This window comes from Frankia torreyi, from assembly GCF_000948395.1.
In the GTDB taxonomy this organism is placed as follows: domain Bacteria; phylum Actinomycetota; class Actinomycetes; order Frankiales; family Frankiaceae; genus Frankia; species Frankia torreyi.
The window spans coordinates 1-56,606 of record NZ_JYFN01000015.1 but is presented as its reverse complement, the minus strand read 5'-3'; the positions used below and the strand labels follow the sequence as shown (position 1 = coordinate 56,606).

Sequence of the window (56,606 nt, the reverse complement as noted above, 5' to 3'; positions counted from 1 at the left end):
AGCTGAATTTCATCGAACACCGGTTGACCGAACAGACCGCGGGTCTGGCACAGGGACATGCTGCGGTCTGCGTGTTCGTCGAGGACGAGGTGTCGGCCGGCGTGCTGACCAGGCTCGCCGCGGACGGCATCCGGCTGGTGGTGCTGCGCTCGGCTGGGCATGACAATGTCGACCTCGCCTGCGCTCGTTCGCTCGGCATCGTGGTGGCCCACGTGCCGGCCTACAGCCCGTACGCCGTCGCCGAGCATGCAGTCGCCCTGATCCTCGCGCTGAACCGCCACGTGTGCCGGGCCTACAACCGGGTGCGTGAGTACAACTTCGCTCTCACCGGCCTGCTCGGTTTCGACCTCCACGGACGCACCGTCGGCGTGATCGGCACCGGGGCGATCGGCACCGTCTTTGCGCGGATCATGACGGGATTCGGATGCCGGGTGATCGCGCACGACGTCAGGCCCAACTCGGAATGTGAACGGCTCGGGGTCAGGTATGTCGAACTGGACCAGATTTTCGCCGAATCCGACATCATATCGCTGCACTGCCCGTTGACTCCCGCCACGCACCACCTCGTCGATGCCGATGCGCTGGCCCGGATGAAGCGCGGTGTGATGCTGGTAAACACCAGCCGCGGCGGCCTGCTGAACACCGCCGCCGTCATCTCTGCTCTCAAGAACGGGCTGATCGGCTATCTCGGGATCGATGTCTATGAGGAGGAGAACGCCCTCTTCTTCGAGGACCGGTCGGAACGGGGAGCGTTCGACGACGACCTGTTCGCGCGGCTACTGACGTTCCCGAACGTTCTGGTGACCGGGCACCAGGGTTTCTTCACCGCCGATGCACTGACGCGGATCGGCGAGGTCACGATCGCCAATCTCCTGGGTTTCGAACGAGGCGACGGCCCGCAGTTCCCAGTCACGACCAGCGACTGAAGCCGGGCCGGGCCGGGCGACCGGACTGATGGCCCCCCGCGGCCAGGCCGACGGAGGCTGCGACGCCGGCCCCACCGGCGAGGGACTGACCGACGCCGAGGTCAGCGCTTACGCCGGCGTCGCCGGCAAGCCGTAGGCGGGCGGTGCCGCTCCCGGCGGCCGTCACGGGGGCGGGCGGGTAGGATCTCCCTGTGTCGACGGCACGTGTCACCGCCGAGGCGGCGAGCCCCCGGATGATGCTGATGTCCATGCCATCCGGCCTTTTCCGCGCGTCCTGACAGACCACCGATGAGGCCCCGACGGAGCCTCATCTGCGAGGTTGCGCACCGGGGCGGGAGGATCCGAAACCGATGGGTCGCTACTTCGTGACGACGGCCATCCCGTACGTCAACGGCAAGCCGCACGTGGGGCACGCGCTGGAGCTGGTCGAGACCGACGCGTTCGCCCGGCACCTGCGGGCACGCGGTGACGAGGTCCGGTGCCAGACCGGCACCGACGACAACGCGCTGAAGAACGTCCAGGGCGCCGAGGCCGAGGGCATCACGCCCGCGGAATACGTCGAGCGGGTGGCCACCCGGTTCAGCTCCCTGCGCGAGCCGCTGAGCCTCTCCTTCGACGACTTCATCAAAACCAGCTCCGACCCGCGACACCGGCCCGGCGTGGAGAAGCTCTGGGCGGCCTGCGCCGAGCGCGGCGACTTCTACCGCAAGAGCTACGCGGGCCTGTACTGCGTCGGCTGCGAGCTGTTCTACGCCCCCGACGAGCTGGTCGACGGCCGCTGCCCGGAGCACGGGACCGTGCCGGACCTGGTCGAGGAGAGCAACTGGTTCTTCCGGCTCAGCCGCTACCAGGATCAGTTGCACGAGCTCATCTCCAGCGACCGGCTGCGCATCGAGCCGGCCACCCGCAAGCGCGAGGTGCTGTCGTTCATCGAGGCCGGGCTGGAGGACTTCAGCGCATCCCGGAGCATGACCCGGGCGCGTGGCTGGGGCATTCCGGTGCCCGGCGATCCCGACCAGGTCATCTACGTCTGGTTCGACGCCCTCGGCAACTACATCACCGCGCCCGGGTACGGCACCGACGACGCCACCTTCCAGCACTGGTGGAACGACAGCGACGCCCGCGTCCACGTCATCGGCAAGGGCATCATCCGGTTCCACGCCGTCTACTGGCCGGCGATGCTGCTCTCCGCCGGCGTGCGCCTGCCCGACACCATCTTCGTGCACGAGTACCTCACCGCGGACGGCATGAAGATTTCCAAGTCGGCCGGGAACGCGGAGGACCCGGCGGACATCGTCGCCGCCTACAACACCGATGCGCTGCGCTGGTGGATGCTGCGCGACGTCGCCCGCAGCGGCGACACCGACTACACCACCGAGCGGCTGCTCACCCGGGCCAACGAGGACCTCGCGAACAACATCGGCAACCTGGTCAACCGGACCGTGTCGATGGTGAAGCGTTACCGGGACGGGGTGATCCCGCCCGTCGCGGCGGACAACCCGGGGGCCGCGGCGCTGCGGGCGGCCCGGGAGCAGGCGCCGGCGACGATCGACGCGGCGTTCACCGCGTTCGACTTCCGCCGCGCCGCCGAGGCCATCACGACGATCGGCAACGAGGGCAACCGCTACGTCGAGGCCGCCCGCCCCTGGGACCTCGCCAAGGCCGAGCGCAAACAGGACGCGCCTCCGGCCGCCCTCGACGCCGTGCTCGCCGAACTGGTCGCCACCTGCCGCGAGCTCGCCGCGCACCTCACCCCGTTCCTGCCCGACGCGGCGCCGCGCATCGCCGCCCAGTGCGGCGACGGCGGCCCCCGCGTCGCCGATCCCGCCCCGGTGTTCCCTCGGCTGGAGGCCGCCCCGGCCTAGGATCGTGCCGCGACCGCGGGGGCCGGCCGCGTGGATGGCGTCGCCACGGGGCCGGCCGCCGGCAGCGGGGCGAACCGGCGCAGCCGCAGGCTGTTCGTCACGACGAACACCGAGCTGAACGCCATCGCCGCGCCGGCGATCATCGGGTTGAGCAGGCCGGCCGCGGCCAGCGGGAGCGCCGCCACGTTGTAGGCGAACGCCCAGAACAGGTTCCCCCGGATCGTGCGCAGGGTGGCCCGGGACAGCCGGATCGCGTCGGCCACCAGCCGCGGGTCGGCGTTGACCAGGGTCAGGTCGGACGCCTCGATCGCCGCGTCGGTTCCGCCGCCCATCGCCAGCCCGAGATCGGCCTGGGCGAGTGCGGCGGCGTCGTTCACCCCGTCGCCGACCATGGCCACGACCCGGCCCTCGTCCTGCAACCGGCGGACCGTCGCCACCTTCTCCTCCGGCAGGACCTCGGCGATGACGTCCTCGGGCGCGATCCCGACCTCGGCGGCGACCGCGCGGGCCACGGCCTGCGCGTCCCCGGTCAGCAGAACCGGATGCAGACCGAGCCGACGCAGGGCGGCGACGGCCTCGGCGGCGGTGGGCTTGACCGTGTCGGCGACGCTGATCAGCCCGCGCGCGGCGCCGTCCCAGCCGACGACGATCGCCGTGCGCCCGGCGTCGAGCTCCCGGGCCAAGGCGCCCGCGAGCTCGGTCGGCAGCTCGGCGAACAGGCGGGCCCGGCCGACGACGACCGACCGGCCCTCGACGGTGCCGCGCACGCCGAGCCCGGCGTCGTTGGCGAAGTCCGTCACCGGCGGCAGCGACCCGCCGCCCGCCGCCCGGGCGGCGTCGGCGACGGCCCGGGCGATGGGGTGCTCGCTGGCGTCCTCGGCCGCCCCGGCGAGGCGCAGCACGTCGGCGGCGCTCTCCCCCGGCGCCGGGTGGACGGCGGCGGTCCGCATCCGGCCGGTGGTCACCGTGCCGGTCTTGTCGAGCAGCACGGTCTGCACCCGCCGCGTCGATTCGAGCACCTCCGGGCCACGGATGAGGATGCCGAGCTGCGCACCCCGCCCCGTGCCGACGAGCAGGGCCGTCGGGGTGGCCAGACCCAGCGCGCACGGGCAGGCGACGATCAGGACGGCGACCGCGGCGGTGAACGCGTCCGTCGCCGGCTGCCCGGTGGCGAGCCAGACGCCCAGGGTGATCAACGCGGCCGTGATCACAGTCGGGACGAAGACCGCCGAGATCCGGTCGGCCAGCCGCTGGACGCGCGCCTTGCCGCTCTGGGCCTGCTCGACGAGCCGCGCGATGCGGGCGAGCTGCGTGTCGGCCCCGACCCGGGTCGCCTGCACGACCAGGCGACCGCCCGCGTTCACGGTCGCACCGACCACCGGATCCCCCGGCCCGACCTCCGCCGGCACCGACTCGCCGGTGACCATGCTCGCGTCGACCGCGGAGACCCCCTCGAGCACGACCCCGTCGGTCGCGATCTTCTCGCCGGGGCGGACGACGAACTCGTCGCCGAGGCGCAGCTCGTCGACCGGGATCCGCGTTTCGACCGTCAGGCCCCCGGGCCCCGACACCGGACGGCGCACCGTCACGTCCTTCGCCCCGAGGTGCAGCAGGGCCCGCAGCGCCGCACCGGAGCGGCGCCGGGCACGCAGCTCGAGGAACCGCCCGGTGAGCAGGAACACCGTGACCCCGGCGGCCACCTCCAGGTAGATCGCGGTGGCGCCGCCGCCGGCGTGGGACATCCCGCTACCGCCGTACGACATCCCAGCCCCGGCGGTGCCGGTGCCGACGTCGGACAGGCCGCCGGTGAGCGAGAACGAGTGCCGCATTCCCGGGTCACCGGCCCCGCCGAAGATCAACGCGTAGAGCGACCACCCGAAAGCCGCGAGCGTGCCGAGGGAGACCAGGGTGTCCATGGTGGCCGCACCGTGCCGGGCGCCTCGGGCCGCCGCGGCGTGGAAGGGTCGGCCGCCCCAGAGGACGACCGGTGTCGCCAGCGCCAGGCTGACCCACTGCCAGTAGTCGAACTGCCAGGCGGGCACCATCGCGAGCACGAGCACCGGCAGCGCCAGCACCGCCGAGACGGTCAGGCGCCGACGCATCGCCCGCAGGCCCGCGTCCCGCGACTCCGCCTCATCGCCGACGGCGCCGGCGGCGTTCACCTCAGCGCCGTGGGCGCCGGCGGCGCCCACCCCACCGCCAGCGGCGCCCGCCGCACCGCCCGACCCGCGGATGGTCGAGCCGCTCGTCGCGGCGGCGGGCAGACTCGCCGTGTAGCCGGCGGCCTGCACGGCCCCGATCAGCTCGTCGACCGTCACCGGGCCGGCCGCACCGACCGGTGCCGGCCGGGCGAGGGTGATGGTCGCCTTCTCCGTGGCGTAGTTCACCGAGGCGCTCACGCCGTCGATCCGGTTGAGCTTGCGCTCCACCCGTGCCGCGCAGGACGAGCAGGTCATGCCGCCGATCGCGAGCTCGACCCGGACCGGCTCGCCGGCCTCGACCCCGACGTTGGTCACGCGCTTCCCCTCCCCCGGTCCGCCCGGCGACGCACTGCCCGTGGACTCGTCAGGCCCGGCCGACCAGTTCGAAACCGGCCTCGGCCACGGCCTCGCGGACCGCGCCGTCCGCCAGCGCCCCGTCGCTCACGACCGTGACCTGACCACCCGCGAGATCCACCGCGACGCTGGACACCTCGGGTAGCCGCTCCAGCTCCTCGGTGACCGAGCGGGCGCAGTGCTCGCAGGTCATCCCGGTCACGGTGTAGGCGGTCGCGGTCATCGCGGTCCTCGTCTCCTCAGCCACTGTCCACAGGCCGGGCGGGTCCGCCCGGCAGCCCGAAGATACCCCTCCCCCGTATGGCACACAACTACCCCCAGGGGGTATCTGCGAGACGGCGACGGAAGTCACGGGAGCAGACCTGGACGCGAACCCGCAACCCCTGGCCGAGAGGCTCCGCCCCGCCCCTGCCTCCCGAGCGCCCCCGCCCGCCGACCGCGGCAAGAACCGCCCCGGCCCACGCCGCCCGGTGACGCCCCTGACCAGCCATCGAGCGCCGGCCGCGCCTAGCGGGGTGATCCCCCGGACGGGGATGACCGCCCGGTGGCCTGGGCGAACGCCGGCGGTGCGCGGCCCGGCGACCCGCGGCTCGCGCCGGCCACCCGCCGCGGGCCGGTCGAGTCGCTTGCCCGGCGCCACCATCGACGCACGCCGGACAAGCCTCACATCGACGCGCCGCCGCTCGGCGCCCGGCACCATCCGGCCGCCCGCGCCCTCACCAGCCCGATCGTCGAGCACCCCGCAATCCCGGAGCCCTCGACGGGCGATTGATCTTTCCGGGCAGCAGGCGGAAGGCCGCCGCTGGGGGCTGGGCTGTGGACGGGTGCGGGGGGAGGGGGTCAGCGGGGAGCGGCCAGGCCGCGGGCGACCTCGACGGCCCAGTAGGTGAGGATGATGTCGGCGCCGGCGCGGGAGATCGCGGTCAGCGTCTCGGCGATCGCCCGGTCCCGGTCGATCCATCCCGCGGCGGCGGCGGCCTCGACCATCGCGTACTCGCCGGACACCTGGTAGGCGGCGACGGGCACATCCACGGTGTCCGCGACCGCGCGCAGCACGTCCAGGTAGGCCAGCGCCGGCTTGACCATCACGGCGTCGGCGCCCTCGGCGAGGTCCAGCGCCACCTCGCGCAGCGCCTCGGCCACCGAGCGCGCCGGATCCTGCTGGTAGCCGGTGCGGTCACCGAACTGGGGAGCGCACTCGGCCGCCTCGCGGAACGGACCGTAGAACGCCGAGGCGTACTTCGCCGAGTAGGCGAGGATCGGCAGGTCGGTGAAGCCCTCGGCGTCCAGCGCCGCCCGGATCGCGCCGACCTGGCCGTCCATCATCCCGCTCGGCGCGACGACCTCGGCGCCGGCGCGGGCCTGCGCCACGGCGATCGAGGCGTAACGCGCCAGGGTGGCGTCGTTGTCCACCTCGCCGGCATCGGTCAACAGTCCGCAGTGGCCATGGTCGGTGCACTCGTCCAGGCACAGGTCGGTCATCAGCACGATGTCCCCGCCGACCTCGGCGACCAGGTCGGCCAGCGCGAGCTGGACGATCCCGGCGGGGTCGTCGGCGGCCGAGCCGCGGGCGTCCTTCGCCGCCGGCACGCCGAACAGGATCAGCCCGCCGACCCCGGCCTCGACCGCCTCGACGGCGGCCTTGAGCAACGACGAGCGGGTGTGCTGAACGACGCCGGGCATCGAGGTCAGGGGAACCGGCTGGTCCACGCCCTCCTTGACGAACATCGGCAGGACCAGGTCCGCCGGGTGCAGCCGTACGTTCGACACCAGCCGGCGCAGGGCGGGCGAGCGGCGCAGCCGACGGGGGCGCACCGCCGGAAACCCGGCCGGCCCCGAACCGCCCGACCCCGGGTTCCCCGGACCGGGGATTCCCGCTCCCGCGCTGCCGGCGCCCCGCGCTCCCGCTATCCCGCTCATCAGCCCCGCACCTCTCGACGACGGCCGGCCCACGCCGACGCTACCCGCCCTGCCGCTGCGGCCCTCCCACCTGTCCACAGGGGCACCTGGGACGCATAACCCTGTGGACAAAGGCCAGGAAGATGCCGGCCTACCGCCGCGAGCCGCGGCGCGGCTTGGGCAGGCGGGCCGCCAGCGGACCGATCTTGCCCAGCTCCTCACGATGCTCGGCGGCGAACTCGGCGAGCGCCCCGACCAGGGCCGGGATGGACGCCTCCGGCGCCTGCACGTCGACGCGCAGCCCGAGTTCCTGGGCGGTCGCCGCGGTGGCGGGGCCGATGACGGCGATCACCGTGGTCTCGTGCGGCTTGCCGGCGATGCCGACGAGGTTGCGCACGGTGGACGAGGAGGTGAACACGACGGCGTCGACCCTGCCCCCCTTGAGCGCCTCGCGGATCGGGGCGGGCGGCGGGGCGGCCCGGACCGTGCGGTAGGCGGTCACGTCGTCGACCTGCCAGCCGCGGTCCTTCAGGCCGGCGACCAGCGTCTCGGTGGCGATGTCGGCCCGCGGCAGCAGCACCCGGTCGAGCAGGTCGAGCGACTCGTCGTACTCCGGCCAGTCCTCCAGCAGGCCCTCGCTGGACTGCTGCCCGGAGGGGACGAGGTCGGGACGGATCCCGAAGGCGCGCAGGGCCTCGGCGGTTGCCTCGCCGATCGCCGCCACCTTGACCCCGGCGAAGGCGCGGGCGTCCAGGCTGCGCTCCTCGACCTTCTCCTGCACCGCACGCACGGCGTTGACGGAGGTGAAGGCGACCCACTGGTAGCGCCCGGAGACCAGGCCGGTGATCGCGCGTTCCATCGGGGCGGCGGTCCGCGGCGGCTCGACGGCGATCGTCGGCACCTCAAGCGGGCTCGCGCCGTGCGAGCGCAGCAGGTCGGACAGCGTCGCCGCCTGCTCCTTGGTCCGCGGCACCAGCACCGTCCAGCCGAACAGTGCCCGGGTCTCCCACCAGGACAGCTTCGTCCGGGTGGCGACGACGGCACCGACGGAGAGGACGACCTGGGTGATGGGTGCGGGGGCGGCGGTCAGCAACGGCGCGACGTCCGCCTCGACCCGGTCGAGGGTCGAGGTGACGGTGCGCTGGTCGGTGGTGGTGCCGTCGACGGTCACCGCGATCGGGGTGTCACCGGGCCGGCCGTGCTCCACCAGGGCCGCCGCGACCTTGCCGACCTCGGTCGGCGCCGCGGTGACCACGAGCGTGCCGGGCGTCTGGGCGAGCGCGGCCCAGTCGACGTCGCCGGGCGAGGGAACCGGCGCGCCGAACCCACCGAACCCGCCGGGGCTGCCCAGCCCCAGCGGCGACCCGAAGCCGGCGCCCAGCCCGCCACCGAGGCCGCCGCCGAGCCCGGTCATCGGACGAGCGCCGAGCCGGCCGGCGCCGAAGGGCGGGCCGGTCAGCGGGCCGACGGGTTCGCCCGCACCGAACGGCGAGGGCGCCGGGAGCGTCCCCGACGAGGAGAAGACACCCGACGTGCTGGCGAAGGTGATCGGCGAGCCGGGCGCGACGCCGGCGTAGGTGGCCACCGCGGCGCCCGTGAGGACTCCGGGCACGACCCGATAGGGGATCTTGGCCTTCGCGAGCGCCTGGGCGTCGGCGGCACCGATGCGGGTCAGCCACGGGTCCGACGCGTAGAGCCGGACGACCCTGTCCCCGGCGCGGGCCCGGCTGACCACCGCGGCGGTCGCCGCCTCGGCGTCGCGGACCGGCTTGGACGCCTCCAGGTCCCCGATGCGCAGCACCTCGGCGGAGAGGTTCTCCACGACGGCGGGTGCGACGTCGGGGTCGGCGACGACGAGGTCGGCCGACGAGAGGGTCTCGACCGCGAGGACGGTCAGCAGGCCCGGGTCACGGGGGCCGGCACCCACGAGTGCGACCGGGGAGACAGGCTTCTTCGTGCGTCGGGTGGCCATGCTCAGCGAATTCCCATCAGCGAGTGTGCTCCGGCGGACAGCAGGTCGTCCGCGAGGCGCTGCCCGAGCGCCTCCGGGTCGACGGCGGACCCGGTCACGTCACGCCGGAGGACGGTGCTGCCATCCGGCGCGGCGACGACCGCCCGCAGGCGCAGTCGACCCGCGGGGGACGCATCGCCGGCCGGTGCCACAGTGCCGACGGCCGCCGCCGGCGCAGGCTCTGCCACTGCCAAAGCGCCGACCGGGGCGGTACATCCAGCCTCGATCCCAGCGAGAAACGCGCGTTCCGCTCTGACCGCGACGGACGACGATGCGTCATCGAGCACAAACCGTAGCAGCTCGGCAAGGCCACCATCGACGGGCTGACCATGATCTGACCGCGTTTGGCCACCGTTCCGTCCCAGATCCGGACCCCGGCCCCGTCCGTCGCGCTCGTCATCCCCGCCCGCAGCGTCTCCGACACCCCCAGCATCCCCGCCCGCGGCCACCAGCGCGCGGGCCGGTCCGGCCAGCCTGAGCCCGGCCGCTGCGGCGCACTCGACCGCCAGCGCACCCTGGCCGGGCGCCGGCAGCATGACCTCGGGGTCGAGAATCTCCGTGACGGCGTCCAGGCGGTCCAGTCGCGCCAGTCCCGCGTACGCGAGGACGACGGCGTCGACCTCGCCGTCGATGGCCTTCTTCAGCCGGGTGTCGACGTTGCCGCGGATCGCGACCACGTCGAACCCGAGTCCGAGGGCCCGCAACTGGGCGGCGCGGCGCGGCGCGCCGGTCGCGACCCGGGTGCCCGGTCCGAGCTCGGCGAGCCCCCGCCCGCTGGGCGAGACGAGCACGTCCCGGGTGTCCTCCCGGGTCGGAACGGCGGCGAGCACGAGGCCGGGCGGGGTGGCCGTCGGCAGGTCCTTCAGGGAGTGCACGGCGAGGTCGATCTCGCCGGCCAGCAGGGCGTCGCGCAACGCGCTGACGAACACGCCGGTCCCGCCGATCTGGCTTATCTCCGCGGACGACCGGTCACCTACGGTTACGATCGGGACGAGGTCGACCGCGCAGCCCACCCTCTCCCGCAACTGCGCGGCGATCATGCCGGACTGGGCCAGGGCCAGCGCGGAGCGGCGCGTCCCCAGCCGTAGCCGGCGACCCGCAAACCGGGCGCGCAGCGTCGCGCCCCGGGCCGTCGCATCGGTCTCGGTACTGGTCGGCTCCATCGCCGTCACGAACGCTCCACAAGATCAAGGTCAGGCGCGGACACCACGGCGGGCACCTCGCGCGGAAGATCGAAAAGTTCCCGCAGGGCCTCGGCGTAGGAATCGCCCCCGGGCGCCCCGGCGAGCTGCTGCACCCGCACGGTCGGGGCGTGCAGCAGCTTGTCGACGACGCGGCGGACCGCGCCCTCCACCAGTTCCCACTCTCGATCGTCGAGGTCGGGCAGGCGGGAGTGCAACCGGGCAAGCTCGCCGTGCACGACGGAGTCGGCGTGTGCCCGCAGGGCGACCACGGTCGGCGCGACCCGGCCCGCGCGGCGGCGGTCGAGGAAGCCCGCGACCTCGGTGGAGACCAGGGCGCGGACCGCCTCCACGTCGTGCGCCACCTGGGCGCCGTCGAGCGCGACCCGCAGCGTCTCCAGGTCGATCAGGCTCACCCCGGGCAGGACGCGCACGCCCGGGTCGATGTCGTGCGGCAGGGCCAGGTCGAGGAACACCAGCGGTCGCCCGCCCCGCCCGGGCAGCGTGGCGGCGACGAGGTCGTGCTCGACGACGAGACCGGTGGCGCCGGTCGAGGAGATCACCAGGTCGGCCATGAGGATCTCGTGCGGGAGGTCGGCCAGGCCGACGGCCCGGCCGTCGTGCATCTCGGCGACCCGGGCCGCCCGGGCCGGGGTCCGGTTCGCGATCACGATCTCCGCGGCGCCGGCCCGGCGGGCGGTCTGCGCGGCCAGCGATCCGACCGCGCCGGCGCCGATGAGCAGCACCCGGGCGCCCGCCAGCGGCGGCGGCTCGGCCACGGGCGCCGCGAGCATCGCGGCGCCCCCGAGCTCGCCTGCGGACCCGCCCGGTGGCGCGACCGGCACGGCCGGCACCTCGCTGAGGATCCCCAGGCTGGAGGCGGCCAGCCGGATGCCCACCGCGACGATCGAGGCGCCGGCGGCGTCGATCGACGTCTCGGAGTGGGCCCGCTTGCCGACCCGCAGCGCCGCCTGGAACAGCCCGGACAGCGCGCTGCCCGCGACCCCGGCCGACTGCCCGGCCCGGAACGCGCCGCGCACCTGCCCGAGGATCTGCGACTCGCCGACGAGCATCGAGTCCAACCCACAGACCACTGAGAACAGGTGGCCGACCGCGCGGGCGTCGTGGTGGACATACAGATGTCCGGCCAGATCACCGAGATCGATCCCGCAGATCCGGCTGAGCTGGTCGGAGATGTCGGCCACACCGCCGTGGAAGGTCTCGACGTCGGCGTAGATCTCGGTCCGGTTGCAGGTCGAGAGCACGACCGCCTCGGTGACGTGCGCCGCGGCGGCGAGATCGTGCAGGACCTTCGGGGTGTCATCGCCGGACACCGACGCCTGCTCGAGCAGGGAGGTCGGGGCAGTCCGATGGTTGAGGCCCACCACCAGCAGGCTCACGACACCCCACCCCCCGCCAGACCCTGTGCGAACCCCCCGGCCAAGCCCCGCCGGCGGTCGCCGGCGAGCAGTGCGTCCGCGCCCGGCGGGGTGCCGCGGGTCGGCGGGGACGGCTCACCGACGTGGGCCCGGTGCGGTGCCGGCTGCCCGGCCCGGCTCTCCCGGACCGGCCCGACCTGACGAACCGCCTGCGCCGGCCGCGTCTGTCCGGCTTGACGAGTCACCCGCACGACCTCATCCGTCTCGGTCCTCACCCTGTCTGTTCGAGGCGTCAACTCGTCCGTGCTCGCCCCGTCCGCGCCCACCGCGAGGGACGTCTCACCGCCGCGCCCCGGGACCTCACCGGCAGGCACCTCACCGGCCGGCACCTCACCGGCCGAGCGCCCATCCGCCGCGGGCCCGACGCTGGGAAGCCCCGGCGGTGCCTGGCGGGCCCGGTCGGGCCACGCGCTGTGCGGCGACGCCCCGTCGGGGCCCACCGCGACGCCGGGGCCGGCGAGCGTCGGCCCACCGGGCGACCCCTCGCGGGGCGCGGATGGACGCTTCCGTGCCTCATGGAACGAAAGGATCTGAAGTTCCACGGCGAGGTCGACCTTACGCACGTCTACCCCTTCCGGCACCGACAGCACCGTGGGGGCGAAGTTGAGAATGCTCGTGACCCCCGCGGCGACCAGTCGGTCACACACCTGTTGCGCCGCGGCGGCCGGAGTGCAGATCACGCCGATCGTGACCGTACACTCGGCGATGACCCGCTCCAGCTCGTCAACGGGACGGACGATCACCGCGCCGACCCGTTCGCCGACCCGGTCCGGATCCGCGTCGACCAAAGCCACGATACGGAAGCCGCGGGCGTGGAACCCGCCGTAGCCGGCGAGCGCATGACCGAGGTTGCCGACACCGACGAGCACCACCGAGCGGTCCTCGGTGAGGCCGAGCTTCGCGGCGATGCAGTCAAGCAGGACGTCGACCTCGTAACCGACGCCCCGCGTCCCGTAGGAACCGAGGTGAGACAGGTCCTTACGGACCTTCGCCGGGGTGACACCGGCAGCGGCGGCCAGGGTGTCCGAAGACACAGTGTGAACCCCGCCCTCCGCGAGCGTGGTCAGTACCCGGAGGTAGAGGGGCAGCCGGGCGACCGTGGCCTCCGGCACCACGGAGCGGCCGGAATGCGGTTCACTGCGGGCTCGTCGCCGGATCACCGCTGGGCGACGCCGGGGCTGGCTCATCCGCGGCTCCGATCTGTGGGCGCGCGTCGCCGCCCGGAGCTGTGCGCCCGAATCCGTGGCCCCGCCGACCCTCCGCATGCGGTTGCCGGCGCCACAAGTCGGCTGTCGACGGGCAGTGTACGACTTCGTGAAGGGATTCACGAAGTGCCGGGGAGAGCCCAACCAGCGGATCAGCGACCCCCGCCGGAACGCAACGACCACCGGCGTCCGGCCAGCGCCCGCCGCAGCCGGTCCTCCTCTACCCGCCAGTAACCGTGCTCTCGGCCATCGACCAGGATGACCGGCACCCGGTCGCCGTACTCGTCGGCCAACCGCGGATCGGCATCGACATCCGCCTCGCGCCACCCGACCCCCTCCTGCTCCGCCACCCGCGCGATCGCGGCCCGCGCGGTGTCGCACAGATGACAGCCCACCCGGGTGAGCAGGGTGATCCGAGCGCTCTCGCCGCCGGGCTCTGCCGGTCCCGACCCGTCGTCGTCCATAACCCGATGGTAAGTCCGCCACGCGGCGCCTTCCGGTGGTCGCGACGATGGTCGGGACGGGCACGGCCCCGATCTACGACTGCCGCACGTTCGTCTTGCGGCTACACTCAGCTACCTGCGCCCTCACGTGCACCGGGCCTGCCGGCCCGTCCTGTCGCGACTGCATCCTCCGGAGCCGGGCTGTGACCGACTGCACGCTCGCCGACCTCGCCGCCGGCCTCGCCGCGGTGCGGCGCGGTCCGGGCGCGTGGACGCGGCCGCCGGCCCCCCTGCTGCCCACCCGCGCGCAGATCCGCACCACCCTGAGCCGGTTCGGGCTGGGGATCGCGGCCGTGACCGCGCCCCTGCCGGCGGCCGGGCCGATCACCAAGACGCCGCCCCCAGCAGGTGGGGCGGCCCCGGCGACGACGACGGCGCCCGCGCACCCAAACGCTGGTGCCGATGCCGTCCGGGTGGGCCCCGCGGCACGACGCGGCCGGACTGCCGCCGGGGAGCTCGGGGCAGGCTCCCCCGCCCAGGGCCGCGGCACGGCCGCTCCTGACGGACCGACGGAGTCGGAGCGGGCCGCACTCGTCGCGCGGGCCCGCCAGGGCGACACCGAGGCCTTCGGCCTGCTCTACGACCACTACGCCGAGCTGGTATTCCGATACGCGCTATACCGGCTGGGCGGCGACCCGGCAGCGGCCGAGGACATCGTCAGCGAGACGTTCCTGCGGGCGTTGCGGACCATCGGCGCGTTCCGCTGGCAGGGCCGCGACATCGGGGCATGGTTCGTCACCATCGCCCGCAACCTGCTGATCGACCAGGCCCGCTCGGCGCGACGCCGGTTCGAGATCCCCACCGCGGACATCCTCGCGGCGGCGGACGAGCGGGCCACCGCGCTCGCCGTGCCCGGCCCGGAGGAGTCGATCGTCGCCGTGTTGACCCACCGCGAGCTGTTGGACGCGGTCCGCCGGCTGCGCCCGGACCAGCAGGAGTGCATCGCACTGCGCTTCCTGGAGGGCCTCTCGGTCCGGGAGACGGCACTCGCGATGGGCCGCACCGAGGGTGCCGTGCGGGCCCTGCAGCTACGCGCCATCCGCGCCCTCGCCCGCAGCCTGCCCGCGGCAGGGCCGGCCTGACCGGCCCGGGCCACCGGCGCAGGCGGCGACGGATCTTCGGATTACCTGTGGACCACGGCACCTTTCTTGTCCCACCGGCACTTTTGCGCTGCCGGATCTGAACCGCCTGCAGCCACCGAGCGGGGTCGGGCCGTAGTCTGGCGGCGTGCCGACGAACCGAGGTGTGGAATCTGACGCGCCGAGGTGCTGACGACGAGTGGGCGGTGGGCCTGTCACCGCCCGGGCCGAGCGTCACCGTCCGGGCCGAGCCCCTCGCTCCACCGCGAACTGCATGGAGATGACTGATGAGGGTGCGACGCAGGGGTGTGGCCGAGACCAGGCAGGCGGCCGAGGCGGCCGCCATCGCCGCGTTGAAGGTCGCGGCCGAAGAGGTTCCCCGGCCCCCGCTCGACGAGTCCGCCGCCGCGTTCTTCGACGTGGACAACACGATGATGGCCGGCGCCTCGATCTTCTACTTCGCCCGTGGCCTCGCCGCGCGGGACTTCTTCGACTCGCGTGACCTGCTCCGGTTCGGTTGGCAGCACGTCACGTACCGGCTGCGCGGCCACGAGAACCCGGACGGGATGCGCGACGCCCGGGAGACGGCGCTGGCGTTCGTGGCCGGGCGCTCGGTCGCCGAGATCGTCCGCTACGGCGAGGAGATCTACGACGAGCGGATGGCCGAACAGATCTACTCCGGCGCGCACGCCCTGGCCCAGCAGCACCTGGACGCCGGCCAACGGGTGTGGCTGGTCACCGCGACGCCCGTGGAGTTGGCCTCGGTCATCGCCCGGCGCCTCAGCCTGACCGGCGCGCTCGGCACGGTCAGCGAGGTCACCGACGGCACCTACACGGGCCACCTGGTCGGCGGGCTGCTCCACGGCCAGGCCAAGGCCGAGGCGGTGCAGGCGCTCGCCGAACGGGAGGGTCTGGACCTGTCCCGCTGCTGGGCCTACTCCGACTCGATCAACGATCTGCCGATGCTCTCGCTGGTCGGCCACCCGGTGGCGATCAACCCGGATCCCGACCTGAAGACGGTCGCTCGGGAGCGGGAATGGCCGATCAAGGACTTCCGCACCGCCCGGAAGGCGGTCAAGATCGGTATTCCGGCCGCGGCCGGCGCCGGCGCGCTGGCCGGCGGCGTCGCCGCCGGGATGGCGCTGCGCCGCCGGGTGGCCAGCGTCTGATCGCCGCGGCACGCCGCGGTCGGCCTGTCCGGCCGCGGCGTCGCCCGGCTCAGAAGAACACCGACCGACGCTGCATCAGCAGGCTGTACAGCGTGTGCTGGATGGTCTCGCGGATGCGGTCGGTGAGCTCGAAGACGAGCATCGGATCGTCGGCCGCCTCCGCCGGGTAGGAATCGGTCGGCACAGGCTCCCCGAACTCGATGATCCACTTCGACGGCAGCGGGATCAGGCCCAGCAGGCCCAGCCACGGGAAGGTGGGCGTGATCGGCAGGTAGGGCAGGCCGAGCAGGCGGGCGAGCGACTTCACGTTGCCGATCATCGGGTAGATCTCCTCGGCGCCGACGACCGTGCACGGGATGATCGGTACCCCGGTCCGCAGCGCGGCGGAGACGAAGCCACCCCGACCGAAGCGCTGCAGCGTGTAGCGCTCGCTGAACGGCTTGCCCACGCCTTTGAAGCCCTCCGGCCAGACCCCCACCAGGTGCCCCGCGGTCAGCAGCCGCTCCGCGTCCGCCTGGCAGGCCAGCGTGTTGCCGATCTTGCGGGCCAACGGGGCGAGGAACGGCACGGCGAACACCAGGTCCGCCGCGAGCATCCGCAGGTTGCGGTGGGCCGGATGGTGGTCGAGGATCGCCATCGCCATCATCAGCGCGTCCATCGGCAGGGTGCCGGAATGGTTGGCTACCACCAGCGCTCCGCCGACGTCGGGAACGTTCTCCAGCCCGCGCGTCTCGATTCGGAAGTAGTCGCGGTAGACGGGGCGCAGCAGCGGTGCGATCACGTGCTCGGTGAGGTCGGGATCGAACCCGTGCTCATCGATGACATAGTCGCCGGTGATGCGCCGGCGCAGGAAGGCCAGCACGCCGGCCAGGGCCGTCTCCAGGTCACCGGCCTCGGCGGACCCGGCGCCCTCGGACCCGGCGCCCTCGGACCCGGCGCCCTCGGACCCGGCGGTCTCGAACCCGGCGGTCTCGGACCCGGCGCCCTCGAACCCGGCGGTCTTGGTGTCGTGCCCCGCGCCCGCGATACCCATCCGCCCGGTGGCCGCCACCCGACCGGCTCGCCTGCCGCGGCCGGGCGCGGCCGGGACGCTCCCCGCGGCGCCGTGCTCGGTGCCGCTCCCGGCCCCACCGTCCAAGCCGCTGCGCTCGCCCGGCCTCGCGGTGGCGCCCGGTGCGGAGCTGGTCCGGTCGACGGCGGTGCGGCCCGCGGCGGGGCGGCCGGTGCCGTCACGGCCGGCGGCGGGGTCGGCGGCGGCGGAGTCGGCGTCGGCAGGGTCGGCGTCGGCGGCGGCGGGCCCTGGGCGGCTGGTCGGCCGCTTCGCCCGCGACGGGCGGGCACCGTTGAGCGGGCGCACACCCGGGTCGGCCGGACGCCGGGGAGCCGGCTCTCCGGCATCCGCGGCGGCCGGATCGAGGCTGCCCGCAGCGCCGCGGGTGCCGGCCTCGGACGCCGCTGGGACCGCGTCTGCCGGCGGGGCGGCCGCGGCGGATCCGCCGGGCCGCGTGGGACGGGCCGCCGGCGTGCGGACGGCAGGTCGCGGGCGGGCACGGCGGGCCGGCCGGACGCCGTCCGCCGCGCCCGCCCGCTCCTCGCTGTTCAGCGGGATGATCTGCGCGTCCTCCCGGGATTCGTCACGGTCCGCCATGCGCTCCGCCTTCCCCCGTCCGCCGCCGTGGACGGCCGCTCCCACCCGTCGGACGCGTCACCGCGAGCCCACCAGCCGGCGCCGGTCCAGCGAGCCGAGCACACCGTGCTCGATGCGGGACACCAGCTCGTGGTCGATGGTGAAGCGCAGATCGCGATACCGGACGAAGTTGTCGAAAGTCTCCACGGTCGAGTATCGGGGCCGGTAGCCGAAGACCGTCTTCAGCCTGGCCGTGTCGACCGCGCGCCCGTGGGCGAGCAGGTCGAGTTGCTCGGCGGAGAAGTCGACGAGTCGTAGCCGGCGCGCCACGCCGCCGAGCGCGCCGATCGCCGGGAAGGGCACCGGCAGGAAGGGGCGGCCCGCCCGGCGGATCGCCTGGGAGAGCAGCAGCACCCCGTCGCCGGCGACGTTGAACGTGCCCGCATGGTCGCCACGGGTCGCGCGCAGGAGGACGGCGAGGGCGTCGTCGGAGTGCAGTAGCTGGATGCGGGGGTCGAAGCCGAGCACCGTCGGCACCACCGGCAGGTCCAGATAACGGGCAAGCGGGCTGTCCACCTGCGGGCCGAGGATGTTGGTGAAGCGCAGCACGGTGACCGCGATGTCGGGACGGCGCCGGCTGAACCCGCGGACGTAGCCCTCGACCTCGACGGCGTCCTTCGCGTAGCCGCCGGTGGGCAGGGATCGCGGCTCGGTGTCCTCGGTGAACAGCGCCGGGTCGCGCGGGGAGGACCCGTAGATGGACGTCGTCGACTTCACGACCAGCCGGCTGACACTCCTCGCCTTCTGGCAGGCGGCGAGGAGCTGCATCGTGCCAATCACGTTGATCTCTTTCATCGCGGCCCGGCCGCCCGCTCCCAGCGGGGTCGCGATGACGTTGAGATGCAGCACCGTGTCAACCTCCGCGGTGGAGATGACCTTGGCGATCAACGGGTGCCGGATGTCGGCTCGGACAAACCGGGTGCGGCCGAGATCCACGTCGGGCGCCGCCGTGTCGACACCGACCACGGCCTCGATGGTGGGATCCGCGGCGAAGGCCATCGCCACCTGGGCGCCCAGCGGCCGCGCGACACCGGTAACCAGCACCCGGCGTGGTCTCATAGCAGTCTCCCCGCAGCACCCGCAGGTGTCCCTCCGGCGCCGGGGCCGCACGGGCCGGCCGGATTGACCCGTCGGCCACCGCCGATCGCCGGTGGCCGTACCCGGTCGGGGACGATGCACGCGACCCCGCCGCGGTCATCCTACGCCCACACTTCCCACCCTCACTGCACAGCGTGAGATTATTCGGCGCGCCAACTACAGTCAGTGAACATCGTCAGGCGGGCAGCGGCAGATCCTGGACGATGCGGAACGCGGAGGGGTCCCGGGGAAGCTGCGCGATCACGACCGCGTCCTGGCGGCGCAACCGCAGCGCGTCCGACGCTCGGCCGCAGTTCACCGCGATCATCACGCGGCGCAGGGCGTCCTCGCACACGGTGACCCCACCCCGCGGCACCTCGCCGTAGGTGTGCGTGAAGGTCAGCCGCATGAGCCGGTTGCCGGCCCGGACCTCGACCGGATCGCCGAGCAGGATGCCGGCGGCTTCCAGGTCGATGCGGGTCACGTTGAGCGAGAGGTTGCCGAAATGGTCGATGGACACGACCTCGCCGTGGACGTGATCGTCGTCGACGCTGCACGCGCGCGGTCGGAACCGGGTGAGCGAGGCGGCGTCGAGCCGCGGACCGACATCCGTCAGGTCCAGGCCCGTCGCGAGCCGTGCCGCGACCGGCGCGTAGACGTCCCGCCCGCGAAACACCGCGGTGGGCAGCGGCAGCCACAGCTCCCGGTTGGCGATCTCGTGGACGTCCACGATCCCGCCGAGGGCCTCCCAGGCCAGGGACGCCACTCCGTTGTCCGGGCACACGAACACAGAGCCGTCGGCGGTGCGGACCGCGACCCCGCGGGTGTAACCGTCGGCGTCGAGGCGTTCGACGACGACGAGATGGATCCCGGCTGGCAGGTAGCCGACCGCCCCGGCGAGCGTGATCGCCGCGTGCCCCACGTCCTGGGGCGCGATCGAGTGGCACACGTCGAGAACGCGCGCGGACGGGGCGTGCCGCGCGATCACGCCGTGGCACACCCCGACGCAGGCGTCGTCGACGCCGTAGTCGGACAGAAAGTTGATCCACGATCCCGTCATGCCGTCCCCCTGCCTGCGGACCGGCCGCACTGCCGCCCCAGCGGAGCAAGCCTGCCACAGAGTCATGGCTTAAGCACGCAGAGCGACACGGCTAGGCTCCTGTAAGCACGGGAGCCGTACGCCATGCACGGGATGGAACGTCGGAAAGACGCCGATGACGGGGAACGTGGGCCCAGCCGACCATCCGCCGGCCGCCGGCTTGTCCCCCCGCCGGCCCTGGGCCGGGAACCTACTTCTTGTTGCGACGCTGAACGCGCGTGCGCTTCAGCAGCTTGCGGTGCTTCTTCTTGGCCATCCGCTTGCGACGCTTCTTGATGACTGAGCCCACGTACCCGACCGATCTATGTTGAGGAAGTTACCGGGCGAGCCTACCCGCCGCGGGGACCAACCACGTCGCGCCCGGTGTCCCGACTACGAACGGCCCAGTTCCCGGGAGCGGTCACCAGCGGCCTCCAACGCGTCCATCAGCGCCGCGCGCACCCCCCGCCGGTCCATCTCCCGCAACGCCGCGACGGTCGTTCCCGCGGGGGAGGTGACCGCCTCCCGCAGCAGCGCCGGATGCTCGCCGCTCTCGCGCAGCATCCGGGCCGAGCCCAGCGCCGTCTGGGTGACGAGTTCCGTGGCCAGCGGGCGCGGCAGGCCGAGCAACACTCCCGCCTCGACCATCGCGTCGACCAGATAGAAGAAGTACGCAGGCCCGCTGCCAGACAGCGCCGTGACCGCGTCGAGCTGGGACTCCGCGACCTGGGTGACCCGCCCGACCGGCTCGAGCAGCGCCTGCGCGGCGGCGAGATGCTCCGGCGCGGCGTTGCGGCCGCCGCAGATCGCCGACATCGCCTCCCCGACGAGCAGCGGGGTGTTCGTCATGACCCGGATGACCGGCGGCGACGATGGCAGCCGCTGCTCGATCGCCGCCGTGGTGACCCCGGCCGCGAGCGACACGACCAGCGTGCCGGCCGAGACCTCCGGGGCGATCTCGGTCAGCAACGCGGCGACGTCCTGCGGCTTGACCACGATGAGCAGCACGTCGGCCTTGGCTGCGGCGACCGCCGGCGGGTGCACCTCGACGCCGTGGCGGGCCGCGATCTCGGCGGCCCGGCCCGAGTCCCGCTCGGCCACGACGACGTCCCCGGCCGCGTGCCCGGAGCCCAACAGACCGGACAGCACCGCCTCGCCCAGCCGTCCCGCCCCCATGACCGCAACGATCATGACCGTCCTTCCCTTCCGTCCGCTTCGACCTGGAGGGTACGGCCCGATCGGGCGATCCGGGGAACGCGGGTCGCCCCGGATCTGGGGTGCCCGGATCCGGGGTGCCCGGATCAGCGGCCGCCGCCGGGCGCACCGCCGTGGCCGGACCACCGGTCGTACCCGCCGTGGCGCCCGCCCTCGTCGCCCCGGTGACGACCATCGGTCGTACCGCGTCCGGTATCGGGGCCCACGGCCGGCGGCCAGCCGCCACCCGCCCCGCGGTCGTACCCGCCGCCGTCGGCATAGCCGCTCCGGTCCGGACCAGGCCCGCGGTAGGTGAGCGGGTCACGCGCCGGGTGGGAGTCGTACTCCTGCACCCAGGGCCGCTCGCCCGCGTCGACCCCCGGCTCCCGTCCCGGCCCGAAGTTCGGCTCCTCAAGGTAGGCATGGTCCACGTAGGCGGGCCCGACCGGCGGCGGGGTCGGGCCGGTCAGCGGGTCACCGCCCAGACCGCTGTAACCGCCGGCGCCCCGGTGACCCGCCGGAGCGCCGTAGCTCGCCGGAGCGCCGTAACCCCCCGAAGCGCCGTAACCCCCTGAAGCGCCATAACCCCCTGAAGCGCCGTAACCGTCGGGATCCTGGTGATTCCCGACGCTGCGGTAACCGCGCTGACTGCTGTAACCGCCAACGCCGCCGAGGCTGCCGTAGTCGGTCTGACCGCTGTAGCCAGCCGAATCGGGATAGCCAACCGGACCGGAGTGGGCGGCGGACGCGGAGTGGGCGGCCGGACCGGTGTGCGGTGGCCGGGTCCGGTCGGCCGGCGTGGTCGCGTAGCCGGCGCGGGGGCGCGCGTACCCCTCATCGATCCATACGTCAGCATCGTCGTCGGTGTCCGGCTCCACGATGCCCGGCGATCCCCCCACGCGCGGATCGGTGCTCGGGCGGCCGCCCGAGTCCCGGTCGTAGAAGCCGGGCAGTTGCTGCTCGCCCCAGCCTCGGCCGGCACGATCCTGGCCAGCACGATCCTGGCCCCCGTCGGGCCACCGCGGGTCGGTCCGCGGGTCGCTCGCGTAGGCACCGTCGCCATCCCGGCCGTCGCTGTAGGCATCCGAGCTGTAGGCGGCCGAGCTGTAGGCGGCCGGGCGGTGGGCGCGGTCGTCATCGCCAGCGGTGGGACGCCCGCCATCCCGATCCGGGTGCCGACGGCGGACACCGGGCTCGGTGCCCGCGGCACGCCCGACAGGCTGCGGGTATCGCCGGTCGTCCGCAGCCGGTTCGCCGCGGCCCAGGCGGTCGCTGCCGTACCCCGCCTCGACGTACCCGGAGTCCACGGGCGGGGCGTCGACGAGGCCGGGGTACGCGTACCGGGCATCGCCGCGCCTGTTTCCACCGGTGCGGTGGTCGGCGGCGGCTCGGCCAGCGTTGCCCGGGAGTTCCAGCCGGGCGGTGTCCTCGCCGCGGCCGGTGTCCTCGAACCGCCGGTCTTCCTCGAGCCGCCGGTCTTCCTCGAGCCGGCCAGCCCCCTCGAGTCGGCCGGCCGACTCGGGCGCTGGGCGGCTGGCGGAGCTCTTCGGCGACGCCGGTCCGCGAGGGGTGTCCGCCCACGTGGGGCGGGCCCGCTGCGCGGGCTTCTCGACGAACCGGTTCGAGAAGTAGGCGATGAACGTGCTGGCGGCGGCGGCGCACACCACCGAGGGCCACAGCCCGATCCGGGGCACGAGCTGACCGTTGGCCGCCGAGATGACCGGGTAGTGCCACAGGTAGATGCTGAAGGTGATCTTTCCGAGGAAGGCCATCCGTGGGCTGCCGAGCAGGCGAACCCAGGCGGTGTCCCGGCGCAGGTCGGCGCTGAGGATGACGATCGCGCCGAGCAGGGCGCTCGGGATGTAGGCCGCATGATCGAGCCAGTTGGCGTCGTGGGTGTCCTTGTTCGGCCCGAGGAAGGCGAAGAGGATCAGTCCGATCCCGGCGAGGAGGCCGAGGTCGGCGATGCGCCGCCCCACCGTCCAGCGCTCGATGGCGGCCGAGGTGACCGGCGTGACCTTGCTTCCCGGCTGCTGAGAGTGCCGGCGGCGGCGTCCGCCCGTGGCCGGATCGGCGACCGGCTCCTCCTCGGCCAGGGCACGCAGCCGGGCGTCGCGCCAGACGGCGAGCAGGCAGCCGATCAGCAGCGGGGCGACGTGGGTGTCGAGCGCCAGGTACACCCGCGAGTGCGGCGCGCCGCCGCTGGCGAGGGTGTACGTCCACACCGCGCACACCGCGATCATCGCGAGCAGTATTTTGATCAGGTGCGGCCGCAGCCGCGCGGACCGGGAGACGAGCAGGAACAGCCCCGGCCACAGCAGGTAGAACTGCTCCTCCAGCGACAGCGACCAGACGTGGGCCAGCCAGCGACCGCCCGCCGCCGGGTGCACGACCTTGTACCAGTTGTTGACGTTGAAGAACGCGGACAGCGCGCTGCCGATGTAGTCGTCCCGGAAGGGGACGTCGTTCCATTTGAACGCCACCGTGACGGCGAGCCCGACGAGCAGGTAGACCCACATCGCGGGCATGAGGCGGTAGGCACGCCGGACCAGGAATCGGCCCAGGGAGATCGTCCCGGTCCGGCTGCGCTCAGCCAGCAGCAGCGCGGTGATGAGAAATCCACTGAGGACGAAGAAGACGTCGACCGCCACGTTGCTGGCATGGATCGCGCCCATGTGTCCGGCAAGGATGATGTAGATGCAGACGACCCGCAGCCCGTCGAGGGCCGGGTTGTAGGCGAACTTCGCGGCGGCGTCCGCGGACGAGGCTCCGGCCTGCCGGGCCGGCGCTGACGATCGCGGCGGCGGTGGGGCGCCGCGCCGCGGGCCGGCGCCGTCATGCGTTCCGCCGCGCTCGCGCCCGGCCCGCGCCGCCCGCGCACGCGGGGGCGAAGCGCGCGGATCCCCCGTTCGAGGGTTCCCCCTACGTTGATCCCCCGAATGCGGATCCCGCGCATGCAGATCCCCCGTGCGCAGATCCGCCGTATGCAGATCTCCCGCACCCTGATCCCCCGTGCGCAGATCCATCGCTCCGGTCTGCCAGGAGGTCATCGGGCCGGTAGCCGCCGCCCAGGAGTCCGCCGCTCCAGCCCGTTCCGGACCACGCCGCATGATGACCGTCGCCTCCTCTAGCGGAACGCCGGCGGTCGGCGTCCGACTCAGGGGTGACCTGTGGCGCCGGGACGGGCCGGACACGGCGCTGCGGTCCGTGCACCGATCCGCCCATCACGGTCAGACCAGCATGAGGTACCTGCAACACCGCTCTTCGCCAACAAAGTTGGACACCACCCCCGCGAACGCCGCAAGACTAACGGACCGGTAAATCCGGAGGAAGTCGGGTACTCAGTCTTGAAAGCGACATGACGGCTTCCTGTACCCACAGTACTCGATTCATTACATATAGGGCATGGAAGACGGCGGGGCGTCACCGACCGGTTCGGGAATGCGCATCGAGCCGGCGGCGGGCCGGCGCGGGCGGCTCAGCCCTCCGGCATCCGCGCAATCACCAGCAGGGTGCGAAAGGGCTCGACGACGACACCGTCGGGAAAGGCCCGAAGCATGGTCCGACGCTCGGCGTCGAGAAAGTCGTCGAGGCGATCACCGATTGCCGCGACGTACGACTTGGAGCGCAGCCACGTGAGGTACTCGTCCATTCCGATGCGCCGGTGCCAGCGCCCGGTGAGGGTGACGACCTCACTGAAGTGACCGGTCCAGCGCAGCTCGTCGGCGAACGGGCGGGCGCGGTATTCGCGCCGATAGCCGGGGCTCATCCGTTCCAGCCGTTCCTGCTGGCGCTGCCACCAGCGGAACTCCGCCGCGTCGACGTCGTTCCACCAGACGGCGATCGCGCCGCCCGGGCGCAGCACCCGCGCGGCCTCCGCCGCGGCGACCGGCACGTCCACCCAGTGCCAGGCCTGCGCGTAGCAGACCAGGTCGGCAATCCCCGCCCGCAGCGGCAACGCCTCCCCGTCACCCCGGACGGCGGGCAGGCCGGGGCTGCGGTCGAGTAACCGGGCGAGCATGCTCGGACCGGGCTCCACCGCGACGACGCGCGCGCCGCGGGCGAGAAGCAGCCGGGTGGCGATCCCGGTGCCGGCGCCCACGTCGATGACATCCGTCCCCGCCAGCGGACGGCCCAGAATCCTTTCGATGTCGCCGAAGACATGCTCGGGATAGCTCGGCCGGGCGGCAGCATAGGCCTCCGCCAGCGGGTCGAACAACGAGCCGGTCGGGGTCCGTCCTCGGGACATGCCACTATGGTGGCGACTAACCGCCGACGTGTCAGCCGTAGGTGTGATGAAGTCCTGCGGCGGACGGCGCGGCGAAGTGCAGCCGGGTGAACGCGAGCGCCTCGGCCAGGTCGGCCTCCCGCTGGGCGCGCGACTCGGCGCGTCGCGTGTTGATCTCGACGACGATCGTCCCGTCGAAACTGCCGGTAGCCAGCAGCTCGAGCAGTTCGGCGCAGGGCTGCGTGCCACGGCCGGGGACAAGGTGCTCGTCCTTGGCCGACCCGAGACCGTCGGCCATGTGCACGTGGACCAGCCGCTCACCGAGGACGCCGGCCAGCGCGATCGGGTCCGAGCGCGACACGCTCGTGTGCGACAGATCGAGGGTGACGTGGGCGTAGTCGTCCTCGACCGGCGACCAGTCCGGCGCGTACGCGGACACCTCCCGGCCGCGGGCGCGCAGCGGGAACATGTTCTCCACCGCGAACCGCACGTCGGTCTCCCCGGCCATCCGCTCGATGCCCGTCACGAACTCCCGGGCATAGTCCCGCTGCCAGCGGAACGGCGGGTGGACGACGACCGTCGGAGCGCCGAGCGTCTCGGCGACGGTGCGCGCCCGCACCAGCTTCGCCCACGGGTCGGTGCCCCAGACCCGCTGGGTGAGCAGCAGGCACGGCGCGTGGATCGCCAGGATCGGGATGCCGTGGTAATCGACCAGCCGGCGCAGCGCCTCCGGGTCCTGGCTGACCGGGTCCGTCCAGACCATGATCTCGACACCGTCGTAGCCCAGCCGCGCGGCCATCTCGAAGGCGGACGCCGTGGACTCCGGGTAGGTCGAGGCGGTGGACAGCGCAACCCGCGCGCTGGGCGGGGTGGGTGCGGGGACAGGGGCGCCGCGCGGCAGGACGACCGCGGACCGGGGGGCTCGGGCGACCGCGGGCCGGGGGGGCCGGGCGGCCGCGGGCGCGGCCGCGACGGGAGCGGCCCGCTCCGGCGGCACCTGGGCGGGGGCCATCGCGACCGGCGGCACCGGCCACGCATCCTCATGCGACGCCTGCAAACCATCTCCCTGCCGTACGGACCGGGCACCGGTCTGCTCGACCGTTCCCCTCCTCCAGGCTAGGCCATCGTCGCGAACCCGCTCGCTCCGATGTCCGCCGGACGAGGGTGCGTAGCCCCACATCGCCTGCGACAACGGCAACATCCCGTTATCGTGCCGCTACAGCGCTTCACCCGCAACCGGACATCTACCTCTATCCGCTGCCCCGTCCGCCTCCCTGAGGCCGGGCTACCTTGCCCTTTTGGGGGACGAACCGGATACTGCTCCCCCGAAGGGCAAGGAAGGAAGTGGGAGGCAGGCAGGCCGAGGGCCGAGGGCCGGCAGGCGGCTCAGGCCGAGGTGAGCCAGTCGAGGCGACGCAGGATGACGCCCTCCCTCAGCGCCCAGGGACAGATCTCCACCTCGTCGATGCTGAACAGGTCGAGTGCCTCGGCGGCGACGACGGCGCCGGCGACGAGCTGCCCCGCCCGCGACGCGGAGACGCCCGGCAGTCCGACCCGCTCCTCGACCGGCATGCGGGACAGCCTCGCCACGACCTCGGTGAGATCGTCGCGGCGCAGCACCCGGCGGGTGTACGGCCCGCGGCTGTAGGGCTCGGCGCCGGCGATGCGCGCCAGCGAGCGGAACGTCTTCGACGTGGCCACCGCCCGGGTGTGCTCGCCGAGGTGGTAGATCGTGCCGACGACCGGCGCGATCTGCGCCCGCACGTAGCGCCGCAACTCGGCGAGCTCAGCCCGCTTGGGCGGGTCGTTGTCGGCCAGCCAGTCCCGGCTGAGCCGGCTGGCGCCCAACGGCAGCGAGGCGACCACCTCCGGGTCCTCGTGCATGCCGGCGCCGATCTCCAGGGAGCCGCCACCGATGTCCAGGGCCAGCAGCCGCCCGGCGCTCCAGCCGAACCAGCGCCGCACGGCGAGGAAGGTGAGCCTGGCCTCCTCCTCGCCCGGCAGGACCCCGATCGCGATCCCGGTCGCCCCCTTGACCCGGTCCAGCACCTGCTCGCCGTTGGTCGCGTCGCGCAGGGCCGAGGTCGCGAAGGCGGCGAGGTCGTGCACCCCGAGGGCGTCCGCCTGCTGGCGCATGTCCAGCACGCAGGCGGTCAGATCACGCTCGCCGTCGGGCCCGAGCGATCCGTCGGCGTCGAGCAGCTCGACCAGCCGCAGCGGAGCCCGCACGCTGGCCGCCGGCTGCGGCTGCCCACCTCGATGGGCATCCACGACCAGCAGATGGACGGTGTTCGATCCGATGTCGATCACACCGAGCCGCATCGGACCGGGATGGGGGCCCACCGGCAGCGGGCTCACGTCGACCGCGGGCCGCGCGGGCACGGACGGAGGCGGGCCGCCGACCACCGCCACGGCCGCGCCGACCGGCCCGACCAGCCCGATCGGCCCGACCTCGGCGGCGTCCCGGGCCTCGACGTCCTGCCGGCCACGGGCCGCCTCGCGGTCTCCCGCGGAGTCCTGACTCTGCGCGGCAGGCTCGGCGCGAGAGGTCGTACGGCTGGCCCCGAGCGGGAACCACCCTGTCGGACGCACGCCACCGAGCACCTGAACACCGCCCCCCTCCAGCCGCGACCTACCTGATCACGGCTCGAACTTGTAGCCCAGGCCCCGCACGGTCACCAGGTGCCGCGGATTCCCGGGTTCGCGCTCAATCTTCGTCCGCAGCCTCTTGACATGTACGTCCAGGGTCTTCGTGTCACCCACGTAGTCCGAGCCCCACACCCGGTCGATCAACTGACCCCGCGTGAGTACCCGCCCGGCGTTGCGTAGGAACATCTCGAGGAGTTCGAACTCCTTGAGCGGGAGGGTGACCGTGCTGCCGTCGACCGTGACGACGTGCCGTTCGACGTCCATCCGGACCGGTCCGGCCTCCAGCGTGGCCTCCGCGACCTCCTCCGTCTCCGACCGGCGGCGCAGCACGGCCCGGATCCGGGCGACGAGCTCGCGGGCCGAGAACGGCTTGGTGACGTAGTCGTCCGCGCCGAGCTCCAGGCCGAGCACCTTGTCGATCTCGCTGTCCCGCGCGGTCAACATGATGATCGGCACGCTGGACCGGGTCCGCAGCGTGCGGCACACCTCGGTGCCGGACAGGCCGGGCAGCATGAGATCGAGCAGGACGAGATCGGCACCGCGCCGGTCGAACTCGGCCAGCGCGCTGGGGCCGTCGGCGACGACCCCCACCTCGAAGCCCTCCCGTTCCAGCATGAAGGACAACGCATCGGAGAAGGACTCCTCGTCCTCGACCACGAGCAGCCGCGTCACCTGTTCGCTCCCCCTGTCACATCGGACGGACCGGCAGACCCGGACCGCTTCCTGTTCCCGGCGGGGCGGGGCGCCGCCCCGCCGGCCTTGCTCCCGCCACCGCCGCCACCCGCACCGCCCGCATCCCCCGCATCGGCACCGGCGATGATGTCGGGATGACCACCCGTCGCGCCCTCCGCGTCGGGGGTCTTGGATCGGGTTGTCGCCGCAGCGCGGCGGTCCTCGAAGGTGAACGACGGCGCCGGACCGGTGAACAGCGGCAGCCGCAGGGTGAACGTGGACCCCGCACCCTCCGCGCTCCACACGGTCACCGACCCACCGTGATTGGTGGCGATGTGCTTGACGATCGCGAGGCCGAGCCCCGTCCCGCCCGTCGCCCGGGAGCGGGCCGGGTCCGCGCGGTAGAACCGCTCGAAGACCCGCTCGAGATCCTTCTCCGCGATCCCGATGCCCTCGTCGGCGACCGAGATCTCCACGGTCGTCCCGCTGCGGCGCACGCCGAGCACCACCCGGGTGCCGCGCGGCGAGTAGCTGATCGCGTTGTCCAGGAGGTTCGCCACCGCGGTGACGAGCTGGTTCTCGTCGCCGAGCACCTGCAGCTCGCCGTCGCCGATCACCGCGATGGAGATCGCCTGCGCCTGGGCGACGAGCCGGGTGCGGTCGACCGCCTCGGCGAGCAGCGCCGCCGTCGGCAGCGGCCGCAGGTCGGGCAGCGGTTCGGCGCCCTGCAGCCGGGACAGGTCGATGATCTCCTGCACCAGCCGGGCGAGCCGGGCCGACTCGTGCGTCATCCGGGAGGCGAACCGACGCACGGCCACCGGGTCCTCGCTGGCCGCGGCGACCGCCTCGGCGAGGACGTGCAGCGCGCCGACCGGCGTCTTGAGCTCGTGGCTGACGTTGGCGACGAAGTCCCGCCGCACCGCCTCGACCCGGCGCGACTCCGTGATGTCATCCAAAATGACGGCGACATGACCGGACGAGTCCAGCAGGCGGGCCCGCGCGCGGACGGCCACGCCCTCCTGGTCGGGCCGGGGTCGGGTCAGCGGCGGCTCGGGTACCGGGGGCAGGTCGATCTGGCGCTCCCGGGCGCTGCCCGCCCCCCGGGTCGCCCGCACCAGCTCGGCCAGCTCCGCCACCGCGAGCTCATCGGAGTCGACCACGCCCATCCGCCTCGCGACCGTGTTGACCAGGACGACCCGGTCGCTGGCGTCCAGGACGATCAGGCCGGTCGGCAGGCCGGAGATGACCCGGCGGACCAGCTTCGCGGGCAGCATCGTCCCACCGTCCGCGCCCCCGTCGGGGCCGGTTGGCGGGGCGCTGCTGCCGGGTACCACCGTCATCGTCCATCCATCGTGTCGGGCCGCCCGGTGGGCGGGGGCGGCTCGGTGTGGTGTGCACCGGTTGTCACGGCATCCGCCGACCTGTCACCCACTCGCCGCATGCTAGGTGCCTACATGCCGCCCGGGCATCGCTCTGCAAGCCTCCACCGCCGATGGTCGCCAGTTGTTCATCGGACCTATCGTCGATGTTCACCGGACCGCGAGGGGTGCGCATCATCGTCGAGGTTCGGCGCGACACAGCGCCGTCATCGCGATCGCGGCGATTCGTCCCATAGTTCGGTTAGTTCGGTTCAAGCCCCATCCCGACAGCCGCCCAGCACCCCACAGCCGCCCCCCCGGCCCACTAGCGAACAGGAGGAGCCGTCCGTGCGGGACGCCTTCACCGATGAACTCGAAAGCATCAACCAGTCCCTGATCGAGATGACCAACCTGGTCGCCTCGGCCATGGCCCGGGCGACGACCGCCCTCCTCGACGCCGACCTCCAGCTCGCCGAGAACGTCATCAGCGGGGACGAGACGGTCGACCTGTTGCGCAACGAGATCGAGGAACGCGCGTTCGACGTCATGGCGCGCCAGGCTCCGGTCGCCACCGACCTGCGGATGATGGTCACCACCCTGCGGATCGTCGCCGACCTGGAGCGGATGGGCGACCTGGCGCTGCACGTGGCGAAGGTGGCGCGCCGCCGGTACCCGGGCCGGGCGATCCCGCCGGAGCTGCGCGCGACCATGCTGGAGATGGGCCAGGTCGCCCAGCGCATCGTCGCGAAGGCCGGCTCGGTGATCGCCAGCCGGGACACCGAGNTCGCCAAGCAGCTCGAGGCGGACGACGACGCGATGGACGGGCTGCACCGCGCCCTGTTCCGAGTGCTGATCGAGAAGCCCTGGCCGCACGGCATGGAGGCGGCGATCGACATCACCCTCTGCGGCCGCTACTACGAGCGGTACGCCGACCACGCGGTCTCCGTGGCCCGCCGGGTGATCTACCTGGTCACCGGGGAGATCGCCGCGTCCTGACCGGCGCCCGGTCCGGCGACTTCCCCGGGACGACGCGCCAGGCCCGCGCGGGTGCCGCGGGCCTGGAGACTGACCGCCGTTACTTCTTCCCCTGGGCGGCGACGGCGGCCGCGGCACTCGCGGCCGCATCCGGGTCGAGGTACCCCGAGTTCAGCACGCCCAGGTTGTCGTCGAGCTCGTACCGCAGGGGGATGCCGGTCGGGATGTTGAGCCCGGCGATGTCGGTGTCGCTGATGTGATCGAGGTGCTTGACCAGGGCCCGCAGCGAGTTGCCGTGCGCGGCGACCAGGACCGTGCGGCCGGCCCGCAGGTCCGGCACGATCGCGTCGTACCAGTAGGGCAGCATGCGGGCGACGACGTCGGCGAGGCACTCGGTGCGCGGGATGAGGTCGGGGGCGAGGTCGGCGTAGCGCTCGTCCACCCCGCTGACCTGCTCCGGACCGATCTCCGGCGGCGGCGTGTCGTACGAACGGCGCCAGAGCTGGAACTGCTCCTCGCCGAACTTCTCCAGCGTCTCGGCCTTGTTCAGACCCTGCAGGCCGCCGTAGTGCCGTTCGTTCAGCCGCCAGCTCCGGCGGACCGGTACCCAGGTCCGCCCGGCGGCGTCCAGCGCCAGCCAGGCGGTGCGGATCGCCCTGGTCAGCAGGGACGTGTGCACGACGTCCGGCAGGACACCGGCCTCGGCCAGCAGCTCACCGCCGCGGGTGGCCTCCTTCAGGCCCTTCTCGGACAGGTCGACGTCCACCCAGCCGGTGAACAGGTTCTCGCGGTTCCAGTTGCTCTCACCGTGGCGGAGCAGGACGAGGGTCGTCATACCCGAGATCCTGCCTGTTCGCCCGGGCCCTCGGCCAGCATTGCCGGTTCCCGCCGCCGGCCGGCCGGATCGCCGCCGGTCGCGGCCGGGGCCGGACGACGCCGACGCCCCACCGAAGGGGCCGGGCACCCGGGTCAGGAACACGCCACTCGGGTCGGGAACACGCCACTCGGGTCGGAAATGAACGACCCCCGGGCGCTCCGCCGCCGCTGGAAGCGGTGGCGGGCCGTCGGGACTTGTCGACGGCGCCCGGGGGTCGGGTGATCTGCCTGGTACTCGCCGGTGCCGGTGCCCGTGGGGCCACCCGGCTAGAGGTGAGGACCACGAGACCGGCTAGCGGACAGTCACCTCACGAGTCCTATGAGCATACAAAGTTTGGACCACCTCCTCTCTCGTGTACCGCAGACGCTACGCGGCCGGGCGGCCACCTCGCAACGCCTTTTCCGCACGCGTCGATGGGACCCTCCCGACACTCCGTTCGGGAACACGGCAAGCCGCCGCCTGCCGCCGCCGCTCCGCGGAGCGACGGAGCGACGGAGCGACGGCTGAGACACCGGTGATACCGGCCCGCCGGAATACCCTGGTCAGGCTGCACATCGAGCGATTGCGCCGGCCCAGCCGGGCCGTGGACGGCGGCCCGGGGCTGCGGGGGGCGACCTAGACTCGACGGTATGACCGCTGGGTCCACCCCGAGCACCACAGCCACCCGATCCCCGCTGCTCGACCTGCCCGGCGCGGTGCCGGCTGCCGGCGACGACGCGGCCGTCGCCGCCCACTACGGCGATCCGCTGCGCGAGCAGCGCGCGCTGCGGGACGGCGCCGCCCTCGTCGACCGGTCGCACCGCGAGGTCGTCCGCATCGGCGGCCCGGACCGGCTGTCCTGGCTGCACAGCATCACCTCCCAGCACCTGTCCGGGCTGGGCGCGCTGCGCGGCAGCGAGGCGCTGGTGCTGTCCCCGCAGGGCCACGTCGAACACCATCTCGTCCTCGCCGACGACGGCACGGCCACCTGGGTGGACGTGGAACCCGGCACGGCCGCCGGGCTGCTGCGTTACCTGGAGTCGATGCGTTTCCTGCTCCGGGTGGAGCCGGCGGACGTCGGCGCGCAGACGGCGGTGCTCAGCGTGGTCGGGCCGGCCGCGGTACCCACCGTCACCGCGGCCCTCGGCGGCGCCGACCTGGACCTGCCCGAGCCGCTCGCCCTCGAGCCCACCGGCGCGCCGGTCACCGGCCCCTACCCGGTGGCCCGAGCCGCAGACGGCACGCTGGTGCGCCGGATGGCGTACGGCGTCGATCTGCTCGTCGACCGGGCGGCGCTCGCGGCGACGACGCAACGGCTGCTCGCGGCCGGCGCGGTGCCCGCCGGGTTGTCCGCCTTCGACGCCATGCGGATCGCCGCCCGCCGACCGCGGCTGGGCCGGGAGACCGACCATCGCACGATCCCGCACGAGGTGGGCTGGCTCGCCGACGCGGTGCACCTGGACAAGGGGTGCTACCGCGGCCAGGAGACGGTGGCCCGGGTGCACAATCTGGGCCGTCCGCCGCGCCGGCTCGTCCTGCTCCACCTCGACGGCGTGGTGGCCGCCCCGGGTTCGGCGGTGACGGCCGACGGGCGTGAGGTCGGCTTCGTCGGCACCTCCGAGATGCACGAGGAGCTCGGCCCCATCGCCCTGGCGATCGTGAAGCGCTCGGTGCCGGCGGGCGCCGCCCTCGTCGTCACCGACCCCGACGGCGCCCCCGTCGCCGCCGCGATCGACCCGGACGACGATGACGGCAACGCGGCGGCCACGCCGAAGCGCCCGGCGGGCCGGCTGCTGCGCTCTTCCTGACGGTCCCGAGGGGTCCGCTCAAAAGGTGCGGGAAAGGGCCTGGTCGAGTTCGTGCGCCTCCGGGTCGGAGCTGTGCCGGCGCAACCGGCGCCGCAGCTCGTCGGCCCGGCGGGCGTTGCGCTTGGAGCGCGTCGCCTCCAGCATCGGCATCGCCTCCCGGGTCAGCGCGCAGCCGTGCTCGACATTGCCCAGGTCGACCTGGACGACGGCCCGGCGCAGCAAGTAGGTTGCCCTGTCCCGGGCCCGCGAGGTCGGCAGGATCGTCAGGGATCTCTCCAGCCACCGGTCTGCCTGCGCAAGGTGGCCAAGATCGATATAGCAACTGCCGATCTGGGCCTGGTACTCGCCCTCGTCGAAATAGTCGGCCCAGGCCGGATCCTCGGGCCGGGCGGCGTCCATCGCCTCCTCCGAACGGGCCAGCGCCTCCGCGCACGCGCTGGCCTCGCCGAGCGCGGCGTGGGCGCGGGCGCGACGCATGTGCAGCATGGCGCCGACCCGGCCGCTGGCCCCCCCGATACTAGTCACGGCGGCCTCCGCGAGATCCACCGCCTCCCGTGGGCGGGCGAAGTCGACGCACTGCAACGACATGTTCTTCAGCACGTTCGCGCCGAGCATCCGGTCGCCACCGGCGTGCGCGGAGTGCAGTGCGGTGATCCAGTAGCGCTGGGCGGCGGTCTGGAAGCCGGCGTCGAAGGAGACCCAGCCGGCGAACCGGGCGAGCTCGGCTGCGACCACATGCAGGTGGCGGCCGACCTGCTCGGTGTAGGACCCGCGGACCAGCAGGTCCGCCACCACCCCGAGCTCCGCGTCGACCAGGCGCCGGACGCTCTCGCCGCCGAGGCGCTCGTCCATCACCCGCAGGCCGGGGATGTTGTGTTCGATCCGGTTCACGATCTGATCGTCGACCCGTCCGCCGTTCAGCGCGGCGGACAGCCGGCTGGGCTCCAGGCCGAGCCACTGCGTCGCGAGCTCCGCGACACCGACCCCGGTGATCGTCAGGAAACCACGCCGGTCGGAGAGGGCGTCCTCGACGACGTCCATGATCGACGTGATGCCACCGGCCGGCGTCCACGGGTACTCGGTGCGCACGGCGTCGCCGGTCGGCAGCCAGGCCGGCCACGGATGCGACTCCAGCCGGTCGTTCGGGACGCCGAGCTCGGCGGCGAGGGCGAGCTGGGAGACCCGGTCCGGGACGACGCCGCGGTGCTCCCAGCGCCAGACCTTCTGGCGCTCGGCCGCCATGTTCGCCACCCCGAGGTCACGGGCGCGACGGGCCACCACACGGGCCAGTCGCTGGTAGGACCAACCACGCTGCGCGCGGACGAATGCGAGCGGATGAGTGCAGGCGTGCGCGTTATCCGTCAGCATCGACGATCTCCTCGAGTTGGAACTCCTGGGTTAATTCTGTGAGCGCCCACTGACGCTATGTCGCGACATCTTGGTGTCCATAGTGATGACCCCGGTGCGATGCGTGCACAGAGGTCACGGCCGGACCACTGGCGGCCGCGATTGCACGGATGTCGCCGGAACTGCCCGGGTATCCGGACGTAATGTCCGGTTCTCGAACGATGCGGTCCGGCGGCCATGACCTCGGGCGTCTTCCGACCGATATGCGCACGGAAACCGCTAGCGGCACATCCCGGTCATGTGCGTCTTGCCCGATAATTACCACACGCACCATCCGAGGGTGGGTCCCGGTTGGACACCGTCCGCGCGGCGGACGTTTGACGTACAGCAAAGCATAGACGGACGCCCACCGTCACCTATTCTCTAAACCGCCGTGACTTCGCCCCAGAATCCGGATTAATCACCCTCGAATTGACCGAGGATGGCGAATTGCGGCGCGGGCCACGGCCGCCGGCCTGGGACCGTGCCCCGAGGGCTGGTCGGAGAATTCGCGACCTGACGGGTTCGCGACCTGACGGGTTCGCGACCTGACGGGTTCGCGACCTGACGGGTTCGCGACCTGACGTCGCGGTCAGGAGTGGTCGAGGCGGTCGCCGCTGGGCGCGAAGAAGGTGAGCGCCGATGTCGGAGCCCGGAGCACCACGGGGGCACCGGGGGTCAGGACGAGGGCGGCGTTCACGCGGACGGCGAGCACGCCGGCGCCCGTGCGGACGTGGACGGTCCGCTCCGCCCCGAGCCGCTCGGAGACGACGACCTCGCCCGACAGCCGCAGCTCAGCGGAACCGCCCGCCCCGCCCGCCCCGCCGAAGCGGCCGGGTTGCCCAGGGACGTCGACAACGTCGACAATGTCGACAACGTCGAGGGCGTCGAGGGCGTCGAGGGTGAAGTGCTCGGGCCGGACTCCGAAAGCCGCCGCGCCCGCGGGCGCCGGCACGTCGAAGCCGTCGGCGCGCAGGCGGCCGCCATGCCAGTGGCCGTCCCAGACGTTCATCGGCGGGCTGCCGACGAAGGCGGCGACGAAGCGGGTGGCGGGCCGGTCGTAGATCTCGTCGGGGGTGCCGATCTGCTGCAGGCGGCCCTCGCCGAGGACAGCGACGCGATCCCCCACGGCCATCGCCTCAGCCTGGTCATGGGTGACGAACAGCGCGGTGGTGCCCAGGCTGCGCAGCAGGCCGACGATCTCGACCCGCAGTTCGACCCGGAGCTGGGCGTCGAGGCCGGACATGGGCTCGTCGAGGAGGATGACGCGCGCCCGGGTGGCCAGCGCCCGGCCGATCGCGACCCGTTGGCGCTGGCCACCGGACATCTGCGCGGGGCGGCGGCCGGCGAGGTCGGCGATGCCGAGCATGGCGAGCGTTTCCCGGGCCCGCGCCACGGCGGCCGACCTCGACAGGCCGCGGCCGTGGCGCAGCGCGAGCGTCAGGTTGTCCAGGGCGGACTTGTGCGGGTAGAGCGCGAAGTGCTGGAAGACCATGGAGACATCCCGGCGGTGCGGCGGGAGGCCGAGCTGGCTGGTCCCGTCGAAGCGCAGGTCGCCGGTGGTCGGCTCGTCCAGCCCGGCGCAGATCCGCAGCAGCGTCGACTTCCCCGAGCCGGACGGCCCGAGCAGCGCGACGATCTCCCCGGGCGCGACCGTGAGCGAGACCTCGTGCAGCGCGTGCACGGAGCCGAACGAGCGGCTGATGCGGTCGAACTCGATCGGTACGCCGGTAACCATCCCGAGCGGGGGAACGGGCCGGGCGGGCGCCGGGGCGCTCACCGGGTCAGCTCCACGGCCTCGGCCTGCGCCGCGGCGAGCGTCTTCGCCGGGTCCTCGCCCTTGAAGATGCGCACCACCTGGTCGGACAGCGCGGTCGGCAGCTCGGCGCCGCGGGCCCCGCCCCACACCGGCGCCTTGACCAGCGAACCGGTGAGCGCGAGGAACGGCTTGAGCTGCGGGTAGGTGTCGTAGAACGAGCCGAGCTGGCTGGTGGCCTGGGTATCGACCGGGATGTAGCTGAGCGCCTCGGTGCTCGCCTCGACGACATCCGGGGACAGCAGGGAGACGACCAGCTCGGTCGCCATCTCCCGCTGGCACCGGTCGGTGGCCAGGACGGTCAGCGCGTTCCCGCCGGCGATCGGGTGCTGGCTACCGCCGGGCAGGGTCGGGAACGGGATGGCACCGGCCCGGAAGCCCTTCGCCCCCTGCCCGGCGATGAACTTCAGCCCGCCGGCGACGGAGGCGACTGACACGACCGTCATCGCGGTCTGCTGACGGATGCCGAAGCGAAGCAGTCCCCCCTGGGTCGGGTCGGCGGACTGCGGGCCGTAGGTGCCGACCTTCGCCAGGAAGGCCGCGGCCTCGCGCGCCGCCGGGGTGGTCAACGCCGGGCGGCCGGCCGCGTCCTGGATCGGGGTGCCCTTGGAACTGGCCAGCGTGTTGAGGATCCACTGCCCGAACTGCTGGCCGGTCGACAGGTCGATCGGCTGGACGTTCTGCCCGGAGGCCTTGATCTTGTCCGCGGCGGCGAGCACCCCGGCGGTGGTGGTGAGGGTGGCGGGGTCGACGCCGGCCTTGGTCAGGACGTCGAGGTTGTAGACCAGGGCGAGCGAGGAGACCTGCTGCGGGATCCCGATCTGCTTGCCGCCGACGGTGCCGAGGCCGAGCAGGCGCTGGTCGTAGGAGGCGCGCAGCAGCCGCGGGGAGAGCTCCTGGGCGCCGAGCTCGCGAGCGAAGACCGGCAGCAGGTCGAAGCCTGCGACCGCGACGTCGACGGACCGGCCCGCCGACCGGTCGGCGCTGATCTGCTGGACGAGCGCGGTGTAGTCGGGAGCGGTGGTGTTCAGGTCCACGGTGAGGCCGGGATGGGCCTTCTCCATGTACGCCTTACCGGACTTCGCCACGTCGTTGAGGGTGCCGACCGCGGCCATCCGCAGGGTCTTCACCTTGGCGGCGCATTCCGGGGACGCCGTCGCGCCGGCCACGTTGTCGACGCCGGCGGCGGCGGAACGCGCGGTCGGACGCAGGCTTTCGGCCGGGTTCGCCGGGCCGGAGTCACCGCCTCCGCCGCATGCCGTCAACGTGAGCATGGTGACCGCCACGGTCAGGGGCAGCAGGCGGCGGATGCGGATCACGCGATGTTCCTCTCAGGCACCGGCGCCCGTGCCGGTGATCCCGGCGGCGAGGCGGCGTTGGGCGACGACGAAGACGGCCAGTGACGGCAGACTGATGATCAGCGCCGCGGCGGCGAGCTCGGCGAAATCGGGGATGATCGCCGAGGAGTCCGTCATCAGGCGGGCGAGGGCGAGCGGCGGGGTGGCGATGCCGGGTGACCGGGCGACCAGCAGCGGCCACAGGTACTCGTTGTAGGAGAGCAGGAAGCTGAACACGGACACCGAGGCGATCGCCGGCGCAGCGAGCGGCACGATGATCGAGCGTAGCGTCCGCCAGGTGCCCAACCCGTCCATCCGCGCGGCGTCGAGGACCGAGGCGGGAATGGTGCTCATGTACTGGCGGAGCATGAAAATCATGCCGGCGTGGGTCATGAACGGCAGCACCAGGCCGACGCGGGTGTCGGCGAAGCCCAGCGCGGAGATCGTCACGTAGTTCGGCACGGCGGTGACCTGAGCGGGCACCAACAGCGTGACCAGCACCACGGCGAACAGGGCGGTACGACCGCGGAAGCGCAGGCAGGCGAAGGCGTAGGCGGCGGGGACGGCCGTGGCGAGCTGGAGCGCGAGGATCGCGAGGCTGACCGCGATCCCCGTGAGCAGCGCGGGTCCGAGGTCGCCGGCGTGCCAGGCCTGGTTGAACGAGTGGAACTGCACACGCGACGGGATGGGGTTGGAGTCCAGCGCGAGGGCGGTCTGCGAAGGTCCGATCGCGGTCCGCAGCATCCAGACGAACGGCAGGACCGCGACCACGATTCCGACGGTGAGCAGGGCGAGGCGCGCGAGGGTCGCGGCGCCCGGCAGCCGACGGCGCGGGCGCGCCGCGCGGGCCGCCGTCGGCGAGGGGGCGGCCGGGCCGCGGCGACCAGCCGGCGCGGGCGGGCCGGCCGGCGTGGGTGGGCGGGATGCGCCGATCGGGGCGTCGCTGTTGGTCCCGGCGCTCACGCGGCGGCCTCCCGGGCCCGCCGGATACGCCGCCCGAGCAGCGCTCCGCCGGCGCCGAGCGCCACGATGACGGCGAGCAGCAACAGAGCGATCATCGAGGCATATCCGATGCGGAACGATCCGGTGAAACCGACCTCGTAAATGTAGTAAATGATGGTGGTGCTCGAGTTCAGGGGGCCGCCCTTGGTGAGGACGGCGACCGTCTCGAAGGTCTGCAGCGTCAGGATCGTCACGAAGACGCCCAGGAAGACCGTGGTGGGCGCCAGCAGCGGCAGGGTGATGTGGCGCAGTCGGGCGAACCCGCGGATGCCGTCGACGTCGGCCGCCTCATAGACCGAACGCGGAATGGCGGTCAGGCCGGCCAGGTAGACGATGAACACGAAGCTGGTCAACCGCCAGCCGCCGACGAGGGCGACCACCGGCAGAGCGGTCGAGGTGTCGCCGAGCCAGTCGACCGGCGCCACCCCGAACAGCCCGACCACCGTGTTCGCGAACCCGTCGGGACTGCTGTCGAACATGTACGCGAACACCACCGCCATCGCGACGATGTTCGCGCTGACCGGCAGGAACAACGCGAAGCGCACCAGGGCGCGGCCGTGGGCCACCCGCTCCGCGGCCAGCGCCAGCGCCAGCCCGATCGCAACGGCGGGGATGACCGTGATGAGGCAGTAGACGAGGGTGTTGCGCACGGCCCCGCCGAGGTCGGAGTCGGAGAAGGCGGTGCGGGCGTTCGCCGTGCCCACCCAGCCGAAATGCGGGCCGGTCAGCGTCTTGTCGGTCCCCGCGATGAAGGCCGAGACCAGGGCGGGCCCGAGGACGAACACGCCCAGCCCGACGAAGGCGGGCGCCAACAACGCACCGACTCGCCAGCCCACCCGGCCGCCACCCACCCCGGTCATCCACCTGCCCCGGTCATCCACGCACCGCGCATCCTCCATGCACCGCACTCATCACGGTTACGCATCTTGGCCCCACCCATGGCGGGATGCCTAGACCGGGGTCGGACCACCAAATGAACAACCGGTGCCTTCCTGTGACCCTCCGGCCTGTGACCCTCCGGCCTGTGACCCTCCGGGCGGCGAGCCGCCGGCCGGAGCCGCGGACGGCCGGCCGGCGGGCGTGTGGACCGATGCCACCAGCGGGCATCGGCGGTCCGCGGGCCGGATCCCGGCGCGCCGCGCCGGTGCGGGCACCGATTCATGGTGTCCGGATACGTGGCGGCCGTCCCCTCCGCGGCCGACGCCTGCAAGAATGACAGGAAACGTCAGTCGATCTTCGGGAACACGATGAGTGACCGCAGCGAATCCGGCCAAGCGTCCCCCTGGGGGCGCGTCGCCGACGACGGCACCGTCTTCGTTCGCACGGCGAGCGGTGAGCGCGCCGTCGGATCGTGGCGGGCCGGAAGTCCCAGCGAGGGCCTGGCCCACTTCGAGCGCCGTTACGACGATCTGAGTGCCGAGGTCGTGCTGTTGGAACGGCGGCTGACCCTCAGCGGGGTCGATCCGGGCGGGATCGCCGGCAGCGCCCGCCGGCTGCTCGACTCCCTCGACTCCGCCGCCGTCGTCGGTGATCTCGATGCCCTGCGCGCCCGGCTCGAGACCGTCCTCGCGGGCACCGAGGAACGGCGCACCGTGCTCGCCGCCGAGCGGGCCGAGCGGACCGCCCGGATCGCCGCAGCCAAGGAGGAGCTGGTCGCCGAGGCCGAAAGGCTCGGCCGCAGCTCGGAGTGGAAGACCGCCGGCGAGCGGTTCCGCACCCTCGCCGAGGAGTTTCGGGCCGTCGGCTCCCTCGACAAGCGCACCGACTCGGCGCTGTGGCGGCGCATCACCGGAGCCCGCGAGGAGTTCACCCGCCGGCGCACCGCGCACTTCGCCGCCCTGGACACCCAGCGGGCCCGTTCACGGGAGCGGAAGGAGGCGATCATCGCCGAGGCGGAGGCGCTGGTCGACTCCTCCGACTGGGTCGGCACGACCGCCCGCTACCGGGCCCTGCTCGCCGACTGGAAGGCGGCGGGGCGGGCGGCCAAGGACGTCGACGACGCGCTGTGGAGCCGGTTCCGCGAGGTGCAGGACGTCTTCTTCAGCCGGCGCAACGCCGCGAACGCCGAGCGGGACGCGGAGCTGCGGGACAACCAGGTCCAGAAGGAGAAGCTGCTGGCCGAGGCGACCGCGCTCGACCCGGCAGACACCGAGCGCTCGCTGCGGCGCCTGCGCGAGCTGCAGGACCGGTGGGACGAGATCGGCCGGGTTCCCCGCGAATCGGCCGGCACGCTCGAACGCCAGATGGCGGCGATCGGCGACAAGCTGCGCGAGGCCGCGGACGCCCGGTGGGCGCAACGTTCCATCGCCGCCTCGCCCTTCGTGACCAGGCTGCGAGAGTCCGTCGCCAAGCTGGAGGTCAAACTCGCCCGCGCCCAGGCCGCCGGGCGCACCAAGGAGATCGCCGAGACCGAGGCTGCGCTGGCCACCCAGCGCGCGTGGCTGGCCCAGGCCGAGAACTGACCGCCCCGGACCATCCCAGGCCTGAGGCGGTCGCGGCGGTCGCGGGCGATCGCCGCCCGTCCACCGATCGCCCGCCCGGGCCGGCGGATATCCGGCGCCCTCCGGACGGAGCGCCCCCAAGGTGCTAACTCGCGCGCTTGCCAGAGTTAGCACTCGGACGTATCGTCGATCGTGTTGACGTTGCGTTGTGCCGGGCTCCCCGTCCCGGTGGCCGAGCGCCGATCACCGTCGGCGGCGTCCTCGGTGCGGGGTGCCCGCAGCGGTCGGGCACGGCCCGACCCGTCCGTCGAAGGAGGCGTGTGACCCGGTGGCGGCCCTGAATGTGCGCGATCTCGGCGATTTCATCCGGGATCAGCGGCGCGCCGCGCAGATCTCCCTTCGTCAACTCGCCAAGCAGGCGGGGGTGAGCAACCCTTACCTCAGCCAGATCGAGCGAGGTCTGCGCCGACCGTCCGCGGAGATTCTCCAGCAGATCGCCAAGGCACTGCGCATCTCCGCCGAGGTGCTCTACGTCCAGGCCGGAATTCTGGAGGAACGGCACGGCGGCGAGGACGTCATGGCGGCGATCCTCGCGGACGATTCCCTTTCCGAGCGGCAGAAGCAGGTGGTGCTCGACATCTACGAGGCGTTCTGCACGGAGAACGCCGTCGCCGCCCGAGCCGGCGCGGCGGCCGGCGGCCCCGCCGTGGGCGGCACCGGCGTGGATGACGGCACCGGTGCGGATGACGGCACCGGCGTGGGTGCGAGTGCCGGCGGCGAAGCGGGCGGCGCGGCCGTTGCAGGCGGCGACACCGCCGGCGGTGCGCGGGTGACCGCGGCGGCGAAGACCCGCCCCGCGGGTACCGCCCGCCGGCGGCCCACCAGTCGTCGCGCCGCTGCCGAGGCGGCGCAGGACGCTCCGGGCGCGGCGGTGCCGGCCGACGACGCGGCGGCGCAACCCGTCGCCCCGGAAGCGCCGAAGCGCCGTAGCCCCAAGCGGGCGACGACGGCCACCCGCGGCGGCTCGGAGGGGACCCGGCGGACCAGGTCGGCCGGCGGCACCTCGCCGACCGCAGCCACCGCCCGCTCCCGTCGCCGCACCACCGCCCCGCCAGATGCCCCCGGCTCCGACACCACCCCCGGCTCCGACACCACTCCCGGTCCCGACACCACCACTGGTCCCGACGCCCGCACCGGCTCGGCCACCACCAGCGGCTCGAACGGCACCACCGGTTCGAACGCCACCCCGAGGCCGGGCACGGCTGGGTCCGCCGGCGGGGCCGGCGCCTGACCTGCCCCTGGGCGTCCGCCCCGCAGCCGGAGGGGAGCGCCACACCGGCACCGGTCTGCCCGGCCGCGACCAGACCGGCTGATCCGGCGCCACGACACCACGACACCACGACGCCACGTCGACCGCACCGCCCTGACCCGACAGCCGCCACCGGAGCGCACCCGGAGCGACGGCCGAAACCCCAGGAATCATCTACACGACAACAACAGATCCTCGACCCGAGGGAGACACCATGCCAACCACGCGCACGACATCCCGCACCGCGAGCCGCCCGGCCAACCGGTCCGCCGCCCGCCCCAGCGCCCGCGCCACCGCCCAGACCCGCGGCGACGAGGCCGAGGTGAAGGCCGAGATCAGGGTTCCGCTGGCGGAGGTCCGCAAGCCGATCTACGCCTCGGTGGGGGCCGCCGACCTCGCCGTCGCGAAGCTGCTCGCCCTGCCCACGACGACGAGCAGCGAGGTGCGCCGGCTCTCCGACCGGGTCGGGTCGCTGCCCGTGCAGGCCGCCCGGGTCCCCACCCAGGTGGGAACCGCGGTTCGCGCGCTGCCGGCCACCGTGACCTCCCAGATCTCGGACCTGCAGGACCGCGCCACCCAGCTCTACAACACCTTCGCGTCGCGCGGGGAACGCCGGGTGGCGAGCATCCGGCGCAGCCCGTCCACCGCGGAGGCCGAGCACCGCACGAGGACCGCGGTCAGCCAGACCCGCGCGGCGCGCACGTCGACCCGCCGGGCGGCAGAGGCGGTCGGCCGCGCGGTGGTCGACGCCGCTCCAGAGAAGTAACGCAGAGTAAACCAGCACGCATCGGATCCACTATGGACGATCACCGGTGTGCACAGGTCGACCGCCGCCCGCGGACCTGGTGTCCGCGGGCGGCACTCCGATGTGTTGTATTGAGTACATGCGCTATCGCCCGCTGGGATCGTCCGGACTGCTCGTGTCAGTCGTCGGTCTGGGATGCAACAATTTCGGCTCACGCGTCGACCTGGCCGGCACCCGCGCGGTCGTCGATGCCGCGCTCGACGCCGGGATCACTTTCTTCGACACCGCCGACACCTACGGGAACAAGGGTGGTTCGGAGACTCTGCTCGGGCACGTTCTGCGGGGCCGCCGTGATGACGTCGTTCTTGCCACGAAATTCGGCAGCGACATGGGCGGCATGTACGGCCAGGACTTCAGCGCCCGGGCATCGCGGCGGTACATCCGCAAGGCCGTCGAGGGTTCCCTGAGCCGGCTGCAGACGGACTACATCGACCTGTACCAGCTCCACAAGCTGGATGCCTTCACCCCGATCGAGGAGACTCTCGAGGCGCTCGACGAGATCCTCAAGGAGGGCAAGGTCCGCTACATCGGCGCCTGCAACCTCGACGCCTGGCAGGTCGCGGACGCCGAGTGGACCGCGCGGGCCTCCGGCGCCACCCGGTTCATCTCCGCCCAGAACCATTACAGCCTGCTCGAGCGCGGCGTCGAGGCGGAACTGGTGCCGGCCACGCTGAAGTACGGCATCGGCGTCATCCCCTACTTCCCGCTTGCAAACGGGCTACTCACCGGCAAGTACCAGCGCGACGAGGCGCCGGCGCCCGGGACCCGGCTCGCCGGGCGGCAGGACGAGCTGACCGACGAGGTCTTCGACCGCGTCGACGTGCTGGAGACCTTCGCTCGGGAGCGGGACCGTTCCCTGCTCGACGTGGCGATCGGCGGACTGGCCGCGCAGCCCGGCGTCGCCTCGGTCATCGCCGGCGCGACGAGCGCGGTCCAGGTTCGGGCGAACGCCGCGGCCGGCCAGTGGCAGCCCCGCCCGGACGACCTCGCGGTGCTCGACAAGATCGCGCCGACTCGCCGCCCCGCCGGTTCCTGACGCCCGAGACTGCGGCGGGCGGCCACCGCGCCCGCCGCGACCGGCCCGCAGGTGGCGGCGGCCGTCGGCCCGGCCAGGTCAAGCCGCCGTCGGCGCGGCCTGGCCCGGTTGCGGGGGCCGTCAGGCGGGCACGGGCCGGCGGCCCAGGGCCCGGACCAGCCGGCGTTGCCGCTCCGGGGGCAGGGTCGTCATGATGACGACCGGATGGTAGGGGCGCAGCACGTCAGTGACCTCGTCGGCCGCCGAGCGGCGCACCAGGGCGAAGATTGCGGCTCGTCCCGGCTGCAGGTACCCGGCGATGCGCCGGACCAGATCATCGTCCACGCCCGGCCCGCTGAGCCGGCTGGCGAGCGCCCCGGCGCCCGCCCCGATGCCGAGGCCGACGAACGGGGCGAGGAACACCGTTCCGATCNCCCCTCCGCACAGGGCCCCGCCGAGAGCGGCGGTCCGGGCCGGGTTGGCCACGCGGCGGATCGTGACGTGGCCGCGCTCATCCCGCCAGACCAACGTGCCGTCGGCCAGGTCAAGCCGCTTGTCCCGGCGTAGTCGGCGGCCGAGTGACCAGGCCTGCCGCGCCTGCTCCACGCTGTCGAACCCGAGAACCACGAGCTGCTCCGCCATCGCCGCCGTCCCTTCCAGCCTTCCGGCTTCCTCTCCTGTCCTGAGCCCGGCCCGCTGCGAGACCGGACATCCTCCATCGGATCGCAGTCCCCGTCCACCCGCAAACGCGCCACTCCGTGCGGGCCCCTCCGATCCCTTGCCGGGCGGATCCAGCGATGCTCCCATGGCGTGCCCTCCCCCACGGGAGGGCACCCGGAGGGGAGGGCACGCCGTCGCGCCCGGCGGCCACCGGCACGATTCCGCCGGGGGACGGGCATACCGGGTTCCGCGTCGGGGAGACTCGGCCGCATGGTGCACGTGACCCTGCAGCAGGGCGACATCACGCTCGTCGAGGCCGACGCGATCGTCAACGCCGCCAACAGCGGACTGCTCGGCGGTGGGGGCGTCGACGGCGCGATCCACGCCGCCGGCGGCCCGGAGATCCGTGCCGCCTGCGAGCGGCTGCGCGCGACCTGTCTGCCGCGGGGGCTGCCGACCGGTGAGGCGGTGGCAACGCCGGCGGGCCGGCTGGCCGCCCGGCACGTCATCCACGTCGTCGGCCCGGTATACGACCCGGCCGAGGACCGCTCCGCGCTGCTGCGGTCCGCCTACACGCGGGCGCTGGCGGTCGCCGACGAGCTCGGCGCGGCCAGTGTCGCCTTTCCCGCCGTCAGCGCCGGGGTGTACGGCTGGCCGTTGGACGACGCCGCCCGCCTGGCGGTGACCGCCGTCCTCACGGCCGACACCCGGGTCGCGCAGGCGCGCTTCGTGCTGTTCGACGATCGGGCGTACCGCGCGTTCAGCGCGGCGCTGGCGGCGGCCAGTCGACGGTGAGCTCGCCCAGCCGCCAGCGCCGGGCGTCTCCGCGCACCGGCCAGCCCTGCGCCCGTAGCTCGCCCGCTGCGGCGATCCAGCGCTGCCGGGGCGAGAACACCGCCCGTGGCGCGGCCCGTTCCCAGGCCCGATCGAGCGCCGTAAGCAGGCGGTGGACGTCGTGACCGGGCACGTTGTGTTCGATCAGCGCCTTGGGTAGCCGCTCGGCGAGCTCGGAGGGGCGGCCGAGGCTCGGCAGGTGGGCCGAGAGCGTCAGGGTCGGCCGGGCGGCGACCCGCCCGGCGGCGAGCCAGCCGGGCGGGCTCCCCGGGGCCGGCAGGCAGAACCAGCAGGCCCGCCGGCCGATCTCGTCGCAGGTCCCCTCGACGAGCAGGCCGCCGGGGGCCAGCCGCGCCGTCATCGTCGCCCAGGCGTCGGCGACGGCCGGTTCGGGGTACTGACGTAGCACGTTCAGGGCGCGGACCACGACGGGACGCGTCGCCGCGGGTGGCAGCTCGAACCCGCCGCGGGCGAAGGTCAGGCCGGGCGGCCGGGCGGCACCGGCCGCGGCTGCCACTCGCTGCGAGTCGAGTTCGAGGCCGACGACGCGCACCCGCGGGCAGGCCGTCCGCAGCCGCCGGTGGAGTTCGACGGTGGTGACCGGCGAGGCGCCGAAGCCGAGATCGACGACAAGCGGGTCCGCGCTGCCCCGCAGCAGGGGGCCGGCGGCGTCGAGCAGCCAGCGGTCGACCCGCCGCAGCCGGTTCGGCGCCGTGGTACCCCGGGTGGGTACCCCGAGGGCGCGGGCCCGGCCGGCCGCGAGGCGCGGGGCGCGGCTGGGATTCGACACCCGACCAGCCTCGCAGATCGGCCGTTCCGGTCGGGTCGGGCACCCGGCCCGACCGCCGACGTCGTCGCCTCCCGGCGCCGCAGCGGTGACCCGGACCGCGGTCGACCGCCCGGTCGGGCCGGCGCCCGGGGCGCGTCGCCGCGTCTGTTTCCTTACAGCTTTGTGACCGCCGGCCCGGCGGCCTCGCCGCGTGCACCCCTGTGACCTGCAATAACAGCGTCTTTTGCCACCTGTCGCGGGCGGCGGGGCGGGGGGGCGACCAGTTGACCGGACAACGGGGCGGGTAGAACGGTGGTTGTCGTGTCGGTCCTGTGCAGGGTTGGTCGTGCCGGGCAGGCGACCCAGACGGATGGATGCGGAGGTGCCCGGTGCGGTTGATCAGGAGCAGTGCCGCGGCCCGCGCCGAGCCAGACCGGGGCGCCCGGCCCCGGCGCGTGGCGATGCTGTCCATGCACACCTCGCCGATGGAGCAGCCGGGCACGGGGGACGCCGGCGGGCTGAACGTCTACGTGGTGGAGCTCTCGCGGCAGCTCGCGGCGCTCGGCGTCGAGGTCGAGGTGTTCACCCGAGCGGTGAGCAGCAAGCTGCCGACCTCGGCGGAGCTGGCCCCGGGTGTGACGGTGCGTCACGTCGACGCCGGGCCGTTCGAGGAGGTCCACCGCGAGGACCTGCCGGCCTGGCTGTGCGCGTTCACCGCGGACGTGCTGCGCGCGGAGGCGGGGCACGAGCCGGGCTACTTCGACGTCATCCATTCGCACTACTGGCTGTCCGGCCAGGTCGCCCTCGCGGTCGCCCGGCGATGGGGCGTGCCGTTCGTGCACACCTCCCACACCCTGGCGAAGATCAAGAACGGCGCGCTGGCCGTCGGGGACCGCCCCGAGCCGCCCGGCCGGCTGCTGGGCGAGCAGGAGGTCATCGCCGGCTCCACCCGGCTGATCGCCTCCACCGCGGACGAGCGCGGCCATCTCATCGACCTCTACGGCGCCGCCCCCGACCGGGTCGACGTCGTCGCGCCGGGCGTCGACCTGGAGATCTTCCGGCCGGGCGACGCGGCGCAGTCGCGGGCGCGCCTCGGCCTCGACCCGGACGGCGACCTGCTGCTGTTCGTCGGCCGGATCCAGCCGCTCAAGGCGCCGGACCTGCTGCTGCACGCCGCCGCCGAGCTGCTGCGCCGCGATCCGACCCGCCGTTCGAGGCTGACCGTCGCCGTCGTCGGCGGCCCCAGCGGCTCGGGGCTGGAGCAGCCGGACGCCCTGGTCAAACTCGCCGCGGACCTGGGGATCTCCGATCTCGTCCGGTTCCAGCCGCCGGCACCACAGCACGAGCTGGCCCACTGGTACCGGGCCGCCACCGCCGTGGTGGTCCCCAGTCACAGCGAGAGCTTCGGCCTCGTCGCGTTGGAGGCCCAGGCCTGCGGCACGCCGGTGGTCGCCGCCGCGGTCGGCGGCCTGCGCACCGCCGTCGCCGACGGGGTCTCCGGCCTGCTCGTCGCCGGCCGTGACCCGGCCCGCTACGCCGACACGCTGGACCGGCTGCTGCGCCAGCCACACTGGCGCAGCCGCCTGTCCGCCGGCGCGGTCGGCCGGGCGGCCGGCTTCGGCTGGTCGGCCACCGCCCGCGGGGTGCTGCGCAGCTACCGGCACGCGCTGAGCCCCGCCGCCGTCGCGGTGTGAACCGTCGAGCCGGGTGGGAGGATCTCCACCTGATCCGGATCCGGCATCGTCACAGTTGCAAGCGGGGAGGTCTGGAGCCATGACGGCACCCATCGACACGGCGGAGCGCGAGCGACTCGACGGCCTGATCGCCGACACCCTGGCCGACCTCGACCTCGCCTACGAGCGCATCGCCGCGGGCTCGTACCTGGTCACCCTGGAGGGCGAGCACAAGCTGCGCACGATGACCTGGCTCGTCGTGCAGGACCACACCCTGCTGGTCGAGGCGTTCTTCATGCGCGCCCCGGCGGAGAACGCAGCGGGCACCTACGCCTTCCTGCTCGGCCGCAACGCGAAGACCTACGGCGTGCACTTCTCCATCGACCGGGTCGGCGACATCTTCCTGACCGGGCAGATCCCGCTGCTCGCGGTCACGGCGGAGGAGATCGACCGGATCCTCGGCTGCGTCGGCACCTACGCCGACGACAACTTCGACCCGGCGATCGCCCTCGGATTCGCCACGGCGATCGAGCGGGAGAAGGCGTGGCGGGCCAAGCTCGCCGCCGACGCCGGCAACGCCGCGAAGCCCGGCTGACCGGCTGACCGATCCGGCTGACCGATCCGGCTGAGCGGTCAGTCCGTGACGCGGTGCAGGCGCGCCGACAGGTGCGACTGCAACGGCTTGCCCTCGGCCTCCATGTCGATCGCGTAGGCCAGGTCTCCACCCTCGACGATCCCGTAGAGCCGCACCGAGCGGGTGACGTCGCGGGCGGTCGCCGTGCGGATCAGCACGTTGTGGTCGAGGTCGACGCGGGTTCCCGCCACCGTGCCGACGTAGATCTCCGCGATGCCGAACGGGTGCGCCAGCGTCACCTCGACGACCGTCCCGCCGTCCTCGCCGGGCTGGACGCGCCAGAAGCCGGTCTCGGTGGCCAGCGGGCTGCCGGGCTCCCGGCCGTCGCGCGGCTCGTCCGCCCACCAGGTGTGGGAGACGTAGCCCAGCGCCGGGCGGCCGTCGGCGGCGAAGGTGATCTCCTGGCCGTAGTGAAAGCCCTCGAGGTCCTCGTAGCCGCCCACGCCCTCGCCGCGCCAGGTGCCGACGAGGAAGGCCAGCGGCAGCAGGCTGGGATGCAGATCGGCGGGCCCGGTCCCCCCGGTCCCGGTCGTGGACCGCGGCCGCCCGGCGGCCGACCGGCCCCGGGCGCTCAGCGCTGCCCCTCGTACAGCTTGTAGACCACGTAGCCGGAGAACCAGGCGATCAGGACGGACATCGCCACCAGGAGCCCGGTGAAGAAGTAGTGCAGCACGCTGCGCAGCCTAACCCCGCGCCGGGCGGCCAGGGTCGGGCGGTCGGGGGGCGGGCTGCGCGACGGCACGCCGGCGATCGCCGGGGATGGGGCAGACTGGGTCGATGACCCGTCCCCTCGTCGTCAAGGTCACCGCTGGGATGGACGCGCCGGAGCGCTGCTCACAGGCGTTCACGGTAGCGGCCGTCGCCGTCGCCGCCGGGGCGGACGTCTCGGTCTGGCTCACCGGCGAATCCGCCTGGTTCGCGCTGCCCGGGCGGGCGGCGGAGTTCGAGCTGCCGCATGCCGCGCCGCTGCCGGACCTTCTCGCCGGCATCCTCGCCGGCGGCCGGGTCACCGTGTGCACCCAGTGCGCCGCCCGGCGCTCGTTCGGCCCGGACGACGTCATCCCCGGCATCCGCATCGCCGGCGCGGCCGCGTTCGTCGACGAGGTGCTCGCCGACGGGGTCCAGGCGCTCGTCTACTAAGGCCGACAAGCCGTTACAGAAGGCCGGGAAGCCGTTGCAGAAGCCACCGCAGGCGCAACAACAGACCACGAACAGGACACGCCGAAACGCACATCGTCGGCCATCGCATGCGCTTTCATGATCGCATGATGGCAGACTCCGACATACTCTTCGCGGTGGTCCTGTTCGCGGCCGCCGGGCAGCGCACCGTCCGCCGGATCATCGCACCGTTCCCCGACCGGGGCTCCGCGGTCGCGTTCGCCCGCGACAACGGCCTGCGCTGCTTCTCGGTGGGCCCGATGCACTTCGCGGTGCCGACGACGGTGCCGCCCGGCGCGGACCTGCCGGGCGGTCCCCGCCCGCTGCTGCCCACCGCCGTCCACGCGGGCACGGAGCGCGGCGACTCCGCAGCCTAGTGCTACAGCCGCACCACTCATCCGCCGGGATCCGTAGCCAGGGACCTACTCTGCATCAGGAAGAAGGGGACAGCGGAAACTGCCCGCTGTCCCCTCCACCGCTCTACCGCGTCAACCGCGCCGTCTCCAGCGACGACCGTCAGGCCGCGACCTCGACCTGCGTGTCGACCGGCTCGCCCTGGCGGGCGACGACCTTCTGCTCGCCGCTCGCGCCGGGCACGAGCGCCCGCACGGTCCACTGCCCCGGCCGCGCGAAGAAGCGGAACTGGCCGGTCGCGGACAGCGGAACCTCGGCGGTGAAGTCGCCACCCTCGTCGAGCAGCCGGGCGTAGCCGGTCGAGACCGGCTCGCCACCCTGCACCACGACGCCCTGGATCACGGTCTCCTTGGCCACGTCAATTCCCTCCACCGACGGTCCACCGCGGGTCGCGCCGCACATGTCTCACGCACCCTTCTCGATCGGCACGCCCACCAGCGAGCCGTACTCGGTCCACGACCCGTCATAGTTCTTCACGTTCGGCAGGTCGAGCAACTCGTGCAGGGCGAACCAGGTGTGCGCCGAACGCTCGCCGATGCGGCAGTAGGCGATGATGTCCTGCGAGAGATCGACGCCGGCCTCGCCGTAGAGCTTGGTCAGCTCGTCGTTGCTCCGGAAGGTGCCGTCCTCGTTCGCGGTCTTCGCCCAGGGGATGTTCTTTGCGGTGGGAATATGACCGGCCCGCTGGGACTGCTCCTGCGGCAGGTGCGCCGGCGCGAGCAGCTTGCCGGAGAACTCGTCGGGGGAACGGACGTCGACGAGCGCCTTCTCGCCGATCGCGGCGACGACCTCCTCGCGGAACGCGCGGATGTCGGTGCGCGCCTCCTTGGCGGTGTAGGTCGTCGCCGGCCGCGGGGTGACCTCGGCGGTCAGTTCACGGCCGTCGAGCTCCCACTTCTTGCGGCCGCCGTCGAGCAGCCGGACATCCGCGTGACCGTACAGGCTGAGGTACCAGTAGGCGTAGGCCGCGAACCAGTTGTTGTTGCCGCCGTAGAGGACGACGGTGTCACCGTTCGCGATACCCTTGCTGGACAGCAGCTTCTCGAACTGCTCCTTGTTGACGAAGTCCCGGATGACCGGGTCCTGCAGCTCGGACTTCCAGTCAAGCCGCACGGCACCCGGAATGTGCCCCTTGTCGTAGGCGGAGACGTCCTCGTCGACCTCGACCAGAACAACCTTGGGGTCGTCACGGTTCGCCTCGACCCACGCGGCGTCGACCAATGCCTTCTCGCGGCTCATGCGCGCGCTCCTCTTACGGTGATGGAACGGAAGAACAGATACAGCTGGCACCCGAGACAGAATTCGAACGCCGCGTTGAGGAAGGCCGCTATGAAGGCGGCCGCGGCGGCGACGAAACCGAGGACGGTGATGCCCGAGAGGAACCCCGCGACCCCCACGGCGCCGAAGATCGCACCGACGAGCTGGGCGAACCGGGGCGGAGCAGCGTCCTCGGTCGTCGCGGGCGGCCCCAGCCGCGGCCGGATCAACGCCCGGAACAGCAGGCCGTAAGGGGCGTACCGCACGCCGGCCACCGCCCCCACGGCGAACACCACGGTCTGCGCGAGCAACAGCCATCCGCTGCCCGTCACCAGCACCACGGCGAGCACGACCGAGGTGACGGCGGCGGTGAACCGCAGGCCACGAGGATCCACCACGAGACTTTCTCCTGACTGCCGGCTCGAGCTACCCGGTCGGATGCGGAGCGACGCGTCGGGGAAACCGATCACATCAGGGGCGTCAACCCGCGATCAGGAAAGACGACACAGGCAGCTACCCACGCGGCACAGGTCGACCGCGCGGCGCTTCACGAGCTGCGTCCGGAACATGGTTCGTGCCACGGTAGCAGCGAAAGTCACGTCTGTGTTAACTCGCTGGCGGCGGTTCCGAAGAATCACCATCTGCCCGTTTAGTCCCATCCGCGGGGACGATCTGCGCCAGGGTCGCGAACACCGCCTGCCGCGTCGGAGGTGCGCCGCTGGCCCGCCTGACCTCACGGCCGGAGGCGTCGACGATGAGCACCGTGGGCGTCCGCCGGACGGCAAGCCGGCGGACGAGATCGAGGTGCGCCTCGGCGTCCACCTCGACGTGGCGCACCCCGGGCACCAGCGCGGCGACCCCGGCCAGCACCTGTCGCGTCGACCGGCACGGCGCGCAGAACGCCGTGGAGAACTGCAGCAGCGTCGCCCGCTCCCCCAGCGCCTCGCCGAGGGCGGCGAGCTCCGCCCGCAGCCCACCGTCAGGATCCGCCGCCGCCCGGGAGGAGCCGTCGGCTCCGAACGATTCAGCCACGGCCACGACCGGCCCGCCGCCCGCGGCGACCGGCCGCTCTCGGGACGGGCGGAACCGCCCGTCCCGCACGCGCATCACCGTACCCAGCGCCACCGCCACCACGACGGCCCCAACCAGTACCCAGACTCCCGTCACAGCTCCTACAGCATCCCGGCGGCACCCGCTCTTCCCGGGCCGGCACCCCTTCCCGGGCCGTCGCCCCGTTCCGGGCCGGAGACCCTCCCCAGGCTGGCACCATCTGGCGCGTCAGCGGCCCGCGGTGGCGGCGTCGGCGTCGAGCACGACGCCGCGACCGCCGGCGGCGAAGGCGATGCGATCGCCCGCGACCGTCGCCGAGGTCAGCCGCATGTTGAACGGCAGACCGGCGACCGGCACGTGCACCGTGAGCAGCTCGGTGGCGGCCTGGCGCAGCGCGGGCGGCAGGATCGCGCCGACCGATGCGGCCAGCTCGCGGGGGGTGAACGTGACCGCGGCGGGCTGGACCCCGATGTCCGCCGTCCCGGACACGGGGTAGGCGGTCCCCAGGACCTGCACCGATCCCGCGACCCGGATCGCCTGCCCGTCCGGGGTGACGGTGATGGCCGAGCCCTGGCTGCGCAGGTAGGCGTTGACGTCGGCGAACGTCAGCTCCACCCGGGCGGCGAGCCGGTCCACCGGTATCCGCCGCACGTCGCCGCGGACGACGTCGGCGAGGGGGACCCGCACACCCGCGAGGTCCGCGTGCACCCGGTCCACGCGGACGTCCTGCTCGACGCGACCGCGCACGTCCACCCGCACGTCCCGGTAGCTCCCGGCGACGACCTGGGTGAGGAACGGGAAACCGCCGAGCGACACCGTGGGACGCGACGGCAGGTGCTCGGCCCGCTGCGCCTGCGTGGCGATCTGGCCGGCGACGACCCGCGCGGCGACCCGATCCACGACGACGAGCACGATCAGCAGGACGACCACGACCACGGCCGTGATGCGCAGGCCTCGGCCGCTCATCCGGGCAGGTGCCGTCCGACCAGGTAGACCAGCGGCGCCGCGCACGCCAGCGGCAGGATCGCGGCGAGCAGGACATCCGCCGCCACCCGACCCGCCGCCGCGTCCACCTCGTCTGCGGACGAGCCGGCCTCGCGGGCGCGGGCGAGCACCAGATCGACCAGCGCGGCGACGGCGGCTCCCGACGCGGCCGTCGCGAGCGCGGCGTTCAGCGTCAGGTCGTCGGGTCCCAGCGCACCGAGGATCGCGCCCGCCGCCACCGCGACCGCCACACCCAGCAGATCGGCCGGCACCGTCGCCAGGCCGGTCCAGCCGAGCAGCCGAGCGGCCACGACGGCGCTGCCCGCACCCAGCAGACCGGCGATCACCAGCAGATCGGCCGGATGATGTGCGCCGTGCCCCGCCCGCAGCGCGAGGTACCCCGCGAACAGGGCGACGAGGATGATCCCGCTCAGCGCGGTGGCCAGTTCGGCGCTCACCCGGGCCGCGGGAGCCGGCGGCGCGACGGTGTCCGGACGGCCCGCCGGGTCCGCCTCGCCGCCGGCGCGCCCCGCGGCCGGGGCGCGCAGCGTCAGGGCCCGTCGCAGACCAAGCTGGTAGAGCACCACGACCGCGACAGCGACCCCGATGACACCGGCGACGGAACCGTAGGCGTGCCGGTCGGAGACCAGCAGGACGACGTCGGCGAGCACCGCCCCCGCCGCGACCAGCGGGATCGTGCCCGGGGAGGCACGCAGCGCGCGGCCCCAGGCCCACGCGAACGCGACCTGCTCGACGGCCAGGACGGCCGCCAGCACCCACGTGGCCAGCGCCGCCGCGCCGACGGCCAGGCCCATCGCGACCAGCGCGGCGAGGGGCGCGCCGAGCAGCACCCGCCGGGGCGGGGCGACGACCGGTAGGGCCGTCTGTCCCGACAGCACGCCGCGGGACAGCCCGGGTTCGCCAGCGCTCACGCCGACATGCTGCCATGCCCCGCCCGCGGGCCTGGCGCCGCACCGGCCGCGGGCCAGGTCACGCGGGCGGCGGGCGGCGGCGGCGCCGGTGCTCAACCGCCGGCGAACGGCGGCAGGGCCTCCACGACCGCCCCGTCGCGCAGGACGACCCCGGCCGGGTCGCGCCGACCCACGGGCTGGTCGTCCACCAGGTACGAGCAGCGCCGCAACAGCGCGGGCAGGTCACCCCCGTGGCGGGCCGCGACGGTCGTGAACAGCGCCGCCAACGTGTCCGCCTCGATCGTCTCCTCGCGCACCCCTGCCACGTCGCGGGCGGCGGCCCAGTACCGGACGGTGACCCGCGCGGCCGGCACGCCCGGCGCACCCGGCGTGGGCGGCCTTGGGTCGGGGGCCGCCGTCACCGGCTCTGCACCACCGCGCCGCCGCGGTGCGCCGAGGCGGCCGTCTCCCCCGGCCCGCCGGGGCCGGCTGTCGCCAGGCTCGCCAGGCTCGTGCCGATGCGGTCGAGCAGGCCCGGAGAGAGCCCGGCCTCGGCATGGCCGAACTCGGGTACCAGCCACATCTGGGCCGACTCTCCGGCGGCCGCCGCGAGCGCGCGCGGATGCTCCAGGGTGAAATACCGGTCACGATGCCCGTGAACGATCAGTAAAGGCATCGGCGCAATGGTGCCGACGATCTCGACCGGAGCGGCGGGAATTGGCACGAAAGCGCGGGGGTCGATACGGACTCGTAACGCACCTCGTGCCACCATCCGGCCAGTGGCATGCTCGGCGAGCCAGTGGATCCGCCGCATCGGCGCGGTGTCGCGGACGAACCATCTGCTGGTGGCGCTCACACTGACAACCGCANCCGGGGGATGACGCAGGCGCAGTTCGTGACTCAGCGTACCGTTTTTGGACAATCCGGCATGACGGAGGACCGCCGCCCCGCCCATCGACCATCCCATGGTGATAACGCGCTGGTAGCCGAGCCGGCGAGCCTCGCCGACGCCGGCATCGACGTCGAAGATCTCACGATCACCAAACGTACATGATCCACTGGAACGACCATGCCCCCGCAGGTCCATGACCAGCACTCCGGCATATTTTCGTAACCCGGCTGCCACATGCCGTAACGCTGGATGCGCCATCGAACAGGAGAAGCCATGAGCGATCACAACCGCCAGGTCCCGCGACTCTCCGTGCACAACCCCGCTTCTTTGATCATGGTTCGTGGCCAGAATCTCAGAATCAGCGGTAGGCAGTAGCCCGTAGACGGTAGGAGCCGAGTAGGACACTCCGCTATCCTCCCCACATACCGGCCTTCGTTTCATGCCCATGACGGTCGTGAGACGCCCAGGGCCGGGCATCGAGTTACTCACCGGGTCGACGCTCAATACCAGGAACTTTAGGTTCGGATCAGGACTGTGACCACGGTGGGCGGCGGTCCTGCGAGGTGCTTGTCGATCGGCTTCTTGGCGGGGAACGGGGTGCGTTTGGTGCGTCGGACGACGCGGGGGTGGGAGCGGAGCCGTTTCGGTAGGACGTGTTCGGCGATCTCAGCGGTCACCGCGGCCAGGATCCGGGCCGTCCGGCGGAGGGGGGAAAAGCGCCCGGCGCACGACTTGGCGGCGGACGACTTTGACGGTGTGGGTGAAGGAGAGCCGGTCGGGGTCGATCCCTTCGACCAGCGCGGTGTCGTGGATCAGTTTCCGTAACGCCCGGTGCAGCAGCAGGA

At 73.2% G+C, this 56,606-nt stretch carries 54 protein-coding genes and 3 pseudogenes (1 of these 57 running past the window's edge); 17 read left to right on the top strand and 40 right to left on the bottom strand.

Features of this window, described 5'->3' with window-relative positions:
- A protein-coding gene (locus FF36_RS11795) for a 2-hydroxyacid dehydrogenase (protein WP_044885090.1) crosses the window boundary here: on the top strand, positions 1 to 926 show its 3' portion. Its footprint begins 73 nt before the window's first position; the window shows 926 of its 999 coding nt (coding positions 74–999); its start codon lies off the left edge, out of view; its stop codon occupies positions 924 to 926.
- A gap of 350 nt (positions 927 to 1,276) precedes the next feature.
- Entirely contained in the window at positions 1,277 to 2,791 is a 1,515-nt protein-coding gene (locus tag FF36_RS11785; protein WP_044885088.1) for a methionine--tRNA ligase, read from the top strand.
- Here the strand turns inward: FF36_RS11785 and FF36_RS11780 are convergent.
- Both FF36_RS11780 and FF36_RS11775 read right to left on the bottom strand, forming a co-directional pair.
- Positions 2,788 to 5,247 carry a heavy metal translocating P-type ATPase gene (locus FF36_RS11780; RefSeq protein WP_370657232.1) on the bottom strand — a complete coding sequence of 820 codons (2,460 nt, stop codon included), beginning with the start codon at positions 5,245 to 5,247 and terminating at the stop codon, positions 2,788 to 2,790. The two genes, FF36_RS11785 and FF36_RS11780, sit on opposite strands and share 4 nt — an antisense overlap.
- A gap of 109 nt (positions 5,248 to 5,356) precedes the next feature.
- On the bottom strand, positions 5,357 to 5,569 hold the full coding sequence (locus FF36_RS11775; RefSeq protein ID WP_044885086.1) for a heavy-metal-associated domain-containing protein: 213 nt from the start codon (positions 5,567 to 5,569) through the stop codon (positions 5,357 to 5,359).
- Positions 5,570 to 5,890: 321 nt separating this feature from the next.
- Between FF36_RS11775 and FF36_RS11770 the strand changes: the two genes are divergently transcribed.
- Positions 5,891 to 6,118: a hypothetical protein gene (locus FF36_RS11770; RefSeq protein ID WP_044885085.1), complete on the top strand. Its 228-nt coding sequence runs from the start codon at positions 5,891 to 5,893 to the stop codon at positions 6,116 to 6,118.
- 68 nt (positions 6,119 to 6,186) lie between these two features.
- Here FF36_RS11770 and hemB read toward each other — a convergent pair whose 3' ends face one another.
- From hemB to FF36_RS11740, 6 genes are all read right to left on the bottom strand, one after another.
- On the bottom strand, positions 6,187 to 7,266 hold the full coding sequence (hemB, locus tag FF36_RS11765; protein ID WP_044885084.1) for a porphobilinogen synthase: 1,080 nt from the start codon (positions 7,264 to 7,266) through the stop codon (positions 6,187 to 6,189).
- A 130-nt stretch (positions 7,267 to 7,396) separates the two neighbouring features.
- Entirely contained in the window at positions 7,397 to 9,217 is a 1,821-nt protein-coding gene (locus FF36_RS11760) for a bifunctional uroporphyrinogen-III C-methyltransferase/uroporphyrinogen-III synthase (RefSeq protein ID WP_044885083.1), read from the bottom strand.
- A 2-nt stretch (positions 9,218 to 9,219) separates the two neighbouring features.
- Positions 9,220 to 10,428: a hydroxymethylbilane synthase gene (gene hemC, locus FF36_RS11755; RefSeq protein ID WP_044885082.1), complete on the bottom strand. Its 1,209-nt coding sequence runs from the start codon at positions 10,426 to 10,428 to the stop codon at positions 9,220 to 9,222.
- Positions 10,425 to 11,837, bottom strand: coding sequence for a glutamyl-tRNA reductase (locus FF36_RS11750; RefSeq protein ID WP_044885081.1), 1,413 nt, complete (start codon positions 11,835 to 11,837; stop codon positions 10,425 to 10,427). Before FF36_RS11750 ends, hemC begins: the two co-directional genes overlap by 4 nt.
- Complete coding sequence (locus FF36_RS11745; RefSeq protein WP_242422445.1) at positions 11,834 to 13,063, bottom strand: redox-sensing transcriptional repressor Rex; 1,230 nt, start codon at positions 13,061 to 13,063, stop codon at positions 11,834 to 11,836. Before FF36_RS11745 ends, FF36_RS11750 begins: the two co-directional genes overlap by 4 nt.
- A 170-nt stretch (positions 13,064 to 13,233) precedes the next feature.
- The gene (locus FF36_RS11740) at positions 13,234 to 13,545 is read right to left on the bottom strand and encodes a glutaredoxin family protein (protein ID WP_044885079.1); all 312 of its coding nucleotides are present in this window, start codon (positions 13,543 to 13,545) and stop codon (positions 13,234 to 13,236) included.
- Between the two features lie 182 nt (positions 13,546 to 13,727).
- Between FF36_RS11740 and FF36_RS11735 the strand changes: the two genes are divergently transcribed.
- Together FF36_RS11735 and FF36_RS11730 are read left to right on the top strand one after the other, a co-directional pair.
- Positions 13,728 to 14,666 carry a sigma-70 family RNA polymerase sigma factor gene (locus tag FF36_RS11735; RefSeq protein WP_044885149.1) on the top strand — a complete coding sequence of 313 codons (939 nt, stop codon included), beginning with the start codon at positions 13,728 to 13,730 and terminating at the stop codon, positions 14,664 to 14,666.
- A 284-nt stretch (positions 14,667 to 14,950) separates the two neighbouring features.
- Positions 14,951 to 15,832 carry an HAD family hydrolase gene (locus tag FF36_RS11730; protein WP_044885078.1) on the top strand — a complete coding sequence of 294 codons (882 nt, stop codon included), beginning with the start codon at positions 14,951 to 14,953 and terminating at the stop codon, positions 15,830 to 15,832.
- Positions 15,833 to 15,881: 49 nt separating this feature from the next.
- On the opposite strand, the gene FF36_RS39945 is transcribed toward FF36_RS11730, so the two are convergent.
- The 11 genes from FF36_RS39945 to FF36_RS11680 all read right to left on the bottom strand — a co-directional run bounded on the left by FF36_RS39945 (position 15,882) and on the right by FF36_RS11680 (position 29,757).
- Positions 15,882 to 17,480 (bottom strand): lysophospholipid acyltransferase family protein, encoded by a 1,599-nt coding sequence (locus tag FF36_RS39945; protein ID WP_082121849.1) that lies wholly within the window; start codon positions 17,478 to 17,480, stop codon positions 15,882 to 15,884.
- Positions 17,481 to 17,537: 57 nt separating this feature from the next.
- The gene (locus FF36_RS11720; protein ID WP_044885077.1) at positions 17,538 to 18,578 is read right to left on the bottom strand and encodes an NAD-dependent epimerase/dehydratase family protein; all 1,041 of its coding nucleotides are present in this window, start codon (positions 18,576 to 18,578) and stop codon (positions 17,538 to 17,540) included.
- A gap of 214 nt (positions 18,579 to 18,792) precedes the next feature.
- On the bottom strand, positions 18,793 to 19,656 hold the full coding sequence (locus tag FF36_RS11715; RefSeq protein ID WP_044885076.1) for an SAM hydrolase/SAM-dependent halogenase family protein: 864 nt from the start codon (positions 19,654 to 19,656) through the stop codon (positions 18,793 to 18,795).
- A gap of 229 nt (positions 19,657 to 19,885) precedes the next feature.
- Positions 19,886 to 19,984: a 30S ribosomal protein bS22 gene (locus tag FF36_RS32690; RefSeq protein WP_003948845.1), complete on the bottom strand. Its 99-nt coding sequence runs from the start codon at positions 19,982 to 19,984 to the stop codon at positions 19,886 to 19,888.
- An 83-nt stretch (positions 19,985 to 20,067) separates the two neighbouring features.
- Complete coding sequence (gene proC / locus FF36_RS11710; RefSeq protein WP_044885075.1) at positions 20,068 to 20,865, bottom strand: pyrroline-5-carboxylate reductase; 798 nt, start codon at positions 20,863 to 20,865, stop codon at positions 20,068 to 20,070.
- Positions 20,866 to 20,975: 110 nt separating this feature from the next.
- Positions 20,976 to 23,978: an acyltransferase family protein gene (locus FF36_RS11705; protein ID WP_044885074.1), complete on the bottom strand. Its 3,003-nt coding sequence runs from the start codon at positions 23,976 to 23,978 to the stop codon at positions 20,976 to 20,978.
- A gap of 368 nt (positions 23,979 to 24,346) precedes the next feature.
- Positions 24,347 to 25,117 (bottom strand): class I SAM-dependent methyltransferase, encoded by a 771-nt coding sequence (locus tag FF36_RS11700; RefSeq protein WP_044885073.1) that lies wholly within the window; start codon positions 25,115 to 25,117, stop codon positions 24,347 to 24,349.
- A gap of 31 nt (positions 25,118 to 25,148) precedes the next feature.
- A complete protein-coding gene (locus FF36_RS11695) occupies positions 25,149 to 26,123 on the bottom strand; it encodes a sugar phosphate isomerase/epimerase family protein (protein WP_236705519.1) in 975 nt (324 codons plus the stop codon).
- Positions 26,124 to 26,482: 359 nt separating this feature from the next.
- Positions 26,483 to 27,688 carry a Ppx/GppA family phosphatase gene (locus FF36_RS11690; protein ID WP_479686782.1) on the bottom strand — a complete coding sequence of 402 codons (1,206 nt, stop codon included), beginning with the start codon at positions 27,686 to 27,688 and terminating at the stop codon, positions 26,483 to 26,485.
- Between the two features lie 48 nt (positions 27,689 to 27,736).
- The gene (locus FF36_RS11685) at positions 27,737 to 28,417 is read right to left on the bottom strand and encodes a response regulator transcription factor (protein WP_044885072.1); all 681 of its coding nucleotides are present in this window, start codon (positions 28,415 to 28,417) and stop codon (positions 27,737 to 27,739) included.
- The gene (locus FF36_RS11680; protein ID WP_044885071.1) at positions 28,414 to 29,757 is read right to left on the bottom strand and encodes a sensor histidine kinase; all 1,344 of its coding nucleotides are present in this window, start codon (positions 29,755 to 29,757) and stop codon (positions 28,414 to 28,416) included. Before FF36_RS11680 ends, FF36_RS11685 begins: the two co-directional genes overlap by 4 nt.
- Positions 29,758 to 30,123: 366 nt before the next feature.
- Here FF36_RS11680 and FF36_RS11675 point away from each other — a divergent pair.
- A pseudogene (locus tag FF36_RS11675) lies at positions 30,124 to 30,558 on the top strand (phosphate signaling complex PhoU family protein); the annotation flags it as partial.
- Between the two features lies 1 nt (position 30,559).
- On the top strand, positions 30,560 to 30,771 hold a 212-nt coding region (locus FF36_RS37720), incomplete at its 5' end, for a phosphate signaling complex PhoU family protein (protein WP_277912895.1).
- A gap of 79 nt (positions 30,772 to 30,850) precedes the next feature.
- On the opposite strand, the gene FF36_RS11670 is transcribed toward FF36_RS37720, so the two are convergent.
- Entirely contained in the window at positions 30,851 to 31,585 is a 735-nt protein-coding gene (locus tag FF36_RS11670; RefSeq protein ID WP_044885069.1) for a phosphoglyceromutase, read from the bottom strand.
- A gap of 671 nt (positions 31,586 to 32,256) precedes the next feature.
- Here FF36_RS11670 and ygfZ point away from each other — a divergent pair.
- Positions 32,257 to 33,414: a CAF17-like 4Fe-4S cluster assembly/insertion protein YgfZ gene (gene ygfZ, locus FF36_RS11665; protein ID WP_044885068.1), complete on the top strand. Its 1,158-nt coding sequence runs from the start codon at positions 32,257 to 32,259 to the stop codon at positions 33,412 to 33,414.
- An 18-nt stretch (positions 33,415 to 33,432) separates the two neighbouring features.
- Here the strand turns inward: ygfZ and FF36_RS11660 are convergent, their stop codons facing one another.
- The 5 genes from FF36_RS11660 to FF36_RS11640 form a co-directional block, all read right to left on the bottom strand.
- Entirely contained in the window at positions 33,433 to 34,782 is a 1,350-nt protein-coding gene (locus tag FF36_RS11660; protein WP_044885067.1) for an NsdA family TPR-like regulatory protein, read from the bottom strand.
- A gap of 610 nt (positions 34,783 to 35,392) precedes the next feature.
- Positions 35,393 to 36,580 carry an ABC transporter ATP-binding protein gene (locus tag FF36_RS11655; RefSeq protein WP_082121847.1) on the bottom strand — a complete coding sequence of 396 codons (1,188 nt, stop codon included), beginning with the start codon at positions 36,578 to 36,580 and terminating at the stop codon, positions 35,393 to 35,395.
- Positions 36,577 to 37,935: an extracellular solute-binding protein gene (locus FF36_RS11650; RefSeq protein ID WP_044885066.1), complete on the bottom strand. Its 1,359-nt coding sequence runs from the start codon at positions 37,933 to 37,935 to the stop codon at positions 36,577 to 36,579. The genes FF36_RS11655 and FF36_RS11650 overlap by 4 nt, the downstream gene beginning before the upstream one ends.
- Before the next feature lie 12 nt (positions 37,936 to 37,947).
- Positions 37,948 to 38,916, bottom strand: coding sequence for a carbohydrate ABC transporter permease (locus FF36_RS11645; protein WP_044885065.1), 969 nt, complete (start codon positions 38,914 to 38,916; stop codon positions 37,948 to 37,950).
- A complete protein-coding gene (locus FF36_RS11640) occupies positions 38,913 to 39,815 on the bottom strand; it encodes a carbohydrate ABC transporter permease (RefSeq protein WP_044885064.1) in 903 nt (300 codons plus the stop codon). The genes FF36_RS11645 and FF36_RS11640 overlap by 4 nt, the downstream gene beginning before the upstream one ends.
- Positions 39,816 to 40,202: 387 nt before the next feature.
- Between FF36_RS11640 and FF36_RS11635 the strand changes: the two genes are divergently transcribed.
- From FF36_RS11635 to FF36_RS11620, 4 genes are all read left to right on the top strand, one after another.
- Entirely contained in the window at positions 40,203 to 41,417 is a 1,215-nt protein-coding gene (locus FF36_RS11635; protein ID WP_236705522.1) for a DUF349 domain-containing protein, read from the top strand.
- 307 nt (positions 41,418 to 41,724) lie between these two features.
- The gene (locus tag FF36_RS11630) at positions 41,725 to 42,687 is read left to right on the top strand and encodes a helix-turn-helix domain-containing protein (protein ID WP_044885062.1); all 963 of its coding nucleotides are present in this window, start codon (positions 41,725 to 41,727) and stop codon (positions 42,685 to 42,687) included.
- A gap of 232 nt (positions 42,688 to 42,919) precedes the next feature.
- Positions 42,920 to 43,471, top strand: a complete 552-nt coding sequence (locus FF36_RS11625; protein ID WP_044885061.1) for a hypothetical protein — start codon at positions 42,920 to 42,922, stop codon at positions 43,469 to 43,471.
- Between the two features lie 118 nt (positions 43,472 to 43,589).
- A complete protein-coding gene (locus FF36_RS11620; protein WP_082121846.1) occupies positions 43,590 to 44,546 on the top strand; it encodes an aldo/keto reductase in 957 nt (318 codons plus the stop codon).
- A gap of 120 nt (positions 44,547 to 44,666) precedes the next feature.
- Here FF36_RS11620 and FF36_RS37715 read toward each other — a convergent pair whose 3' ends face one another.
- The gene (locus FF36_RS37715) at positions 44,667 to 44,948 is read right to left on the bottom strand and encodes a DUF1269 domain-containing protein (RefSeq protein ID WP_242422451.1); all 282 of its coding nucleotides are present in this window, start codon (positions 44,946 to 44,948) and stop codon (positions 44,667 to 44,669) included.
- Positions 44,949 to 45,455: 507 nt separating this feature from the next.
- Between FF36_RS37715 and FF36_RS11610 the strand changes: the two genes are divergently transcribed.
- The gene (locus FF36_RS11610; RefSeq protein ID WP_044885059.1) at positions 45,456 to 45,980 is read left to right on the top strand and encodes an O-acetyl-ADP-ribose deacetylase; all 525 of its coding nucleotides are present in this window, start codon (positions 45,456 to 45,458) and stop codon (positions 45,978 to 45,980) included.
- Here FF36_RS11610 and FF36_RS11605 read toward each other — a convergent pair.
- Positions 45,946 to 46,809 (bottom strand): hypothetical protein, encoded by an 864-nt coding sequence (locus tag FF36_RS11605; protein WP_044885058.1) that lies wholly within the window; start codon positions 46,807 to 46,809, stop codon positions 45,946 to 45,948. The genes FF36_RS11610 and FF36_RS11605 overlap by 35 nt on opposite strands.
- Before the next feature lie 368 nt (positions 46,810 to 47,177).
- Between FF36_RS11605 and mshA the strand changes: the two genes are divergently transcribed.
- Together mshA and FF36_RS11595 are read left to right on the top strand one after the other, a co-directional pair.
- Entirely contained in the window at positions 47,178 to 48,482 is a 1,305-nt protein-coding gene (mshA, locus tag FF36_RS11600) for a D-inositol-3-phosphate glycosyltransferase (RefSeq protein ID WP_044885057.1), read from the top strand.
- Positions 48,483 to 48,561: 79 nt separating this feature from the next.
- The gene (locus FF36_RS11595) at positions 48,562 to 49,056 is read left to right on the top strand and encodes a type III secretion system chaperone family protein (RefSeq protein ID WP_044885056.1); all 495 of its coding nucleotides are present in this window, start codon (positions 48,562 to 48,564) and stop codon (positions 49,054 to 49,056) included.
- A 38-nt stretch (positions 49,057 to 49,094) separates the two neighbouring features.
- Here the strand turns inward: FF36_RS11595 and FF36_RS11590 are convergent, their stop codons facing one another.
- Positions 49,095 to 49,670 carry a nitrobindin family protein gene (locus FF36_RS11590; RefSeq protein ID WP_044885055.1) on the bottom strand — a complete coding sequence of 192 codons (576 nt, stop codon included), beginning with the start codon at positions 49,668 to 49,670 and terminating at the stop codon, positions 49,095 to 49,097.
- Positions 49,667 to 49,837, bottom strand: a complete 171-nt coding sequence (locus tag FF36_RS35410) for a hypothetical protein (protein WP_157866934.1) — start codon at positions 49,835 to 49,837, stop codon at positions 49,667 to 49,669. The genes FF36_RS11590 and FF36_RS35410 overlap by 4 nt, the downstream gene beginning before the upstream one ends.
- Positions 49,838 to 49,872: 35 nt before the next feature.
- Here FF36_RS35410 and FF36_RS11585 point away from each other — a divergent pair, with 35 nt between their 5' ends.
- Positions 49,873 to 50,235: a DsrE family protein gene (locus tag FF36_RS11585; RefSeq protein ID WP_044885054.1), complete on the top strand. Its 363-nt coding sequence runs from the start codon at positions 49,873 to 49,875 to the stop codon at positions 50,233 to 50,235.
- Between the two features lie 128 nt (positions 50,236 to 50,363).
- Positions 50,364 to 50,630 carry a hypothetical protein gene (locus FF36_RS11580; RefSeq protein WP_313949784.1) on the top strand — a complete coding sequence of 89 codons (267 nt, stop codon included), beginning with the start codon at positions 50,364 to 50,366 and terminating at the stop codon, positions 50,628 to 50,630.
- 139 nt (positions 50,631 to 50,769) lie between these two features.
- Here FF36_RS11580 and FF36_RS11575 read toward each other — a convergent pair whose 3' ends face one another.
- The 11 genes and pseudogenes from FF36_RS11575 to FF36_RS34115 all read right to left on the bottom strand — a co-directional run.
- On the bottom strand, positions 50,770 to 51,069 hold the full coding sequence (locus tag FF36_RS11575; protein ID WP_044885052.1) for a DUF1416 domain-containing protein: 300 nt from the start codon (positions 51,067 to 51,069) through the stop codon (positions 50,770 to 50,772).
- 3 nt (positions 51,070 to 51,072) lie between these two features.
- Entirely contained in the window at positions 51,073 to 51,906 is an 834-nt protein-coding gene (locus FF36_RS11570; RefSeq protein ID WP_044885051.1) for a sulfurtransferase, read from the bottom strand.
- The gene (locus tag FF36_RS11565; RefSeq protein WP_044885050.1) at positions 51,903 to 52,322 is read right to left on the bottom strand and encodes a DUF4395 domain-containing protein; all 420 of its coding nucleotides are present in this window, start codon (positions 52,320 to 52,322) and stop codon (positions 51,903 to 51,905) included. The genes FF36_RS11570 and FF36_RS11565 overlap by 4 nt, the downstream gene beginning before the upstream one ends.
- Before the next feature lie 93 nt (positions 52,323 to 52,415).
- Positions 52,416 to 52,493, bottom strand: a complete 78-nt coding sequence (locus FF36_RS40760; protein WP_374216036.1) for a putative leader peptide — start codon at positions 52,491 to 52,493, stop codon at positions 52,416 to 52,418.
- 37 nt (positions 52,494 to 52,530) lie between these two features.
- A complete protein-coding gene (locus tag FF36_RS11560) occupies positions 52,531 to 53,091 on the bottom strand; it encodes a thioredoxin family protein (RefSeq protein WP_044885049.1) in 561 nt (186 codons plus the stop codon).
- Positions 53,092 to 53,202: 111 nt separating this feature from the next.
- Positions 53,203 to 53,940: an LmeA family phospholipid-binding protein gene (locus tag FF36_RS11555; RefSeq protein ID WP_044885048.1), complete on the bottom strand. Its 738-nt coding sequence runs from the start codon at positions 53,938 to 53,940 to the stop codon at positions 53,203 to 53,205.
- Complete coding sequence (locus FF36_RS11550; protein ID WP_242422442.1) at positions 53,937 to 54,890, bottom strand: hypothetical protein; 954 nt, start codon at positions 54,888 to 54,890, stop codon at positions 53,937 to 53,939. Before FF36_RS11550 ends, FF36_RS11555 begins: the two co-directional genes overlap by 4 nt.
- A 92-nt stretch (positions 54,891 to 54,982) precedes the next feature.
- Positions 54,983 to 55,291, bottom strand: a complete 309-nt coding sequence (locus FF36_RS11545) for a MoaD/ThiS family protein (protein ID WP_220386576.1) — start codon at positions 55,289 to 55,291, stop codon at positions 54,983 to 54,985.
- Positions 55,288 to 55,738, bottom strand: a pseudogene (locus FF36_RS37710) (alpha/beta hydrolase family protein); the annotation flags it as partial. The pseudogene FF36_RS37710 and the gene FF36_RS11545, both read right to left, overlap by 4 nt.
- A gap of 1 nt (position 55,739) precedes the next feature.
- A partial coding sequence (locus FF36_RS37705; protein WP_479686783.1) for an alpha/beta fold hydrolase occupies positions 55,740 to 56,019 on the bottom strand: 280 nt, incomplete at its 3' end.
- A gap of 408 nt (positions 56,020 to 56,427) precedes the next feature.
- A pseudogene (locus tag FF36_RS34115) lies at positions 56,428 to 56,606 on the bottom strand (IS4 family transposase); the annotation flags it as partial.

Bases quoted from the DNA above. Each gene is read 5' to 3' on its own strand.
- FF36_RS11670 (WP_044885069.1), bottom strand. From the start codon at position 31,585: ATGACGACCCTCGTCCTGCTCCGCCACGGTGAGAGCAACTGGAACCGC.
- FF36_RS11715 (WP_044885076.1), bottom strand. From the start codon at position 19,656: ATGACGGGATCGTGGATCAACTTTCTGTCCGACTACGGCGTCGACGAC.
- FF36_RS11660 (WP_044885067.1), bottom strand. From the start codon at position 34,782: ATGCTGACGGATAACGCGCACGCCTGCACTCATCCGCTCGCATTCGTC.
- hemB (WP_044885084.1), bottom strand. From the start codon at position 7,266: ATGAGCGGGATAGCGGGAGCGCGGGGCGCCGGCAGCGCGGGAGCGGGA.
- FF36_RS11595 (WP_044885056.1), top strand. From the start codon at position 48,562: ATGACGGCACCCATCGACACGGCGGAGCGCGAGCGACTCGACGGCCTG.
- FF36_RS11745 (WP_242422445.1), bottom strand. From the start codon at position 13,063: ATGAGCCAGCCCCGGCGTCGCCCAGCGGTGATCCGGCGACGAGCCCGC.
- FF36_RS11640 (WP_044885064.1), bottom strand. From the start codon at position 39,815: ATGACCGGGGTGGGTGGCGGCCGGGTGGGCTGGCGAGTCGGTGCGTTG.
- FF36_RS11785 (WP_044885088.1), top strand. From the start codon at position 1,277: ATGGGTCGCTACTTCGTGACGACGGCCATCCCGTACGTCAACGGCAAG.
- proC (WP_044885075.1), bottom strand. From the start codon at position 20,865: ATGATCGTTGCGGTCATGGGGGCGGGACGGCTGGGCGAGGCGGTGCTG.
- ygfZ (WP_044885068.1), top strand. From the start codon at position 32,257: ATGACCGCTGGGTCCACCCCGAGCACCACAGCCACCCGATCCCCGCTG.
- FF36_RS11760 (WP_044885083.1), bottom strand. From the start codon at position 9,217: ATGGCCACCCGACGCACGAAGAAGCCTGTCTCCCCGGTCGCACTCGTG.
- FF36_RS39945 (WP_082121849.1), bottom strand. From the start codon at position 17,480: ATGGCGGACCGTGACGAATCCCGGGAGGACGCGCAGATCATCCCGCTG.
- FF36_RS11730 (WP_044885078.1), top strand. From the start codon at position 14,951: ATGAGGGTGCGACGCAGGGGTGTGGCCGAGACCAGGCAGGCGGCCGAG.
- FF36_RS11570 (WP_044885051.1), bottom strand. From the start codon at position 51,906: ATGAGCCGCGAGAAGGCATTGGTCGACGCCGCGTGGGTCGAGGCGAAC.
- FF36_RS40760 (WP_374216036.1), bottom strand. From the start codon at position 52,493: ATGTTCCGGACGCAGCTCGTGAAGCGCCGCGCGGTCGACCTGTGCCGC.
- FF36_RS11585 (WP_044885054.1), top strand. From the start codon at position 49,873: ATGACCCGTCCCCTCGTCGTCAAGGTCACCGCTGGGATGGACGCGCCG.
- FF36_RS11580 (WP_313949784.1), top strand. From the start codon at position 50,364: ATGGCAGACTCCGACATACTCTTCGCGGTGGTCCTGTTCGCGGCCGCC.
- FF36_RS11705 (WP_044885074.1), bottom strand. From the start codon at position 23,978: ATGCGGCGTGGTCCGGAACGGGCTGGAGCGGCGGACTCCTGGGCGGCG.
- FF36_RS11635 (WP_236705522.1), top strand. From the start codon at position 40,203: ATGAGTGACCGCAGCGAATCCGGCCAAGCGTCCCCCTGGGGGCGCGTC.
- FF36_RS11680 (WP_044885071.1), bottom strand. From the start codon at position 29,757: ATGACGGTGGTACCCGGCAGCAGCGCCCCGCCAACCGGCCCCGACGGG.
- FF36_RS11720 (WP_044885077.1), bottom strand. From the start codon at position 18,578: ATGAGACCACGCCGGGTGCTGGTTACCGGTGTCGCGCGGCCGCTGGGC.
- FF36_RS11620 (WP_082121846.1), top strand. From the start codon at position 43,590: ATGCGCTATCGCCCGCTGGGATCGTCCGGACTGCTCGTGTCAGTCGTC.
- FF36_RS11575 (WP_044885052.1), bottom strand. From the start codon at position 51,069: ATGTGCGGCGCGACCCGCGGTGGACCGTCGGTGGAGGGAATTGACGTG.
- FF36_RS11780 (WP_370657232.1), bottom strand. From the start codon at position 5,247: ATGACCTGCTCGTCCTGCGCGGCACGGGTGGAGCGCAAGCTCAACCGG.
- FF36_RS11740 (WP_044885079.1), bottom strand. From the start codon at position 13,545: ATGGACGACGACGGGTCGGGACCGGCAGAGCCCGGCGGCGAGAGCGCT.
- FF36_RS11775 (WP_044885086.1), bottom strand. From the start codon at position 5,569: ATGACCGCGACCGCCTACACCGTGACCGGGATGACCTGCGAGCACTGC.
- FF36_RS11700 (WP_044885073.1), bottom strand. From the start codon at position 25,117: ATGTCCCGAGGACGGACCCCGACCGGCTCGTTGTTCGACCCGCTGGCG.
- FF36_RS11555 (WP_044885048.1), bottom strand. From the start codon at position 53,940: ATGAGCGGCCGAGGCCTGCGCATCACGGCCGTGGTCGTGGTCGTCCTG.
- FF36_RS11610 (WP_044885059.1), top strand. From the start codon at position 45,456: ATGGTGCACGTGACCCTGCAGCAGGGCGACATCACGCTCGTCGAGGCC.
- FF36_RS11625 (WP_044885061.1), top strand. From the start codon at position 42,920: ATGCCAACCACGCGCACGACATCCCGCACCGCGAGCCGCCCGGCCAAC.